General features: G+C 63.9%; 50 protein-coding genes and 1 tRNA gene (1 of these 51 running past the window's edge). 36 read left to right on the plus strand and 15 right to left on the minus strand.

Annotated elements, in window-relative coordinates; genetic code table 11:
• Positions 1–378 precede the first annotated feature (378 nt).
• The 3 genes from FHS75_RS15815 to FHS75_RS15825 are packed head-to-tail and all read right to left on the minus strand — an operon-like array spanning position 379 to position 5,342.
• The gene (locus tag FHS75_RS15815; protein ID WP_179408650.1) at positions 379–2,892 is read right to left on the minus strand and encodes an Hsp70 family protein; all 2,514 of its coding nucleotides are present in this window, start codon (positions 2,890–2,892) and stop codon (positions 379–381) included.
• A complete protein-coding gene (locus FHS75_RS15820) occupies positions 2,876–3,256 on the minus strand; it encodes a hypothetical protein (RefSeq protein WP_179408651.1) in 381 nt (126 codons plus the stop codon). The genes FHS75_RS15815 and FHS75_RS15820 overlap by 17 nt, the downstream gene beginning before the upstream one ends.
• Positions 3,246–5,342 (minus strand): hypothetical protein, encoded by a 2,097-nt coding sequence (locus FHS75_RS15825; RefSeq protein ID WP_179408652.1) that lies wholly within the window; start codon positions 5,340–5,342, stop codon positions 3,246–3,248. Before FHS75_RS15825 ends, FHS75_RS15820 begins: the two co-directional genes overlap by 11 nt.
• A 182-nt stretch (positions 5,343–5,524) precedes the next feature.
• Between FHS75_RS15825 and FHS75_RS15830 the strand changes: the two genes are divergently transcribed.
• The 7 genes from FHS75_RS15830 (at position 5,525) to pssA (ending at position 22,750) form a co-directional block, all read left to right on the plus strand.
• On the plus strand, positions 5,525–6,169 hold the full coding sequence (locus FHS75_RS15830) for a hypothetical protein (protein WP_179408653.1): 645 nt from the start codon (positions 5,525–5,527) through the stop codon (positions 6,167–6,169).
• 307 nt (positions 6,170–6,476) lie between these two features.
• Positions 6,477–6,683, plus strand: a complete 207-nt coding sequence (locus FHS75_RS15835) for a helix-turn-helix transcriptional regulator (protein WP_067673162.1) — start codon at positions 6,477–6,479, stop codon at positions 6,681–6,683.
• Positions 6,680–6,874 carry a helix-turn-helix domain-containing protein gene (locus FHS75_RS15840; protein WP_179408654.1) on the plus strand — a complete coding sequence of 65 codons (195 nt, stop codon included), beginning with the start codon at positions 6,680–6,682 and terminating at the stop codon, positions 6,872–6,874. Before FHS75_RS15835 ends, FHS75_RS15840 begins: the two co-directional genes overlap by 4 nt.
• Positions 6,875–7,577: 703 nt before the next feature.
• Positions 7,578–13,916 carry a tandem-95 repeat protein gene (locus FHS75_RS15845; RefSeq protein ID WP_179408655.1) on the plus strand — a complete coding sequence of 2,113 codons (6,339 nt, stop codon included), beginning with the start codon at positions 7,578–7,580 and terminating at the stop codon, positions 13,914–13,916.
• Positions 13,917–14,134: 218 nt separating this feature from the next.
• Positions 14,135–21,061 (plus strand): choice-of-anchor I domain-containing protein, encoded by a 6,927-nt coding sequence (locus tag FHS75_RS15850; RefSeq protein ID WP_179408656.1) that lies wholly within the window; start codon positions 14,135–14,137, stop codon positions 21,059–21,061.
• Positions 21,062–21,206: 145 nt separating this feature from the next.
• Positions 21,207–21,956: a phosphatidylserine decarboxylase gene (locus FHS75_RS15855; protein ID WP_179408657.1), complete on the plus strand. Its 750-nt coding sequence runs from the start codon at positions 21,207–21,209 to the stop codon at positions 21,954–21,956.
• Positions 21,957–21,985: 29 nt separating this feature from the next.
• Positions 21,986–22,750 carry a CDP-diacylglycerol--serine O-phosphatidyltransferase gene (gene pssA / locus FHS75_RS15860; protein ID WP_179408701.1) on the plus strand — a complete coding sequence of 255 codons (765 nt, stop codon included), beginning with the start codon at positions 21,986–21,988 and terminating at the stop codon, positions 22,748–22,750.
• On the opposite strand, the gene FHS75_RS15865 is transcribed toward pssA, so the two are convergent.
• The gene (locus FHS75_RS15865; protein WP_179408658.1) at positions 22,701–22,973 is read right to left on the minus strand and encodes a hypothetical protein; all 273 of its coding nucleotides are present in this window, start codon (positions 22,971–22,973) and stop codon (positions 22,701–22,703) included. The genes pssA and FHS75_RS15865 overlap by 50 nt on opposite strands.
• A gap of 328 nt (positions 22,974–23,301) precedes the next feature.
• Here FHS75_RS15865 and rpsB point away from each other — a divergent pair, with 328 nt between their 5' ends.
• From rpsB to rpmE, 13 genes are all read left to right on the plus strand, one after another.
• Positions 23,302–24,105 carry a 30S ribosomal protein S2 gene (gene rpsB, locus FHS75_RS15870; RefSeq protein ID WP_179408659.1) on the plus strand — a complete coding sequence of 268 codons (804 nt, stop codon included), beginning with the start codon at positions 23,302–23,304 and terminating at the stop codon, positions 24,103–24,105.
• A gap of 86 nt (positions 24,106–24,191) precedes the next feature.
• The gene (gene tsf, locus FHS75_RS15875; RefSeq protein ID WP_179408660.1) at positions 24,192–25,115 is read left to right on the plus strand and encodes a translation elongation factor Ts; all 924 of its coding nucleotides are present in this window, start codon (positions 24,192–24,194) and stop codon (positions 25,113–25,115) included.
• A 201-nt stretch (positions 25,116–25,316) separates the two neighbouring features.
• On the plus strand, positions 25,317–26,966 hold the full coding sequence (locus FHS75_RS15880; RefSeq protein WP_179408661.1) for an FAD-binding protein: 1,650 nt from the start codon (positions 25,317–25,319) through the stop codon (positions 26,964–26,966).
• Positions 26,967–27,088: 122 nt separating this feature from the next.
• A complete protein-coding gene (gene pyrH / locus FHS75_RS15885; RefSeq protein WP_179408662.1) occupies positions 27,089–27,811 on the plus strand; it encodes a UMP kinase in 723 nt (240 codons plus the stop codon).
• Positions 27,811–28,368, plus strand: a complete 558-nt coding sequence (gene frr, locus FHS75_RS15890; RefSeq protein WP_179408663.1) for a ribosome recycling factor — start codon at positions 27,811–27,813, stop codon at positions 28,366–28,368. The genes pyrH and frr overlap by 1 nt, the downstream gene beginning before the upstream one ends.
• A 25-nt stretch (positions 28,369–28,393) precedes the next feature.
• Positions 28,394–29,086, plus strand: coding sequence for a polyprenyl diphosphate synthase (uppS, locus tag FHS75_RS15895; protein ID WP_179408664.1), 693 nt, complete (start codon positions 28,394–28,396; stop codon positions 29,084–29,086).
• A gap of 40 nt (positions 29,087–29,126) precedes the next feature.
• On the plus strand, positions 29,127–29,813 hold the full coding sequence (locus FHS75_RS15900) for a phosphatidate cytidylyltransferase (protein ID WP_179408702.1): 687 nt from the start codon (positions 29,127–29,129) through the stop codon (positions 29,811–29,813).
• 5 nt (positions 29,814–29,818) lie between these two features.
• The gene (locus tag FHS75_RS15905; protein ID WP_179408665.1) at positions 29,819–30,976 is read left to right on the plus strand and encodes a 1-deoxy-D-xylulose-5-phosphate reductoisomerase; all 1,158 of its coding nucleotides are present in this window, start codon (positions 29,819–29,821) and stop codon (positions 30,974–30,976) included.
• Between the two features lies 1 nt (position 30,977).
• Complete coding sequence (gene rseP / locus FHS75_RS15910; protein ID WP_229735696.1) at positions 30,978–32,093, plus strand: RIP metalloprotease RseP; 1,116 nt, start codon at positions 30,978–30,980, stop codon at positions 32,091–32,093.
• A gap of 158 nt (positions 32,094–32,251) precedes the next feature.
• Complete coding sequence (gene bamA, locus FHS75_RS15915; RefSeq protein ID WP_179408666.1) at positions 32,252–35,011, plus strand: outer membrane protein assembly factor BamA; 2,760 nt, start codon at positions 32,252–32,254, stop codon at positions 35,009–35,011.
• On the plus strand, positions 35,011–35,685 hold the full coding sequence (locus FHS75_RS15920; protein ID WP_179408667.1) for an OmpH family outer membrane protein: 675 nt from the start codon (positions 35,011–35,013) through the stop codon (positions 35,683–35,685). The genes bamA and FHS75_RS15920 overlap by 1 nt, the downstream gene beginning before the upstream one ends.
• Positions 35,686–35,710: 25 nt before the next feature.
• The gene (gene fabZ, locus FHS75_RS15925) at positions 35,711–36,178 is read left to right on the plus strand and encodes a 3-hydroxyacyl-ACP dehydratase FabZ (protein ID WP_179408668.1); all 468 of its coding nucleotides are present in this window, start codon (positions 35,711–35,713) and stop codon (positions 36,176–36,178) included.
• Positions 36,179–36,257: 79 nt separating this feature from the next.
• Positions 36,258–36,485 (plus strand): 50S ribosomal protein L31, encoded by a 228-nt coding sequence (gene rpmE / locus FHS75_RS15930; RefSeq protein WP_179408669.1) that lies wholly within the window; start codon positions 36,258–36,260, stop codon positions 36,483–36,485.
• A 57-nt stretch (positions 36,486–36,542) separates the two neighbouring features.
• Here the strand turns inward: rpmE and FHS75_RS15935 are convergent, their stop codons facing one another.
• Together FHS75_RS15935 and FHS75_RS15940 are read right to left on the minus strand one after the other, a co-directional pair.
• Positions 36,543–36,890, minus strand: coding sequence for a PilZ domain-containing protein (locus FHS75_RS15935; RefSeq protein WP_179408670.1), 348 nt, complete (start codon positions 36,888–36,890; stop codon positions 36,543–36,545).
• A 117-nt stretch (positions 36,891–37,007) separates the two neighbouring features.
• Positions 37,008–37,517, minus strand: coding sequence for a GNAT family N-acetyltransferase (locus FHS75_RS15940; RefSeq protein ID WP_179408671.1), 510 nt, complete (start codon positions 37,515–37,517; stop codon positions 37,008–37,010).
• A 134-nt stretch (positions 37,518–37,651) separates the two neighbouring features.
• Here FHS75_RS15940 and FHS75_RS15945 point away from each other — a divergent pair, with 134 nt between their 5' ends.
• A complete protein-coding gene (locus tag FHS75_RS15945) occupies positions 37,652–38,200 on the plus strand; it encodes a superoxide dismutase family protein (RefSeq protein ID WP_229735695.1) in 549 nt (182 codons plus the stop codon).
• Positions 38,201–38,206: 6 nt separating this feature from the next.
• On the opposite strand, the gene FHS75_RS15950 is transcribed toward FHS75_RS15945, so the two are convergent.
• Together FHS75_RS15950 and FHS75_RS15955 are read right to left on the minus strand one after the other, a co-directional pair.
• Positions 38,207–38,839: a prolyl hydroxylase family protein gene (locus FHS75_RS15950; RefSeq protein ID WP_179408672.1), complete on the minus strand. Its 633-nt coding sequence runs from the start codon at positions 38,837–38,839 to the stop codon at positions 38,207–38,209.
• Positions 38,840–38,889: 50 nt separating this feature from the next.
• A complete protein-coding gene (locus FHS75_RS15955) occupies positions 38,890–39,522 on the minus strand; it encodes a prolyl hydroxylase family protein (protein ID WP_179408673.1) in 633 nt (210 codons plus the stop codon).
• 175 nt (positions 39,523–39,697) lie between these two features.
• On the opposite strand from FHS75_RS15955, the gene FHS75_RS15960 reads away from it, so the two are divergent.
• From FHS75_RS15960 to FHS75_RS16010, 11 genes are all read left to right on the plus strand, one after another.
• Positions 39,698–39,774 (plus strand) — tRNA-His (locus FHS75_RS15960).
• A 43-nt stretch (positions 39,775–39,817) separates the two neighbouring features.
• Positions 39,818–40,882: a Glu/Leu/Phe/Val family dehydrogenase gene (locus FHS75_RS15965; RefSeq protein ID WP_179408674.1), complete on the plus strand. Its 1,065-nt coding sequence runs from the start codon at positions 39,818–39,820 to the stop codon at positions 40,880–40,882.
• A gap of 97 nt (positions 40,883–40,979) precedes the next feature.
• Positions 40,980–41,723 (plus strand): heme ABC transporter permease CcmC, encoded by a 744-nt coding sequence (gene ccmC, locus FHS75_RS15970; protein WP_179408675.1) that lies wholly within the window; start codon positions 40,980–40,982, stop codon positions 41,721–41,723.
• Positions 41,723–41,863 (plus strand): hypothetical protein, encoded by a 141-nt coding sequence (locus tag FHS75_RS15975; RefSeq protein WP_179408676.1) that lies wholly within the window; start codon positions 41,723–41,725, stop codon positions 41,861–41,863. The genes ccmC and FHS75_RS15975 overlap by 1 nt, the downstream gene beginning before the upstream one ends.
• Positions 41,863–42,333 carry a cytochrome c maturation protein CcmE gene (gene ccmE / locus FHS75_RS15980; protein WP_179408677.1) on the plus strand — a complete coding sequence of 157 codons (471 nt, stop codon included), beginning with the start codon at positions 41,863–41,865 and terminating at the stop codon, positions 42,331–42,333. The genes FHS75_RS15975 and ccmE overlap by 1 nt, the downstream gene beginning before the upstream one ends.
• A complete protein-coding gene (locus FHS75_RS15985) occupies positions 42,330–44,276 on the plus strand; it encodes a heme lyase CcmF/NrfE family subunit (RefSeq protein WP_179408678.1) in 1,947 nt (648 codons plus the stop codon). Before ccmE ends, FHS75_RS15985 begins: the two co-directional genes overlap by 4 nt.
• A complete protein-coding gene (locus FHS75_RS15990; RefSeq protein ID WP_179408679.1) occupies positions 44,273–44,824 on the plus strand; it encodes a DsbE family thiol:disulfide interchange protein in 552 nt (183 codons plus the stop codon). Before FHS75_RS15985 ends, FHS75_RS15990 begins: the two co-directional genes overlap by 4 nt.
• Positions 44,821–45,231 (plus strand): cytochrome c-type biogenesis protein, encoded by a 411-nt coding sequence (locus tag FHS75_RS15995; protein WP_179408680.1) that lies wholly within the window; start codon positions 44,821–44,823, stop codon positions 45,229–45,231. The genes FHS75_RS15990 and FHS75_RS15995 overlap by 4 nt, the downstream gene beginning before the upstream one ends.
• Complete coding sequence (locus tag FHS75_RS16000) at positions 45,228–45,887, plus strand: tetratricopeptide repeat protein (protein ID WP_179408681.1); 660 nt, start codon at positions 45,228–45,230, stop codon at positions 45,885–45,887. The genes FHS75_RS15995 and FHS75_RS16000 overlap by 4 nt, the downstream gene beginning before the upstream one ends.
• 98 nt (positions 45,888–45,985) lie before the next feature.
• On the plus strand, positions 45,986–47,938 hold the full coding sequence (locus FHS75_RS16005) for a potassium transporter Kup (RefSeq protein WP_179408682.1): 1,953 nt from the start codon (positions 45,986–45,988) through the stop codon (positions 47,936–47,938).
• Positions 47,939–48,046: 108 nt separating this feature from the next.
• Positions 48,047–48,265 (plus strand): hypothetical protein, encoded by a 219-nt coding sequence (locus FHS75_RS16010; protein ID WP_218845304.1) that lies wholly within the window; start codon positions 48,047–48,049, stop codon positions 48,263–48,265.
• A 4-nt stretch (positions 48,266–48,269) separates the two neighbouring features.
• Here FHS75_RS16010 and FHS75_RS16015 read toward each other — a convergent pair whose 3' ends face one another.
• From FHS75_RS16015 to FHS75_RS16040, 6 genes are all read right to left on the minus strand, one after another.
• A complete protein-coding gene (locus tag FHS75_RS16015; RefSeq protein WP_179408683.1) occupies positions 48,270–48,938 on the minus strand; it encodes an inner membrane-spanning protein YciB in 669 nt (222 codons plus the stop codon).
• On the minus strand, positions 48,938–49,876 hold the full coding sequence (ftsY, locus tag FHS75_RS16020) for a signal recognition particle-docking protein FtsY (protein ID WP_179408684.1): 939 nt from the start codon (positions 49,874–49,876) through the stop codon (positions 48,938–48,940). Before ftsY ends, FHS75_RS16015 begins: the two co-directional genes overlap by 1 nt.
• Positions 49,873–51,051 (minus strand): tRNA (N(6)-L-threonylcarbamoyladenosine(37)-C(2))-methylthiotransferase MtaB, encoded by a 1,179-nt coding sequence (gene mtaB / locus FHS75_RS16025; protein ID WP_179408685.1) that lies wholly within the window; start codon positions 51,049–51,051, stop codon positions 49,873–49,875. The genes ftsY and mtaB overlap by 4 nt, the downstream gene beginning before the upstream one ends.
• Positions 51,048–51,866, minus strand: coding sequence for a diaminopimelate epimerase (gene dapF / locus FHS75_RS16030; RefSeq protein WP_179408686.1), 819 nt, complete (start codon positions 51,864–51,866; stop codon positions 51,048–51,050). Before dapF ends, mtaB begins: the two co-directional genes overlap by 4 nt.
• A 64-nt stretch (positions 51,867–51,930) precedes the next feature.
• Positions 51,931–53,616 (minus strand): putative bifunctional diguanylate cyclase/phosphodiesterase, encoded by a 1,686-nt coding sequence (locus FHS75_RS16035; RefSeq protein WP_229735694.1) that lies wholly within the window; start codon positions 53,614–53,616, stop codon positions 51,931–51,933.
• Positions 53,617–53,709: 93 nt separating this feature from the next.
• A complete protein-coding gene (locus FHS75_RS16040; protein ID WP_179408687.1) occupies positions 53,710–54,645 on the minus strand; it encodes an isopenicillin N synthase family dioxygenase in 936 nt (311 codons plus the stop codon).
• 62 nt (positions 54,646–54,707) lie between these two features.
• On the opposite strand from FHS75_RS16040, the gene FHS75_RS16045 reads away from it, so the two are divergent.
• The 3 genes from FHS75_RS16045 (at position 54,708) to FHS75_RS16055 (ending at position 55,817) form a co-directional block, all read left to right on the plus strand.
• Complete coding sequence (locus FHS75_RS16045; RefSeq protein WP_179408688.1) at positions 54,708–55,136, plus strand: EVE domain-containing protein; 429 nt, start codon at positions 54,708–54,710, stop codon at positions 55,134–55,136.
• A gap of 105 nt (positions 55,137–55,241) precedes the next feature.
• Positions 55,242–55,424: a CsbD family protein gene (locus tag FHS75_RS16050; RefSeq protein WP_179408689.1), complete on the plus strand. Its 183-nt coding sequence runs from the start codon at positions 55,242–55,244 to the stop codon at positions 55,422–55,424.
• Positions 55,425–55,595: 171 nt separating this feature from the next.
• Entirely contained in the window at positions 55,596–55,817 is a 222-nt protein-coding gene (locus tag FHS75_RS16055; protein WP_179408690.1) for a hypothetical protein, read from the plus strand.
• Positions 55,818–55,823: 6 nt separating this feature from the next.
• On the opposite strand, the gene FHS75_RS16060 is transcribed toward FHS75_RS16055, so the two are convergent.
• Complete coding sequence (locus FHS75_RS16060) at positions 55,824–57,134, minus strand: MFS transporter (RefSeq protein ID WP_179408691.1); 1,311 nt, start codon at positions 57,132–57,134, stop codon at positions 55,824–55,826.
• Between the two features lie 110 nt (positions 57,135–57,244).
• Between FHS75_RS16060 and pgsA the strand changes: the two genes are divergently transcribed.
• Positions 57,245–57,671: the 5' portion of a CDP-diacylglycerol--glycerol-3-phosphate 3-phosphatidyltransferase gene (gene pgsA / locus FHS75_RS16065; RefSeq protein WP_179408692.1), read on the plus strand. The gene runs 167 nt beyond the window's last position; the window shows 427 of its 594 coding nt (coding positions 1–427); its start codon is at positions 57,245–57,247; its stop codon lies off the right edge, out of view.

A 57,671-nucleotide genomic window follows, 5' to 3' on the forward strand; every position in this document is an offset into this window, starting at 1 on the left:
GACTACTCGCTCCCTGCTCTTGCGTATCCTCAGCCATCACCACTCAGTGGCTGGCGCCGCCTACCTCGACAAGGCGGCCTGCACGCCACGGTTACATAGCATCTGCATTCCGACAGGCACATTGGTCATTGCGATGGCAACGACGAACATGCAGGCAAAGTAGAACAGGAAATACTTGATCGCCCAACGAACGAATCTCAAAGTCTGCACCCCTTTCGTACATAAGAATACGTCATTGTATTGAGCGAAAAAGGGAATATTCGTTGAGCTGGCTCTCGCATTGCTTGCGTAAGCTGAGGAGCGGCTCATTGCGGACGTTGAATATCGTTTCGTGCGTTCCGCTTGTTGAGGTGGTCCCTTGCTAGGTGCCGCACGACCTCATCTCATCAGGCTCGAAAGAATGGCAACGCCGCCGCTCTCGGATTCACTCGGCATCCGATTTCGCAAGATTGCGCCGACCACTTCCCGAACTCCCTCGATGTCCCCGCTTTCCAAACACTGGTCGCCTTCTTGAACGAGGCGGTCATGGAGATTTTTGTCCAGCGCCGAGTGCCGTTCTTCTGAAAGCGTTTCAAACATGTGCAAAATGAAGCCCGGTTGCTGCACCAAAGCGCGTTGGAAAATCGTTCTTGCTTGCTGCACCAACTGTCGCACTTCAGACCAATTTTTGTTGCTAATTTCCTCCCGCGCTGACCGCAGCAGGGTGTTCAACCGCTCGACCGTCTCGGGATCGAAACTGTCAACTAGGTCCGCAACGCCTTCTTCAATTTGCTCGATCTCTTGCAGCAACACAGCTCGGCGATGTTCCGGCGCCTCTTTGAGGCGAGCCAGTTCTTGCTGCACGTGAAGTGCCTCCTCAGTGACAGCACGTCGCGCTTCTGCATCGCTGGAATTGGACAGAAGTTCATGCTGTCGAGCCACCCTACGCTGCAAGCCATCTAGCTTGGAATCGTCCCCAATCGCGGAGCGCGCATCGTTGATGGCGGCTTGCGCTTGCACCAGCTTTGCTTCGGCTAACGACCCTCCTTCTTCACCATCAAAGCGGTCCTGACCGGCTTGCGGATTGTAGAAGTTTTTCCGTTCCGAATGCACCTGAATTGATGGAATAGAAATTTCACAACGGATGAGACCGTTGTCATCCATTTGCCAATGAATGTTCACCTCGGTGCCTGCCGCAAGGACTTGCCCCGGCTCCAAAATATCATCGGCGGGTATCGCGAATATGCCGATCGCCAAGTTCAGATCAGGGCTGTCAACGCCGTCAGCATGATCGTATAGTTCAACTTCAAATCGATCAGGAGTTCCGCCAACGAGCTTCTCCCGCAATTTGTACGATGTGACGCCCTCTACCGGAAGAGCGGTCCCCTTTTCGATAAGTGGGTGGAGTACATTTCGTCGTTCAGAAGCTGGGCCTTGAGCAACCTTCACCGAAACAGTTCGGGTAGCATGGATCGCCGCAGCTGTTGCCTCGGTACGGACAATTTCAACCAACTGGTCGTCGCATGCCTTTTTGCCGTCAGCTTGCTCGATCTGAACCTTGAAAACATGCTTGCCTGGCTTAGGAAGCGGAAGACTGATGGTCGCCTTTTGATCGAGGGATGCCCATCCGGTGTCGAACCCATTTGGACCGCTGACGTTGAAGCGATACTCCCCGCCGGAAGTATCTGCCTTAATTCGAAGACGTGCATTTTCGTCAGCGGAGCGAGCCGTAAAGTCGAGCTTGGCTGTTAGTTGTCCGCCAGTGGTTGATACAGAGCCACGAGCGGCCTTCCGCTGACCTTTCTCCACACTCCAATCCCGGCTCTCGCTAAAGATTGCTGCGCCTCTGGCCACGGCTGTCATCGGATCGGTCTTATGGTCTGCGGGAATGCCAAGCTCCCGGCTTACAAGATCACGGATCACGGGTGTCTTCGACGGTCCACCGATAAAAACAATGCGGTCAATGTCGTCATTCGAAAGTCCATTTTCCCGGAGCATTTTCCGAGAGATTTCGACCGTTTCGAGGATCCTGTCTTTGATCAACTCCTCGTATCGCAAGCGTGAAATCTCGACCTCGACATAGACGTCATTGCCCTCAAGGTCTTGAGCGCGCGCGTCATCTTCACTCAGGTAGATGACCGCTGTTTCTCGCGTGGAAAGTTCAATCTTTGCCACTTCCGCCTTCATTCTAACGACCGCAAAAAGGCGCTTGAACCGGCTGTCACGAGAAGGGTTCTCAGGCAGTTGGAAGTTCTCAGCGAGCCAAGGTCGGACAACACTATCGATAATTGTCCGGTCGAAATCCCGTCCGCCCAGCATCTTGATGCCTTCATGGGCGATGACGTTCACTGCGCCCCCGCTTGCCTCGACTAAGGCAAGGTCAAAAGTTCCCCCGCCAAGGTCGTATATGAGGAAGCGCCCGTCTCGGCGCGTAGCCCCTTCGAGGGCCGCCATCGCCGCCGCGACAGGCTCCTGCAACAATCCGACTTTTGATAAGCCCGCAGCATGTGCGGCACGAATGGTGGCCTCAGATTGCATCTGATCGAAAGCAGCCGGGATCGTAATGATAGCACCGGCAAATTCATTGCTCCCCGTTTCCGCTTCCACTTGGCGGAGGAGCTGCCGAATGATTTCGGAACTTGCTTCTTCAGGGGTGAGAGACTTGTTTGCACCTTCAAGTTCAATCGCGCTCGACGTGCCCATCAGGCGCTTGAAGCCTTGCGCCACATTGTCGGGTGACAACTCGGCTTGAGCCTGGGCCCGGGTGCCGATTGTCATATGTCCCCTGCGATCGAAGTAGATCGCGCTTGCAAGGACATCCTTGCCATCGTCGGTCTTGAAGAGTCGAAGCCCGCTATCATCGACGCCTACGACTGCCGAATTCGAGGTTCCCAGGTCAATTCCCAGATTCATTGACTTCACTCTCCTTCAACATGACCTGTGCATTTTGAACCACCTTGCCGTGCATGATAACGGCAGGTTCGATCGCCGATTCAACTTCCAATCTCTCTGCATTGCTGAAATCATCCGCGTTGACCGCAATCGCCGGCAATTCCGGTCCGAACTGTGCACCTTCAAATGTTAGAAGTTCGATCCCAAGCACGTCCAGATGGTTCTCTAGGCGGGTCGCTGAGAAGCGAACCTGTGCGCCAGCCCGCTTCCGCCGATCTTCGGGCAGCGATTTCATCATGCGTTCGCACACCTTCAGTAGCTTCCAATAATCTACAGCCAACTCGGCTGCTGTCGGGTTCTCGCCCTCGTTCAAGTCAGTACCCATCGGCCTCTCCATAGGGATTCAAAGGATCGGCCGAGTCATCAGACTCGCTGCTGTCGGTGCCGAAGTTATAGCCATTCGATGTGTCATCATTGTCGGTCCCAATGCCGGGGTAGGTCGGCTGGCGATAGCTCGGGGTTGCATCGCCAGGGCCCACAATTGCCGCTGCATCCGTGTTCAACTGATCTCGAACTTGGTCGATTTCCGACCGGACAGTCGCCATATCTCGATGGTCATATTGAAAACTGCCGCAGCGAGAATTGTAGTCTGTGATTGCCGCATTGAAATTTGACTGCTGCTGAAAACTATCAACCATCGAGCGCGCAGCATCCAATCGCTCGCCTTGCAGAATGCAGTATCGCAACTGAGGAAGGGATAACGTGCCACCGCCGAAGGATGGGGCGATTTCTTCCTGCTCATCCGCCGAGGTGTCGGTTGGAAACGACGGGGCCGCCACCCCGCTATCGGCAGGCATCTCGACAGAATCCGACATTGGTTCGTAACTGTAATCGGGATCGTAGCTTGAGGGCTTGTCATCGCTAAAAACGAGAAATCCAATCACTAAGGCAGCGATGCCGCCCCAGACAAATTGAGACGTCCTTCGCGAACGGATTTTCTCTTCAATAATCTGGTTGATATTTCGCAGATCGGCGACTTCAGACCCTGAAGCGAGCGTAAGCAATTCAGAGCAGATTTCCTTTGCCCTTTTCCATTCGCCGCCCTTCATCGCGCTTTGCAAATGCTGCATTCCAAGATTTTTCGCCAGTTCTCGGTCATCGTCTGCAATCTGCGCATTCACTTCTGGGGAGAACCAGCGGCCATCCGATGCCAGAAATGCGGTGAGCGACTTTGCGTTGAGAATGTCTTGACGCTCGTTGAAAAGCTCCACCGCCAATCCTCGCAGAATTCGGGCACCATCGTCCCGCAGTTCAATGGGAAGGTCAGGCGTCAGGAGGCCATCAAAGCTCTTGCGAATTCTTCCGATCGGGTCAGGGGCGCTAGTGACGAAACCATGTTTCGTTAAGTGCTTGCTCGTCCAATACAGGTCGTTTCGTGCTTCAGCCACCGCATCGACAAGTGGAGCTAGAACCTTGGCCTTGGCGCTATGCTCCAGAATTTCATCGAGCGTTTCGGAATCCTCGCGAAGCTGGGTCTGAGCGGAGGGTAGCTCCGCAAAAATGCTCTCCGCTAGGCGAGTAATGCGGGCTGCGTCAGCGTGACGGGCTTCTTCGTTTGCGAGAGCCAATGAATGTGATCGGACCTTTTCGTAAAGCTCCTGAGAATGCAGTTCGTCAGCACCTTTGGTTTGGCTGGCTAATTGCAGCGGCTGCGCCAGCCTATCCCAGCTTGAAAGCTCGTTCTCAAAGTCACTGAAAGCTTTCTCGGAACCAGAACGAACGAAATCTTGGAGACTCTCCAAACTGCGATCTGCGGCATTCGCAAGAGCGCCACTCGTATGCTGCGTGTAAGACGCCACCAGAGCGGTTGCAAATTTCTCTCCTACCCGATCAGTTGGAATGATTTCGGCTTCGAGGAGATCAGTGAATACAGCGGGGAGGTCTGAATTGCCGTCGAGAAGTCCGATCGTTTTCTCCGCGTGGGCGTGGCGGAGCCGATCGAGGCCTCGCCCAACGTCGGTTTCCGATACGCTGCCGAAGTCGGATATTGAACGAGCCTCGTTAATCTGGAGCCAGATGTCATGGGGAGTTATTCCACTCCAGCAGTCCAGCAAGTTCATTGTGAGTGACCGACACGCAGCAGTGTCCTTGCAGCGACCCATCGCTTCTATGAGCGAGTTTGCTTTCGCAACACCTTGCGTTGATTCCGCAACCTCGAACCATTGCTCGAACGCCTTCGATGTCAGAGCCTTACGCGCTTCTGCCGGACGCAGTTCAAGGAGATAGCCTAATTCAGCGGTCACCCTCTCGTTAGGAGTGAAGAGTGCCTGCCTGGCGAGATTCAGGCGGCGCTCTTCGTTGACGTCATGAGCATCGAGCAAGGCGTCTTCGAACGCTTCATTGACATCTGCCTTCGTTGACCTGGGTGTGACACCAAGGACAACGAACGGATTTTCTCGCAAATCAAACACAAAGAACGTTCCCCCTCAAGGTCGCTCGGGGCCGAACAATGGGAGACCCATTTTCAGTTGTAAAGGCGCGAAAATTTCGTTTGCAGATATGCACATCCATCGACAAAGTCACGACGCTCCCCATTCAATGCGTCTCCGCGCGACTGTGTTACATCGACTGTCTTACTTAATGAGGTTAAGAAATGGGTTGGCTTAGCAAATTATTTGGTCAGTCTGAAAAGTCACCTCCCAGAGAGATTCAGCAAGTCTTCGAGAAGATGCGAAGATTATTGGACGACGATGCGGCCCAAATCGCCATGATTGGCGAGCCTATCGCCTCAATGATCAATAGAGGGCTCGACTGCGACCAGTTGCCCGATAGCAAAGGCCGTTTCGGCTTGGAGGTCACTAACCCGATTCCGGTAAACGGGCCGATCGGAGAATTGGCATATCTCTCGAAGTTGAGAACTTCGAGTGGTGAGCGACTGCTGTTCCATCGCATCGGTTCGCAGGGCACCGTCGATATTTTTGAGGCGGTCGATTTTCGCGGTAGAGAATGGTTCGTCCTGTACCTTGACATGTACCATCCCCGGAAGTCGCGTCTTGCACCTACTGGCCTCTCGCTCAGCGATGAAACAAGCCAATTCACCGGCTTCACCAGCAACTGTCCGGATTTTCCGCGCGGATTTCCTGCTGAGAAGGCCAAGAACTCAGAGAGCGGTCTGAACATGCTCTATGCTCCGCTCCGAACAATCGAGGAGGCCTTGTATCGCTCGAACTTTGATCGGCCCGGTGCCCACATTGAGGAATTACGTAAGAGCAATGCAAAACTGTCATTCAAGCTCTGATCTGGCGGAAACCCAATCACTCAACGATGAGGTGCGCCAAATTCGGTACTGCTGGCGCGGAAAACCGTTGTTGCAATTGCAACTCTCAGCGTTTCGGGCGCACAATCGAGCCGGACGAAAATATTTCTGTACCGAATGCGGCTGAGCAATTTGTCCGCCAAAGTCTCTAACCGTCCATAGACGCTTCAATTCCGGCAAATCGTTGAAGATTTGCCGGATTTGCAACTCGGATTGACCCTTGTGTTGCGTTAGAAAGTTCTCATTATGTTCCATTGAGGGGCTGCCAATGTCAAAGTGAGAACGCCCAATGTCCAACACAGAACGCATCATCCGCTTGAAAACCGTGCTCGACCGCACCGGCCTTTCCCGCTCCACCATCTATCGCAAGATCGCCGAGGGGACTTTCCCGTCACAGGTGAAGATAAGCGTCCACGGCGCAGGCTGGCATGAGTCCGCAATCAATCGCTGGATCGCCGATCCCGCTCACTATCGTGAAGAGGAACCGGCGGAGTGAGCGGCCAACAATCTGTCGAGCCGATCTGCGTCCGGGTGAATGACGCTGCCCGCATGATTGGTGTCGGACGCACAAAGCTCTACGAGCTGATCTCAAATGGCGAACTCGAAACCGTCAAGATCGGCAAGGCAACGCGCATTACGACAGCCAGTTTGCACAGGTTGGTGGAGCGGCATCGGGCATTGAACTGACCAAGCCGCCTATTCCCAATTGGACAGTGTCGGCACGTGCCATTATGTTGCGATCAGGCGCTCTGCGAACCGCCGATTTATTCAGCTTTTCAGTCAGAACGCTGAACCGAACCGCCGTTAAATGAACGAAAATGTGGGGGAGAGTGTGGGGGAAGGTGTGCGTTTGTTCCAAGAACAAGATTGATATCAAAGGGTTATTTTTCCTGTTCGATTCAAGCCCTGCCACCACCGATCCCCTTTCAACAAGGCAAACGCATCTTCGGCTGCCTCTGCGGCATGTTATTGTGGCGAAGTCTAGTTGTTTGAGGTTGCAATAATCTTGTCTTGATCGTCTCGGCTATTCGAGAAGGTCCAGAATCAATTTGCAGCTGGCGGCAAAGTTCGGTCGCTCGGATTGGTTCGAGGACCGTGGCGGACAAAGGTGATGCAACATCTCGCAACAGTGTGAAAGTGCACGTATTGAAGCGGCGGTAACAGTCGATCTTTCGCAAAAATACGTAGTTCAATCAAAACAGATTGTTATTTCGTTGGGCAGGTGCAAATGTGTCGCGCAATCATCTGCAGGCACATGACGTCATCACTCACATGATGTTTCGCCGTCGGCCGATGGGGCGGTGCGGATATGGGCATCCGTGCGCGGTCGGGAGAGGACGGCGTGCTGCGCCTCCTTCCCTGGCGAAAGTCAAACAGGGGAGTTCGAGCCATGCCGCCGAGTGTAACAGTCAACAATGGTCTCACCGTGGCCGCAGGCGGTACCGCGACCATCGGGTCCGGAAACCTTTCCTTTTCGGGCACGCAGTTCGTCACGGTGACCAGCGGGGTGAGCAGCGGTGTCCTGTTTCTCGATGCCAACACGAACGGCGCTCGCGACGGGGGCGAGTCGCTCATCACGACCAATACTCAATTCGACCAGTTCTTCTGGTCGAGCGGGATGGTCGCATACGAGCACAACGGCAACTCTGCGACGTCGGACAGCTTCACGTTTTCGCTTCTGAGCAACGTCCCGTCGGAGACCGTCTCGGGACAGGTGTTCAACATCACCATCGTGCAGTCCAACGCCGCTCCGGTCGTGACCGCGAGCGGCGGAACGACCGCTTTCGTCGAGGGGGCGAACGTCACTTCCACCCCGGTCGTGGTCGACAGCGGCGTCACGGTGACCGACAGCGACGACGCCTCGCTGGCATCGGCGAGCGTCGCGATCACCGGCGGGTTCGTTTCGGGGCAGGATTTCCTTGCCTTTTCGAACACTAGTGCCGCGACATTCGGCAACATCTCGGCGGGCTTCAACATCACCACGGGGGTCCTGACACTCACGTCCGCAGGCGCGACCGCTACCGTCGCCCAGTTCGAGGCGGCGCTGCGTGCGGTGACCTATACCAACAATTCCGACACGCCGAACGAGACGACGCGCACGATCTCGTTCTCGGCGAACGACGGCAGCGATGGCAGCAACGTCTCGACCCAGTCGGTTTCGGTGCAGGCGGTGAACGACGCGCCTACGACGGGCGCACAAGGCCCGTACACGACAGCGGAAGATACGCCGTTCTCGATCACCCTCGCGCAATTGCACGCCAACGATTTCGATCCGGAGGGAGCCCTTAATGGTTTCTATTACGGTGGTCTTTCGAATTTTACTTTGACCCAGGTCGGCAATACAATCACTCTCACGCCGGCACCGAATTTCAACGGAACAACCACATTCGACTATTACGCGCGAGACAGCATCGGAGCGAGCGGCAGCAGAGTTACCGTCCAGATCAACGTCACCCCGGTGCAGGACCCGCCGACCGCGGTCTCTGCGGTCGTGTTCACCACGTCCGAGGATACGGGTACCACGATCGGACTCGGCGCGAGCGATCCGGACGGCGACACGCTGACCTTTTCGCTCAAGACCGGCGCGACACCGACCAAGGGTGTGGTCGTGTTCAACCAGTCTGCCGGAACCTTCGTCTACACCCCGAACCTCAATGCCAACGGAAGCGACAGCTTCACCGTCGAGATCGACGACGGCAACGGCAACGTCATTGAAGTGCCGGTTTCGGCCACCATCGGCGCGGTCAACGACGCGCCGGTCGTCACCGTTCCCGCGACGGCGAGCACGAACGAGGATACCCCGGTCACGATCACCGGTATTTCCTTCTCCGATGTCGACGCGGGCGCCGACACCGTGTTCACGCGGGTCTCCGCCTCGAACGGTGTGCTCTCGCTGGCCCAGACCACGGGGCTGTCGTTTTCGCTTGGCGACGGCACCGACGACGGCGTCATGTACATTCAGGGGACGATCACCGACATAAACGCGGCATTCAGCGGGCTGACCTTCAAGCCCGACGCCGATTTCAACGGGACCTCCCAGATCATCGTTTACATGAGCGACTACGGATCGACCGGATCGGGCGGAACTCAGTTCGACGAGGAAACGATCACTGTCACCGTCAATCCGGTGAACGATCCGCCCATGGCTCTTGCCGCTGCCTACGTGCCACCTGTGAACGAGAACACCGTCTACGGGCCGACCGCGACGTTCAACGGCGTGTCCGATGTCGATGGAGACCCGATTACGATCGTCACGGTGATCGACGAGAACAACGTGTCGTACGCGGTAAGTTCGGGATCGACGGTCACCCTGCCGAGCGGGGCGATCCTGAAGATCATCGATGCGGGCTTTCCCAACAGCTTCACTTACGATGCGTCCGGCCAGCCGGGCGTTGCCGATGCATTCGACGCGCTGACGGCCGGCCAGACGGACACGGACAACTGGAAGTTCGTCTATTCGGACGGGACCGCGACCGTGACGATCCCGGTCATCGCAACCATCACCGGCCAGAACGACGCGCCGATCCTGGGCGACCTCGACGCCGACAGCGTCACCTTCACCGAGGGGGCGTTGCCCGTTTTGCTCGACGCTGGCTCGAACGGCACGGTGGCGGATTTCGACAGCACGAACTTCGACGGTGGAACGCTCACGGTTTCGGTAACTTCGGGCGGTGTCGCATCGGAGGATGGTCTTTCCCTTGTGAACGGGGGAGGGGTGGTCGTCCAGTCCGCCGGGAACGTCTCGGTCAATGGCACGCTGATCGCGACCATCACCGGCGGAACGGGCGGAACCGATCTCGTCATTGCATTCAACGACCAGGCGACCCCGGCCGGCGTACAGGAAGTCGTGCGGGTTCTGGGCTATGCGAACAGTGCAGGCAACGACCCGACCGGCGGCGACCGCACCATCGGGATCGAACTAACCGATGGCGACGGCGGCACGGCAACGGCCTCGACAACGGTTTCCGTCGTCCCTGTGAACGATGCGCCGGAGGTCGATCTCAACGGAGGTGCTGCCGGGACAGGCACTACCGCTGCCTACATCGAGAACGACGTGCCGACCACGATCGCGCCCGACGTGGAGGTGGGCGACGACGACGATACCGGGCTGGTATCGGCGACCGTTTCGATAACCTCGGGCTTCATCGGACAGGATGCGCTGACCATCGGCGGCGCGCAGTCGGGTGCCTCGAACGGCATCGCCTTCAGCTACAACAGCGCCACGGGCGTGCTCAGTCTGACGGGGAGCGCGAGCCTGGCGGACTATCAGGCGGTGCTGGCGTCGGTCGAATTCTCGTCCACGTCCGATGCTCCGGGGACCAGCCGCACCGTGTCGTTCATCGTGAACGATGGCACGGACGACAGCGCGGTCGCCAATGCGACGGTGGCGATCACCGAAATCAACGATGCGCCGCAGGGACAGGATGCCCTGGCGGCCTTCTTCGAGGATGCACGGTTTGCATTTACGGAAGCAGCTTTCGGCTTCACCGATGTTCCGGAACTGGACGCTTTCTCGGGCGTGGTGATCTCGACGCTGCCGACCAGCGGGACGCTGTACATCGATACCGACGGTCTGGGTGGTTCGCCCGGCACGCCGGTAGCCGCGTCGCAGTTCGTCTCCAAGGCCGACATCGATGCGGGATATCTCGTCTACGTTCCGGTCGAGAACGCCAATGGTTCGCAAGGCAACTTCACCTTCCAGGTCGTCGACGACGGCGGTACCCTGAACGGGGGCGTCAACACCGATCCGACGCCGAACACCTTCGACCTGGAAATCGCGGCGCTCAACGATGCTCCCGAAGGCGGCGACAATGAAGTATCGCTGGAGGAGGACGGCCGCTATGCCTTCGCGCAGGCCGACTTCAACTTCTCCGACCCGGTCGAGGGCAATGCCTTCAACAGCGTGATCGTCACCACGCTGGCGACCGACGGCACGCTCTACATCGATAACGACGGCGCAGGCGGTTCGCTGGGAACCGCGGTCACGGCGGGCCAGGAAGTAACCGCAGCACAGCTTGCCGCAGGCGAACTGGTCTTCGTACCCGACGCCGACGAAAACGGCGACGACTACGCGACCTTCACCTTCCAGGTCGTCGACGATGGCGGTGATGACGGCGGTTTCGGAGAAGATACCGACCAGTCGCCGAACACCATTACCATCGACGTCGACGCGGTGAACGATGCACCGGCAATCGGCATCTCGCCCGGCGTGCTGATCACGCAACCCTCCAACGATTTGTCGGACGCTCTGAACATCACGTCGGTCGTCATAGCGACGAATTTCACTGTCCCGTTCGGTCAGTCGCTGGAGAGTTTCACGGTCTACATCGAGGACGCCATACCAAACGATAACGGCGTAATCGATTCGTTCTCGGGCACGCTTTCCTGGGGCATATTCGCCGATGCGGGCGGCACGCCGGGAACGCTTCTTTCATTCGGAACCGATGCGACCCCGGATGTGTCGGACACCGGCGTCCAGAGCACCGCAGGCCCGTACGATCAGAACGTGGCGGTGATCGACCTCGGAAATGTATTCCTGCCGGCCGGGTCCTACTGGATCGCGCTGCACGAAGGTACCTGGGACGACGGTGGCGATGTTTCGGTCGTATTCTGGTCGCTTTCGACACCGGGATCGGGCGCGCCTGTCTTTGCCGATTTCGGCACCTCGCCATATGACTGGCTGGCGCAGCCGTTTGCAGGCGTCGCCTACGAGTTGCGCAGCGCGCAACTCGAAGCGACCGAGCAGGTGGCCAAGGATCTCAAGGGCCTGATCGGCGTTGCCGACGTCGACGCGGGCGGCTCCGACCTCACCGTGACGCTCGAAGTCGACTATGGCATCCTGACCGTCGAGGCGGGCGGCAGCGGCGCGACGGTCGTTTCGGGCTCGGGCACGTCGCAGGTCATCGTGACCGGCACGCTCGCCGAGCTGGAGGCGTTGTTCGCGTCCGACGGGACCAGCGTTGTCTCCTACACCGCCGATACCGATGCGCCGCCCGCGACGGCGACGCTCTCGCTGACCGTCGACGACGGCGGGGCGACCGGGTCCGGCGGCGCGCTGCAGGGCACGGCCAGTGCGCAGATCGCGATCACTGCGGTCAACGACGATCCGACCGCACCGGCGACCAACTCGGTCCTGACCGACGAGGACGCGCCATCCGCCGCGGTGGACATCGGCGCGGACGATCCCGACGGCGACACGCTGACCTATTCGCTTCTCGGCGGGTCGGAGCCGGCGAACGGTACCGTCACGTTCAACCAGGCCGCGGGCACTTTCGTCTACACGCCCGATGGCGACTACAACGGCGCCGACGCGTTCACGATCGTCATCGACGACGGCAACGGCGGCGTTATCGAACAGGACGTCACAGTCGCGGTCACGCCGGTCAACGATGCACCGGTCGTGCCACTGCCGCGCACCTACACGATCGAGGAGGATTCCTCGCTCGGTCCGATCCTTTACAATGCCTACGATCCGGACGGAAACATCCTGGTCTTCAGCATCACGGACGGGCCGTCGCGCGGCACGGTCACGATGGGCGCGTCCTCTTTCGTCTACACGCCGTTCGCCGACGTGAACGGCATCGATTCCTTCGACATCACCGTTTCGGACGGGCAGGGCGGCAGCGCGACGATGGAGATCACCGTCCAGATCGTGCCCGACAACGACGGGCCGACGGTGATACCGGGCGTGCAGACGCTTGTGACGCTGCCCGACACCGCGATCGCCTTCACCGTGGTGGCCGAGGACGTCGACAGCGAAACGCTGACCATCGATCCGGGCGAACCGGAGAACGGGACGATCACCGGCAGCGCCGGCTCCTACGTCTACACGCCCGACGACGGCTTCGTGGGTACCGACCAGATCGACGTCGACGTCTACGACGGCGAAGCGGCGGGCGACACGCAGACGGTCAACTTCATCGTCGTCGATCCGGGCGCTGCCGACCAGTGGCGTCTCTACACGCGCGACGGCTGGCAGGGCGAGGTCGGCGGCAACGGCCGCGTGGTCGGCACCAACGGGTTCCAGGATATCGCGGTGTCGGACGATCCGGGCAACGTCATCTTCGGCGTCTCGTTCAACGGCGGCGGCGACATCATCCGGCTGGAAGGTCCGGCAAGCGACTGGCTGGTCGGGCGATCCGGATCCTCTGCGGTGTTCTTCGACGGCGACACCCGCGTCGAGATACCGGCAGGCCCCACCGGCACGACTATCATGTTCGGTGACGGGATGCGCACGCTCACCGCCAATGCGACGCAGGTGAAGCTGGGCGAGCAGGTGCTGCCGGTCGACACGCTCACCGACATAACCGCGCCGCCTGTTTTCACCGCGCTTCCCGCGGGCGAGATCGATCCCGACGCGGTCGCCGCACTCTACGTCGCGTCGGGCGGAGCGGCGATCATCTCGGGCGATGTCGACATCAACGGTACCAACGACGCCGAAATGGTCACGATCGGATACGGCGAGGCGGAGTTCGACGTGTCGTACAACCGGGGCAACGACTTCATCGTCCTCGACAACCCGGCGCAGCTTCAGGCTTCGCTCAGCGGGTCGCAGGTCGAGATCGAGGGCGGCGGGCTAGACGTGCTGATCCCGTTCGGCCCGGGCGGTACCACGATCGTCCTGTCCGATGGCGTCGAACGGACCCTCGAGGTGGTAGACATGCTCGAGGTCCGGCTTGGCGAGCAGCTGATCACCGACATTCCGGCCAACATCGTCATGTTCGGCTGACGAACGGGCCCGAGCATCGAGCGACGAAGGGGTGACGGCCGGGATGCCGTCGCCCCTTTCTCGTTTCAACGCAACGACGTTTTCGAATCCGGTTCGGGCCGAATTGCAACAGAACTGTCGTCGAAGTGTAAATTCCCTGCAAGAATCTGTCGCCAGCGTGCGGGCTTCCTTGGACCGGATTCTCGGCCGGTCTTCCTGTGCAAAAGAGGGGAATGCTCGTGGCTATCCTGATTCGCATCGTGTCCGCCGACGGCAAGCATCAGATTTCGAAGGTGGTGAAGTCCCTGCCGGCCCGCCTCGCGGTTCCCGAAGGAGCGAAGGTCGAGGCGATCGACCAGGAAACCGGTCGAGAGATCGAGATCGCCAGGGAGCAGGTGCTCGAACTGGCCGGCGAGGGCCGCGACAGCGAAGCGGCGCGCGACGCGCGCGGCGAAGCCGGACTGATCGTCGAGGAGGGCGCAGACTGGGCCCAGACCGAAGCGAACCTTTCCGACCTGGCGGGCGAGGGCGAAAGCCTCGAAGGCGGTCTCGCCACCGCCGCGTTTGCCGAGGCGGGCGCAGAAGCGGCGACCTATTCCTACGGCTTGCAGTCTGGCGACGACTACGGTGACGACGGCGGTCTTTTCGGCGGCTCCAACGCGCTTCTCTTCGGCCTGCTCGGCGCTGCCGCCATCGCGGTCGCAGTCGTCCTCATCACCGATGACGATGACGATGAAGACGACATCGATGGCGGCGACGGCGGCGGTGACGGCGGCGGCGATACCGATGCGCCCGACGCCCCGGCGGGCCTCGACCTTGCCGCCGGCGACGACACCGGCGCATCGGACAGCGACAACGTCACCTCGATCACCAACGGCCTGACCTTCACCGGCACCGCCGAAGCCGGATCGACTGTCGAACTGTTCGACGGCGGCGCCAGCCTCGGCACGACCACGGCGGGCGATGACGGCTCATTCACCATCGACGTCGACCTTGCCGAGGGCGACCACTCGCTCACCGCGACCGCCACCGATGCTGCCGGCAACACCAGCGCCGCCTCGGCTGCGCTCGACGTGACGGTCGACGCAACGGCGGGCGACGCGCCGGCCGGCCTCGATCTCGACACGGCGAGCGACGACGGCGAATTCGACGACGACGACCTCGTCACCGATGGCCAGGGCCTCGTCATCGGCGGCACCGCCGAGCCGGGAACCACGGTCGAACTGTTCAACGGCTCGAACAGCCTGGGAACGACGACTGCCGGCGACGACGGCGTGTTCTCCTTCACCGTAAATCTGCCAGATGGCGCGAACGACCTTACCGCCGTCGCGACCGACACCGCCGGCAACGTTACCGCCGCATCGGCTCCGCTGACGGTTACCGTCGACTCCAGCGCTCCTGCGGCGCCGGTCTCGCTCACGCTCGATCCCGCCGATGACGACGGCGCGAACGACGGCGTCACCGACCAGACCGATGGCCTGACAATCACCGGCACCGCAGAGGCTGGAAGCACGGTCGAACTGTTCGACGGTTCGACCAGCCTGGGCACCACGACCGCCGGCAGCGACGGTTCGTTCAGCTTCGATGTCGATCTCGATCCCGGCACCCGCACGATCACCGCGATCGCGACCGACGCCAACGGCAACGTCGGCGCCGCGTCCGCGCCGCTGACGCTCGACATCGGAAGCGCGCCGCGCCTCGTGAACACGACCGTCGACGGCGACGGCACCGTCGTCACGCTCTACTTCGACGAGCAGCTCGACATGGACAGTGTGCCCGACGCATCCGATTTCAGCGTCGACATGGACGGCGACATCGCAGTCGAGAGCGTGCAGGTGCTTGGCAACCGCGTCGTGCTCAACCTCGAGAGCCCGGTCGATGGCGATGCGACCGTCTCCTACGATGGCGACGCGATCACCGATGCGGCGGGCAACGCGACCGCTGCCTTCGCCGACCTCGCGCTGCAGCAGGGCGTCTCGGTGATGGCCTCGAACGCGGTCGGCCTCGGCCGGACCGAGACGATCGAACTGAACGGGGCGGAAATCAGCGCCTTCGATCCCGAGACCAATCGCATCTTCGTGACCGGTTCGGACGGCGTGCAGGTCATCCAGCTCGATGACAACCTCGGCATGACCCTGCTCGGCGAGATCTCGGTCGGCACGAACAACATCACCAGCGTCGCGGTGTCGAACGGCATCCTCGCTGTCGCGGTCGTCGCCGACGACAAGACGCAGCCGGGTGACGTCTACTTCATCTCGACCAGCGCCGACGTCGGCGAGGCCGCTGTGCTCGGCAGCATCGAGGTCGGCTCGCTGCCCGACATGGTGACTTTCACGCCCGACGGCAGCAAGGTCCTGGTCGCCAACGAGGCCGAACTCGACGAGGACGGCAACGACCCGGTCGGGTCGATCAGCATCATCGACATCTCGAACGGCATCGGCGCAGCCACGGTCGAGACCGCCGGCTTCGAGGCGTTCAACGACCAGATCGATGCGCTCAAGGCCGCCGGTGTCCGCCTCTTCGCCGGCGAGGAGGGCTTCGAGGACACTACTGTCGCGCAGGACCTCGAGCCCGAGTACATCGCGGTCTCGCCCGACGGCACCACCGCGATGGTGACGCTGCAGGAAAACAACGCCGTCGCCATCGTCGACATTGCGACCGCCACGGTCGTCTCGGTCCAGCCGCTCGGCCTCAAGAGCTTCGACGGCCTGCTTGCCGACTTCTCCGACCGCGACGGCGGCATCGACATCGATGCCGGCGCGCTGCAGGACGACATGGCGATGCTCGATGGCCAGAACGGCTACTTCGCCAAGGCCCTCTTCACCGTCGGAGAGACGCTCGACAGTGGCTACACCCCGCCGGGCGTGATGGACGGCATCGGCGCGACGCTGATCGACGAGAACACCGTGCGCGTCTTCGTCAACCACGAACTGGCGGCGGGCGACGGTTATGCCTTCGAACTGGCGAACGGCACCGAACTGACAGGATCGCGCGTCAGCTATTTCGACATCGATAAGACCACGATGGAGATCGTCGACGGCGGCCTTGCCTTCGACACCGTCTACGACTCGGCAGGCAATGTCGTCACCGACAACTCGTTCTCGATCAATCCGGGCGATGCGGGCACCAACGGCTTCGACCGCTTCTGCTCGGCGAGCCTGTTCGAGGCCGACACTTTCGGCGATGGTCGCGGCCTTGCCGACACGATCTTCTTCACCGGCGAGGAAACCGGCGGCAACTTCAATGCCATCGGCGGCGTCGAGTGGGCGCTCGACATCGACAGCGGCGAACTCTGGGCGCTGCCCTCCTTCGGCCACGGCGCGTGGGAAAACGTCACCCAGCTCGATACCGGCACGACCACGCACGTCGCCTTCATCCTGAGCGACGACACCTCGCCCTTCGACGCCGATGGCGACGATGAGCCCGAAGGCGCGCCGCTGTTCCTCTATGTCGGCGAGAAGGACAGCGATCCCGAAGCCGGGTTCCTTGCACGCAACGGCCTCGATGACGGCCAGCTTTTCGTCTGGGTCCCGGACGATGGCGACAACGATCCGTCGAGCTTCTCCGGACAGGGCAGCAGTTCGGCGGGCGAATGGGTGCTCGTCGACAATTCGCGCAACGAGGCGATGGCATCGGACGACGGCTCGACCGGCTTCGACCAGTTCGGCTATCCGACGCAGCGCAACCTCTGGTCGCAGGCCGAGGATCTGGGCGCCTTTGCCTTCTCGCGTCCCGAGGACGTGGCGACCAACCCGGAGAATCCGAGCGAGTTCGTGCTCGCCTCGACCGGAGCGCCGGGCGCGTTCGACGATGCCGACCAGGTCGGCGAGATCTACACCATGGACGTCCAGTTCAGCATCGTCCCCGCTCCGGGGCTGCCGGGCGATCCGGTGACCTACGACATCGGCGCCACCGGCTCGCTCGAAATCCTCTATGATGGCGATGCCGATCCCGACCAGGCGCTGCGCTCGCCCGACAACCTCGAGTGGTCGCCCGACGGCTTCATCTACGTGCAGGAAGACAAGGCCTTCGACGACGTGTTCGAAGCCGGGGATCGCGCCAACACCAACGAGGCGGGGATCGTGCGGATCGATCCGGCCGACGGCTCGGTAGTGCGCATCGCCAACATCGATCGCTCGGTGCTGCTGCCCGAAGGCGCGGTGGACGAGGCGCCCGATGTTCCGGGCCACTGGGAAAGCTCGGGCATCCTCGATGTCTCGGCCCTGTTCGACCGTCCGGCAGGCTCGCTCTTCATCGCCGACGTGCAGGCGCACGGCATCGATGACCAGAACCGCTTCGACGTCGAGGGCGATGCCGCCCGCATCGTGGACGGCGACCTCAAGGAAGGTGGCCAGCTCGTCTTCCTGTTCAACGAGGAAGCGACGACCGACACTTTCCCGACCAGCGGCAACGCGGGCGTGTTCGGCCAGTTCATGCCCGACGCCATCGCGTCGTACACCGGCGCGGACGGCATGACCTACTACGTCATCGCCAACGAGGGAGACGACCGCGACGACTTCCTGCCCGGTTTCCTCGACGGTTTCGAGGAGTCGCAGCGCGTCGACGACCTGACGCTCGACCCGACCGCGTTCCCCAATGCCGATGTTCTGCAGCAGGATGACGAACTGGGCCGCCTCGGCGTCTCCCAGGCTCCCGGCAATGACGGCGATCTCGACGGCGACGGCGATATCGACCGGCTGCTCGCCTACGGCGGCCGCTCGTTCTCGATCCTCGATTCGAACGGCAACATCGTCTTCGACAGCGGATCGCAGATCGAGGAATTCGTCGCGATGGGCGGCCTCTACGACGAGGACACCAACACCGGTGCGTTCGACGACGGGCGTTCGGACAACAAGGGCCCCGAACCCGAAGGCGTTACCACCGGCGTGTTCGGCGATTCGGTCCTCGCCTTCATCGCGCTCGAGCGCGGCGGCGGCGGCGTGATGGTCTACGATGTCACCGACCCGACCGACGTCGTGTTCGTGCAGTACCTGCGCGGCATGGACGACATCAGCCCCGAGGGCCTCGCCTACGTCAGCGCTGCGGACAGCCCGACCGGAGACGCATTCCTCATCGTGGCGAACGAGGAATCGGAAACCTTATCGCTGTTCGAGCTCACCGAGCCCGGCACCTACACTCTCCAGCTTCTCCATTTCGCCGACGCCGAGGCAGGACTCCTCGCCTCGCAGACCGCTCCGAACCTTGCGGCCCTCGTCGACGCGTTCGAGGACGACTACGCCAACACGGTCATTCTCGCGGGCGGCGACAACTTCCTTCCCGGACCGTTCCTGGCCGCGGGAGCCGATCCCTCGATCAACGACGTGCTGCCCGACGGGGACGTGCAGGGCCGGGTGGACATCGCCATCCACAATGCGATCGGCGTGCAGGCGTCGACCATCGGCAACCATGAATTCGACCTTGGCAGTCGCGGCCTCCGGGACGTCATTGGACCCGACGGAGACTACGCCGGAACGATGTTCCCCTATCTTTCCGCCAATCTCGATTTCTCCGGCGACGGCGATCTCAACCGCTTTTTCGAAGAGACGCTCGGCGACGACGACCTCGAATTCGCATCCGATCTCGACAATGCGATCGTGCCATCGGCCGTCATCGAGGAGAACGGCGAACTCATCGGGCTCGTCGGCGCGACGACTCAGGTACTGGCGCGCATCAGTTCGCCTTCGGGGACCGTGGTCGACGGAAACCCGGGCGACGACGACATGGAACTGCTCGCGCAGCAGTTGCAGCCGTACATCGACGACCTGCGCGACCAGGGCGTCGACAAGATCATCGTCATGGCTCACTTGCAGCAGATCGAGAACGAAATCGCGCTCGCGCCGCTGCTCGAAGGCGTTGACATAATCCTCGCGGCGGGTTCGAACACGCGCCTCGGCGATGCCGACGACGAGGCCGTGGCCTTCCCGGGTCACGAAGCCGACTTCGCGGATACCTACCCGATCCTGACGCAGGGCGCCGACGGTGCTCCGACGCTGATCGTCAACACCGACAACGAATATACCTATCTCGGACGCCTTGTTGTCGAGTTCGACGAGAACGGGGAAATCGTGGTCGATCGCCTCGACGATTATTCCACGGTCAACGGCGCTTATGCCTCGACCGAGGCAAACGTCGCCGATGCCTGGGGCACGACTGTCGAGAACCTCGACGCGACGGCCTTTGCCGAGGGCACGAAGGGTAGCGAGGTCCTTCGCCTGACCGACGCGGTCCAGGACATCATCGATGCCAAGAGCGGCAATGTCTTCGGCTTCTCGACGGTTTATCTCGAAGGTGCGCGCGCGATCGTGCGCAGCGAGGAAACGAATCTCGGCAACCTCACCGCAGACGCCAACGCCGACGCGGCGCGCGAAGCACTGGGCCTCGACGACGATGTCGCGGTGGTCGCGATCAAGAACGGCGGCGGCATCCGCTCGCAGATCGGCACGGTATCGGGAACCGGCGACGATGTCGTGTTCGGGCCGAACCCGGACAACGAGATCAGCCAGCTCGACATCGAGAACTCGTTGCGCTTCGACAATGGCCTCGTCGTGTTCGAGGCGACGCCCGAGCAACTTCTGAACCTGCTCAACTCGCCCAACGCCTTCAATCCGGGCAATGGCGGGTTCCTGCAGACGAGCGGCATCCAGGTCAGTTACGATCCGGGAGCCGACGCCGGTATGCGGGTGGTAGACGTGGCGCTGGTCGATGCGAACGGCAACAAGACCGCGATCGTCGACGATGGCGAGGTGCTAGACAGCGCTCCGGACGTGATCAACATGGTCATCCTCGACTTCACCGCCCGGCAGGACGGCGACGGATACCAGGTTGCGGAGAACGGCTCGAACTTCCGCTACATTCTCGAAGACTACTCGCTTTCGGATCCGCTCGGCGTCATCGACAATCCGGATAGCGACGATCCGGACAACATCCTTGTCGACACCAACAGCTTCGACGGCGAAGTGCTTGGCGAACAGGAGGCCCTGGCCGACTACCTCCTCGAAAATTACGGCACGCTCGAAACGGCGTACGACATCGAGGACACCGACCAGGAGTTCGACGAGCGCATCCAGAACATCGAGGTTCGCGAGGATACCGTACTCGACGGCGTCTCCGCTGCGATGGCGGCGATGAGCATCGAGGCGGACGCTGCGGCATTCGTGATAGGCTGACGAAAGCGCAGGCATCCTGAGGCTGCATCAGACGGGGCGTCCGGCTCGAAAAGCCGGGCGCCCTGTCGCCTTCGCGAACGGGAGGAACGGTCCGGTGGCGGTGCCGGCCATTGCGGGGCGGGCCGCGCACGCCTAGATGGTATTGATGCCCGGTGAAATCCTAGACAACCAGGGAAAGGGGGAGGCGAGCTGGAGCTGGCCTCCGATCCATCCCGAATTCCGCCTTTTCGCAGCCATCGGCGCGGGCCTGTGCCTGGTGGCAGCCCTGCTCGGATGGGAGACGCTGGCCTGGCCGCTTGGCGCGCTGACCGTAGGTATCGTCGCGTTCTTCCGCGATCCGCGCCGCGTCACCCCGACCGGAGACCGCTTCATCGTCTCGCCCGCCGACGGCCTCGTGACGCTCATCCAGAAGGTGCCGCCGCCGCGCGAGCTGACCGTCGACGACGGCAGCGGGCGACCGGGCCTCAAGGACGAGCCGGTCACGCGCGTCTCGATCTTCATGAGCGTGTTCGACGTGCACATCAATCGCGCGCCGATCGGCGGGACAGTGCGCCGCGTGGTCTACATCCCCGGAAAGTTCGTCAACGCCGACCTCGACAAGGCGAGCGAGGAGAACGAGCGCCAGCACGTCATGATCGAGCGCGGCGATGGCCTCGTGCTGTGCTTCACGCAGATCGCGGGGCTGGTGGCGCGACGCATCGTGCCGTTCATCAAGCCGGGCGACATGCTCGCATCGGGCCAGCGCGTCGGCCTCATCCGCTTCGGCAGCCGCGTCGACGTCTACCTGCCCGAGGGGACGGAGCCGCGCGTCATCATGGGCCAGAAGGTGACCGCGGGCGAGACCATCCTGGCCGAGATCGGCGAGCAGTTGCAGATCGAGGGTATCTACCAGTGAGCGAGCCGCTTCGCGAACGCCGCCGCCGGATGCAGCCGGGCCTCTCGCTGCGTGCGCTCGTGCCCAATGCCATCACCGCCGCAGCGCTGTGCGTCGGGCTGACCGGCATCCGCTTCGCCATCGCCGGCGAGTTCGAGAAGGCGGTGGGGGCGGTGATCCTTGCAGGCGTGCTCGACGGGATCGACGGACGGGCGGCGCGGCTCCTGAAAGCGCAATCGCGCTTCGGGGCCGAGCTCGACAGCCTTGCCGACGCGATATCCTTCGGCGTCGCCCCGGCGCTCATCGTCTATCTCTGGACGCTGCAGAACCTGCCGAGCGTGGGCTGGTTCGCCTCGCTCGCGTTTGCGATCTGCTGCGTGCTCAGGCTCGCGCGGTTCAACGCCCGTATCGACCTGCCGGACCAGCCGCACAAGCAGGCTGGCTTCCTGACCGGCGTCCCCGCGCCGCTGGGGGCAGGCCTCGCCTTTCTGCCGATGTACCTGTGGATCGCGAGCAGCCGCCCGGAATTCAGCGATCCGATCGCGATCAGCATCTGGATGATCCTCATCGCATTCCTGATGATCTCGAGCCTGCCGACGCTGAGCTGGTCGAAACTGCGGCCGCGCCGAAACATCCGGATCGAGATCATCGCTCTGGTCGGACTGCTCGTCGCGGCGCTCCTCCTCGAGCCGTGGTTTACGCTCGTGGCAATCAGCCTCGTCTACATCGCGCTTATCCCGGTAGGCCTGATCGCCTACGCGCGGGTCAGGCGGCAGCGCGCAGCTGCAAGGCCCGCGCCGGCCGAACCGACCTGACGTCGCCGGCAGTGCCGAATACGGGACGCAGCACGCGCGCCCGCACGGAAGGAACCGAGTATTCGCGCGTCGAAAAGCGAAGCTCGCGTTCGGCAACGGCGCTTGCCACTTCACGGCGCAGCGCCGGGATCGCGTCCGCATAGCGCCTGACAGTCGCAGCGATCGTGCCGCCTGCGAGCAGGGCCGAGCCGACGAACAACACTGCCAGTACCTGATCGATCATGCGTCTTCCCCTTTTTTCCGTCCTGTGCGCCGACCGGTGGAAACCCTGTCGATAACTTGTGGATATGTTCGAATCGGACTATTCTCGCGTCCACAAGTACAATGTTCTCTTTTTGTTCCGTGACGTCAAGCGCTTTCGGGCGTTTTTCACGCAACCACTGGATTTCCGCCACGCTTGGGGCTAAGGGGACGCCGCCTGACGGATTCGGCCCGGCATCGGGGCGCGTGCGCAAGGCAAATCCACATGGGAAGCACTGACATACCGGTGCCGCAGCGGACAGTCCGCACGGTTCCAGCTTCCCAGAGGCATAACCGGAAAGGAACGTACTATGGCGGCTCCCACCGTCACCATGCAGCAATTGATCGAGGCCGGCGCACACTTCGGCCACCAGACCCACCGCTGGAACCCGCGGATGAAGCCGTACATCTTCGGCGCCCGCAACGGTGTTCACATCATCGACCTGTCGCAGACCGTGCCGCTGATGGCGCGCGCGCTCGACTTCGTCTCGGCCACCGTCCAGGCGGGCGGCAAGGTGCTGTTCGTCGGCACCAAGCGCCAGGCACAGCAGCCGATCGCCGAAGCGGCGCGTTCGTGCGGCCAGCACTTCGTGAACCACCGCTGGCTGGGCGGCATGCTCACCAACTGGAAGACGATCTCGCAGTCGATCAAGCGCCTCAAGACGCTTGAGGAAACGCTCGGCGGCGACACGGCGGGCCTTACCAAGAAGGAAGTCCTCCAGCTCACTCGCGAGCGCGACAAGCTCGAGCTTTCGCTCGGCGGTATCCGCGACATGGGAGGCATTCCCGACGTGATGTTCGTGATCGACGCGAACAAGGAAGAACTGGCGATCAAGGAAGCCAACGTGCTCGGCATCCCGGTCGTCGCGGTGCTCGACACCAACGTCGATCCGCAGGGTATCGCCTTCCCGGTTCCGGGCAACGACGATGCCAGCCGCGCCGTGCGCCTCTACTGCGACGCGATCGCGCAGGCCGCAACCAAGGGCGGCACCGCCGCGGTGGTCGATTCGGGTGTCGACGTGGGCGCGATGGACGAGCCGGTGGCCGAGGAAGCCGCGGCCGAGCCCGCCGCCGAGCCGGCCGAGGAAAGCGCTGCCGAGCCCGCACAGGGCTGAACGCGCTCGCCGTTGTCATGAATTCGTAGCGCCCCGGCCTCATTGCGCCGGGGCGCGACCCAACCATTACCAAGAGGAATAGCCAAATGGCCTACACCGCCGCTGACGTGAAGAACCTTCGCGAGCGCACCGGAGCCGGCATGATGGACTGCAAGAAGGCGCTCGAGGAAGCGAACGGCGATTTTGAAGCCGCCGTCGACTCGCTGCGTGCCAAGGGCCTTGCCGCCGCCGCCAAGAAGTCGAGCCGCACCGCCGCCGAAGGCCTCGTCGGCGTTGCCGTCGAAGGCACCAAGGGCGTTGCCGTCGAAGTGAATTCCGAAACCGACTTCGTCGCCAAGAACGACCAGTTCCAGGATTTCGTGCGCAAGACCACGCAGGTCGCGCTCGGCCAGTCCTCCGACGACGTCGAGGCGCTCAAGTCGGCTTCCTATCCCGACGGCGGCACCGTGTCCGACAAGCTGACCGACAACGTCGCGACCATCGGCGAGAACCAGCAGGTGCGCCGCATGAAGACCGTTTCGGTGCCGAACGGCATCGTCGTGCCCTACATGCACAACGCCGCCGCGCCGAACCTCGGCAAGATCGGCGTGCTCGTTGCGCTCGAAAGCGATGCTGGCGCCGATGTGCTCGAGCCGCTCGGCAAGCAGATCGCGATGCACATCGCCGCCGCGTTCCCGCTGGCGCTTTCCGCAGACGACCTCGACCAGGAACTGATCGAGCGCGAGCGCAAGATCGCCGCCGAGAAGGCCGCGGAAAGCGGCAAGCCCGAGAACGTCCAGGAAAAGATGGTCGAAGGCGCGGTCGCCAAGTTCGCCAAGGAAAACGCGCTGCTCAGCCAGGTCTTCGTCATGGACAACAAGACCCCGGTCGCGCAGGTCGTCGAGCAGGCGGGCAAGGAAGCCGGCACCAAGATCGTGCTGACAGACTTCGTTCGTTACCAGCTCGGCGAGGGCATCGAGAAGGAAGAGAGCGACTTCGCCGCCGAAGTCGCCGCCGCTGCCGGCGTCTGATTGCCGCATCGGCCATCACGGCAAACCAGCGGGCCGGGGGAGCGATCCTCCGGCCCGTTTGCTTTTCGTCCCGATGGTTTCGCACATGCCTATGACATGTACGAGTGGCACCGCCGCGGGTCCTGACATATGACATCTGTCACATCATAAATCGGCGAGGCGCGCGTATCGCGGTGACTGTCGCCAACGGGAGCTGGATCAATGAGCGATGATGCGTGGGATCTCGAAGCGGACGTCGTCGTGCTGGGCTCGGGCGGCGCTGCCATGACGGCGGCGATCGCTGCGAAGGATTTCGGGGCGAAGGATGTCGTCATCCTCGAGAAGTCCGGCATGGTCGGCGGCACCACGGCAATGTCGGGCGGCATGCTGTGGATCCCGAACAACCCGTACCAGGTCGAGGCGGGGATCGAGGATAGTGACGAGGACATCGTAGCTTACCTCGACGCGCTTTCGCCCGGACAACTCGATCCGGACAACCTGATGGCATTCATGGAAAGCGGGCCCGAGCTGATCCGCTACCTTCGCGAAAAGACGCCGGTGCGTTTCCATGCCTACGCCGACTTTCCGGACTACCAGCCCTACCTGCCGGGCGCGAAGCCCGACGGTGGCCGCTCGCTGGACAACGACGCGTTTTCCTTCAACCGCCTCGGCAAGTGGGCCGCGCGCGTGAATCCGACCAAGATGGCCTACCCGGTGCGCGGCAGCCTTATGGAAGCGGTCAGCGGAACTCTTGACGAGGCAACGCTCGCCGAACGCGAGGATGGCGATTTCCGGGGCCTCGGCCAGGCGCTCATCGGGGCGCTGTTCCTTGCGGTTCTCGACCGCGAGATCCCTGTCGAGTTCGAGAAGCGAGCCCGCAAGCTCGTCAAGGACGGCGACCGGGTCATGGGTGTCGTCGCCGAAGATGCGAACGGGAAGGATTTCCGGGTCCGCGCCCGGCGCGGTGTCGTCATTGCGACCGGCGGGTTCGAATGGAACGAGAAGCTCGTGCAGACCTTCCTGCGCGGCCCGCTGACCGGGCCCGTAAGCGTGCCGGAGAACGAGGGTGACGGCCTGCTGATGGCAATGGATGCCGGCGCCCAGCTCGGCAACATGCAGCACGCGTTCTGGCAGCAGAGCGTCCTCGAATACGAACCGAAGCATCGCGATGCCAAGCCCAACTACATGCTCGGCTCTGACGAGCGCGCGCGACCGGGCGCGATCCTCGTCAACCGCACGGGCAAGCGCTTCGTCAACGAGGCGGCCAATTACAATGCGATGGGCAAGGCGCTGCACGCCTTCGACGCGGGCACGCACTCGTACGCGAACCTGCCATACTGGCTGATCCTCGACCAGCGCTACAAGGACAAGTACCCGACCTTCACTTCGCCACCGGGCTCGCCGATCCCGCCGTACATGATGCAGGCGGACACGCTGGAGGACCTGGCGCGAATGGCCGGGATCGATCCCGAAGGACTGGCGTCCACGGTCGGGCGCTTCAACGAGATGGTGAGGAACGGACACGACGACGATTTCAATCGCGGCGACAATACCTACGACAATTTCTACATGTGGGGCGATCCCGAGTTCGAACCCCCGTATCGCACGCTGGGCCCTATCGACCGGGCTCCGTACTACGCGGTGAAGATGGAGTCGGGCGCGCTGGGCACCGCCGGCGGGCCCAAGACCAACGACAATGCGCAGGTCCTCGACTGGGAGGGCAAGCCCATCCCCGGACTCTATGCAGCGGGCAACGCCATGGCGGCGGTTCTGGGCGAGGCCTACGGCGGCGCGGGCGGCACGCTCGGCCCCGGACTGACCTTCGGCTACATCGCCGGCAAGCACCTGGGCACACACCTTTCCAATCACTGAGCCGCAACGCTTGCCGGTTCCTGACATGACGTCAGCCTTGCAGCCAGGCCACTCTACGCTTGGCAACGGGGACGCTTGGCTTTAGGCGGGGCCATCCCGCCACACCGAGACCCCGGACCCCCATGAGCCTACCCGAATTCAAGCGCATCCTGCTCAAGCTTTCGGGAGAGGTGCTGATGGGCAACCAGTCCTACGGTATCGATCCCGAATTCGTCGCCAAGCTTGCGCAGGAAGTCAGGGACGCCAAGGACACCGGGCTGGAGATCTGCCTCGTCATCGGCGGCGGCAACATCTTCCGTGGGCTTTCGGCGGCGGCCAAGGGGCTCGACCGCACCACCGGCGACTACATGGGCATGCTGGCGACGGTGATGAACGCGCTCGCCATGCAGAACGCCCTCGAACAGCTCGGCGTCGAGACGCGGGTGCAATCGGCGATCCCGATGGCCTCGGTCTGCGAGCCCTACATTCGCCGCCGGGCCGAACGCCACTTGCAGAAAGGGCGCATCGTCATCTTTGCAGCGGGGACGGGCAACCCGTTCTTCACGACCGATACCGGGGCGGCGCTGCGCGCGGCGGAAATGGGCTGCGACGCGCTCTTCAAGGGCACCAGCGTCGATGGCGTCTACAACGCCGATCCCAAGAAATCACCCGACGCGGAACGGTTCGAAACAATCTCTTACGATACGGTTCTCAGCCGCAACCTCAAGGTGATGGACGCGTCGGCGGTGGCGCTGTGCCGCGAGAACGCGATCCCCATCGTCGTCTTCTCGATCCGGGAACGCGGCAACCTTGCGAAGGTTCTGGAAGGCAAGGGCACCCAGACAATAGTACAGGAGGAAGCCTGATGGCCAAATACGACAAGGCCGATCTCGAAAGGCGCATGCAGGGCGCGGTGGATTCGCTGAAGAGCGATCTTTCCGGCCTGCGCACGGGCCGCGCGAATACGACGCTGCTCGATCCGATCGTGGTCGAGGTCTATGGCGCGCAGATGCCGCTCAACCAGGTGGCGACGGTTTCGGCCCCCGAGCCGCGCATGCTTTCGGTCCAGGTGTGGGACAAGTCGAACATCGGTCCGGTCGAAAAGGCGATCCGCGCCGCAGGACTGGGCCTTAACCCGATCAACGACGGCAACGTGCTGCGCCTGCCGATCCCCGACCTCACCGAGGAACGGCGCAAGGAGCTTGCCAAGCTTGCCGGGCAGTACGCCGAAAAGGCGCGCGTCGCGATCCGCAACGTGCGGCGCGACGGCAACGAGGCGCTCAAGGCCGACGAGGCGAAGAAGGAAATCTCCGAGGACGAGAAGAAGCGCGGCGAGGACGACGTCCAGAAGCTGACCGACGACATGATCAGGAAGGTCGACGACGAGCTGGCGCGCAAGGAAAAGGACATCCTCTCGCAGTGATCGGGGGCGGGTGCCGGGAAACGTGATGGCAGGCGAAGGCGAACCCGCAGGCGCGCGCCACGTCGCGATCATCATGGACGGCAACGGGCGCTGGGCGAAGAAGCGCCGTCTGCCTCGCGCGGTGGGCCACCAGCGCGGCGTCGAGGCGGTTCGCCGGATGGTGCGCGGCGCTGCCGACTTCGGGCTCGAGGCGTTGACCATCTACGCCTTCTCCACCGAGAACTGGCGCCGCCCGGACGAGGAAATCTCCGACCTCATGTCGCTGATGAAGAAATTCATCATGAGTGACCTGGAGGAGTTCGTCGAGAACAATGTCCGGCTGAAAATAATCGGCGATTACAAGGCGTTCGCACCCGATGTTGTCGAACTGATCGAACATGCCCTGGCGCGTACGGCGGACAATACCGGCGTGATGCTCGCCGTCGCGCTCAACTACGGCTCGCAGGACGAGATCGCTCGCGCGGCGGCGAAGGCCGCGGCAATCGGCGCGATCACGCCCGAAGCCATAGAGGCCGCGCTCGACACCGCCGAAATGCCGCCGCTCGACCTGCTTATCCGCACCTCGGGCGAGGTTCGCCTGTCGAACTTCCTGTTGTGGCAGGCAGCTTATGCCGAGCTCTACTTCGTCGACGTGCTCTGGCCAGACTTCACCGCCGATCACCTGAAGGAGGCGCTCGACGCCTTCGCCGCGCGGGAGCGTCGCTATGGTGGACGCTGAAGTCCCGAAAGAGCGCAAGCGCGACCGCATGCGGCGCTACATGCGGGTGCCGCTTTCGGTCCGCACGTCGGACCTTCCCAAGCGCGCTGCCTCCGCCGTGGTGATGCTCGCGGTTTCGGGACTGGCGCTGTGGGTGGGCGGAGCCGTCTGGACGCTGTTCGTCGCGGCCGTGGCGATAGGCGTGTTCTTCGAATGGACGGTGCTGACGTTCCTGTTCACCGACAAGGGCCTGCCGCGCCTCGCATGGCGTGTCTCCGGCATGGTATACTGCGCGATCGCGGCGGTCATGCTGGTATTGCTGCGCGACGGACCGGACGGCCTTTTCGCCATCCTCATGGCGGTCGGAGCAGTGATCGGAACCGACGTCGGAGCCTATTTCGCCGGGCGAACCATCGGCGGTCCGAAGATCGCCCCGCTGATCAGTCCGTCGAAGACCTGGGCCGGGCTGGGCGGCGGGATGCTCGGCGCAACCGTGGTCCTGCTCGCCATCGGAGCGGGCAGGGAAGGCATCGGGCTGTCGGTTCCGCTGCTGATCCTCGCCGGGGTCCTGACCGCCATCGTGGCGCAGGCGGGCGACTTCTTCGAAAGCTGGATGAAACGCCGCGCGGGCGTCAAGGATTCGGGCAAGCTCATTCCGGGCCACGGCGGCCTTTTCGACCGGGTGGACGGACTTCTGGCGGTCCTTTTCGTCCTTGGTGTCATATTCACCGTTTCCCATGTAGTCTGACGGCGATGCACCCGCGTTCCATCTCGATCCTCGGCGCGACCGGTTCGGTCGGCACCTCGACGCTCGACCTCGTGCGGCGCGAGCCCGGGAAGTGGCGCATCGTGGCGCTGACCGCGAATTGCCAGGCCGCCGAACTGGCGATGCTGGCGCGCGAATTCTCGGCCGAGATCGCCGTTGTCGGCGACGAACGCTGCCTTCCGGACCTGCGCGAGGCGCTTACCGGCAGCGGCGTCGAGGCGGCCGGAGGTCCCGCGGCACTCGTCGAGGCGGCGGCGCGCGGCGCGGACCTGACGGTTGCAGCCATCGTCGGCTGTGCCGGACTTGCGCCCACGATGGCCGCGATAGAGCAGGGCGGGACGGTCGCGCTCGCCAACAAGGAAGCGCTCGTGTCGGCGGGCGAAGTCATGACCGCAGCCGTTACGCGTCACGCGGCGACGCTGTTGCCCGTCGATTCCGAGCATAACGCCATCTTCCAGTGCCTCGCGGGCGGCCACATCGACGACGTGCGCTGGATCACGCTCACCGCCAGCGGCGGGCCGTTCCGCGACTGGAGTGCCGAGCGGCTGGCCGCTGCGACACCTGCGGAGGCGGTGAAGCACCCCAACTGGAGCATGGGCGCGAAGATCAGCGTCGATTCCGCCACGATGTTCAACAAGGGCCTCGAACTGATCGAGGCCTTTCACCTGTTTCCCGTGGGCCTCGAGCGGCTCCGCATCATCGTGCACCCGCAGTCTGTGGTGCATTCGATGGTCGAGTATCGCGACGGTTCGACCCTGGCGCAGCTCGGACCTTCCGACATGCGCGTGCCGATCGCGTCCACGCTGGCCTGGCCGGGACGGATGGACACCGCGTGCGAGCCGCTCGACCTTGCTGCGATCGGAGAGCTGACCTTCCGCGCACCCGACGAAGAGCGCTTTCCGGCCACCCGGCTGGCGCGCGAGGCGGCGCAGGCGGGCGGCGCGATGCCCGCCGTGCTCAACGCCGCGAACGAGGTGGCAGTGGCCGCGTTCCTTGCCGGTCAGATCAGGTTCACGCGCATCGCGGCACATGTCGAGGAAATCCTGGCCCGCTTCGCCCCGCCGCCGCCCGCCTCGCTCGAAGAGGTGCTGGCGGTCGATGGCGAGGCGCGCTCCCGTGCCCGGCTGTTGACGGAGTCCGCCTGAGTTGACCGAATCTCCTTCGCTTCTGCTGACGATCATCGCCTTCTTCCTCGTCCTGGGGCCGCTGGTGCTCGTCCACGAACTGGGTCACTACCTCGTCGGTCGCTGGTTCGGCGTGAAGGCCGATGCGTTCTCCATCGGCTTCGGCAAGGAACTTGCCGGCTGGACCGACAGGCGCGGTACCCGCTGGAAGCTGTCCGCGCTGCCGCTCGGCGGATACGTCCAGTTCGCCGGCGACATGAACGCTGCCAGCCAGCCTGCCGCTGCCGACGACGGGCTTTCCGAGGAGGAACGGGCGCAGACTTTCCACACCAAGCCGCTGTGGCAGCGCAGCCTGATCGTGCTGGCCGGACCGCTGACCAACCTCCTGTGCGCCGTCGCGATCTTCGCGGCATTCAACCTCGCTTACGGCAAGGTCGTCGCCTCGCCCGAAATCGCCGAGTTCTCCGAAAGCTCGCCCGCGCAGGAAGCCGGGCTGGAGATCGGCGACCGCATCACCAGCGTCGACGGCAATGCGATCGAGAGCTTCACCGACATTCCCCGGCACGTCCTGCCGTATCCGAACCGCACGGTCTCCGTGACGATCGCGCGCGACGGCGAGACCATGGTCGTGCCGGTGCGCATCGGCGAGGTGATCGATACCGATCGCTTCGGTAACGAATCCCGCATCGGGCGCATCGGCATCGGTGCGGGCGAGATCGAGGTGATCGACGTCGGGCCGGTCGAGGCGGTATCGCTCGGCGTCGAGCAGAGCATCGGCGTCATGAAGCTGATGGCGACCGGCATCGCGCAGATCTTCACCGGCGAACGCTCGATCGAAGAGCTTGGCGGGCCGGTCAAGATCGCGAAATACTCGGGCGAGCAGCTCAGCCTTGGCTGGTCGCAATTCGTTAGTTTTGCGGCGCTGATCTCAATTAACTTGGCATTCATCAACCTGCTGCCAATCCCGGCCCTCGACGGTGGGCACCTGGCTTTCTACGCAGCCGAAGCGGTGCGCCGGAAGCCCCTGGGCCTTCGCAGTCAGGAATGGGCGTTCAGAACGGGTCTGGCCCTCGTGCTTGCCCTGATGCTGATCGTGACGATCAACGATTTGGCGACACTGCCGGTCTTCGGCGGTTAGCCGTGGAGAAGACTTGCCCATAGGACGGTCTGCCTGACTGACTGCTTGATTGGAGGTGCTCCATCGGGCAGAGGGCGGCGATTGTTTGCAGGCGAAGCGCGCGCCGGACGGTGCGCAGGCTTTGCCTTGCGGGACGGATAGGAATTGGCGTGGGGATAATGGGTTCTAGCAAGGTTCGCGGCACGCAGGTGCGGCGCAGTTCGCAGCTGGCGGCGGTGCTGATGGGCACGACCGTGCTTGCGGGCGTTCCGGCGTCTGCCTGGGCGCAGGACGCTGGCGAGGCCGCTCCCGCAACGCCAGCGACCGCTCAGGCGCAGGCAAGCGATGCGGTTCCGCCGCCGCCGCCGCCCGCGAACGACACTATCCGCTCGCTCGCCGTCGTGGGCAGCCAGCGGCTCGAACCGACGACGATCCTGTCCTACATCCGTCTGCGCGCCGGCATGGAATACACCCAGGCCGCCGCCGACCAGGCGCTGAAGGACCTTTACGCCACCGAATTGTTCTCCGACGTCCAGATCCGCAACGACGACGGTCGCGTCGTCATCCAGGTGCAGGAAAACCCGGTGGTCAACCGGATCATCCTCGAAGGCAACAAGCGCATCAAGGACGACAAGATCCTTCCCGAGATCAAGGTCGCCCCGCGCCAGATCTTCACGCGCTCGAAAGTCCGTGCCGACGTTGCGCGCATCATCGAACTCTACAAGCGGCAGGGTCGTTACGCCGCGACCGTCGAGCCCAAGATGGTCATGCTCGACCAGAACCGCGTCGACATCGTGTTCGAGATCACCGAGGGCGACAAGTCGAAGGTGCGCCAGATAAACATCATCGGGAACGAGGAGTTCTCCGACGGCGAACTGCGCGGCGAGATGGTGACCAAGCAGTCGCGCTTCTTCCGCCTGTTCAGTTCCAGCACCAGCTACGATCCGGACCGCCTGGCGTTCGACCAGCAGAAGCTTCGCCAGTTCTACCTGACCGAGGGCTATGCCGATTTCCGTGTCGTCTCCGCCGTCGCCGAGCTGACGCCCGACAAGCGTGACTTCATCATCACTTACGTGGTCGAGGAAGGCGAGCGCTACAAGTTCGGCGATATCGAGGTCGACAGTCAGCTTCGCGACTTCGACAGCGAAGCGCTCGAATCGCAGCTGCCGATGAAGCAGGGCGACTGGTACAACGCCAAGCTCGTCGAGGACACGATCGAGCGGCTGAACGAGACCGCCGGCACTTTCGGCTACGCCTTTGCCGACGTGCGTCCGCGCTACGACCGCAGCAAGGACGACCTGACGATGGGCATCACCTTCGTCATCGGCGAGGCACCGCGCGTCTATGTCGAGCGGATCGACGTCAACGGCAACACTCTGACGCAGGACAAGGTCCTCCGCCGCGAGTTCCGCCTGGCCGAGGGCGACGCGTTCAACTCGCTCGCGGTCAAGCGCTCGTCGAACCGCATCAAGTCGCTCGGCTACTTCCAGGAGAAGTTCGAGATCGAGCAGAAGCCGGGCAGCGCGCCCGACCGCATCGTGCTTGAGGCCAACGTCGAGGAGCGCCCGACGGGCCAGCTCCAGCTTTCGGCGGGCTTTTCCAGCATCGAGCGCTTCATCATCCAGGCATCGATCCAGCAGCGCAACTTCCGCGGGCGCGGCCAGACGGTCGGGCTTTCGGGAAGCTACTCGCGCTATTCGAAGTCGATCGAGGCCAGCTTCACGGAGCCCTACGTCTTCGACCGCAACGTCTCCGCGGGCATCGACGTCTACCGGCGCGACCTCAACAGCTTCAACTACTTCCGCCGGAACCGCAACACGACCTACGAGCAGTCGACCACCGGCTTCCAGGTCCGTGCCGGCCTGCCGCTGACCGAATACCTGACGGCGGTTGCGCGCTACACGCTCAACTACGACGACATCAGCCTCGACCGTGGTACGTTCTTCACCGACCGCATAACGCCGGGCACCGAGCAGTGCGACCCTCTGCTCGCCGGACGTTACCTGTGCGAGGCGATCGGCAAGCGGACGAGTTCGATTCTCGGCATGTCGCTCATCTACGACACGACCGATAACCGTATTCGTCCGACGCGCGGCATGCGCGCATCGATCACCGGGGACTTCGCGGGACTGGGCGGCTCGGTCAAGTTCGCGCGTTTCCGCGCCAACGCGGCCCAGTACTGGCCGATCTTCAACAACTTCATCTTCTCGATTTCGGCGGAGGGCGGCGCGATCAAGTCGCTCGACAACGGCAACACCGCCCCGGGCGTGGACGACGTTCGCCTTACCGACCGCTTCTTCCTCGGCGAGCCGCAGATCCGCGGCTTCGACATTCGCGGCGTCGGCCCGCGCGTGGTGCGCAAGCCTTATGTCGATGCCGACGGGGATCCCGATACGCCGCTGACCATCTCGGAAGACCGCGACCAGTGGACCGACGACGCGCTGGGCGGCAAGTACTACTACATGGCACGCGCAGAGCTCGAGATCCCGCTGGGATCGGGCGCGCGCGAACTGGGGCTGCGGCCGTCGGTCTTCGTCGATGCCGGCGCGGTGTTCGGCATCGCAAATCCGATCCTGCAGGACTATCCGGACGGCGTGTTCATCCCGACGCGCGACAGCGACGGCAACCAGCTCTACACCCAGATCGACGCGGTCAACGACGAGTGCGTCGCGACCAAGACGTCGACCACCACAAACCCCAACAACCCGACGCCGCCGTCGTGCCTCACCGATCCGGCAAACACGCCCATCGGCTCCTCGATCGGCCCGTTCCGCGAGTTCTTCCTCGGAGACACGTGGAAGCCGCGCGTTTCGGTCGGCATCGGCGTGAACTGGAATTCGCCCTTCGGTCCGTTCCGGATCGACTTCGCAAAGGTCCTCCTCAAACGCGAGGGGGATGACACCAAGACATTCACATTCAACGTGGGAACGCAATTCTGATGAAGCACTTCACCAAGACCGCCCTTTTCGCGGGCCTCATGCTGGGCGCGATGTCGCAGCCGGCGCTTGGCCAGTCGACCGGCACCATCGTGCAGGGCATCGCCGTCGCCAACCTCGACGCCGTCGTTGCCAGCTCCAACGCCTACCGCACCGCGCAGCAGCAGCGGCAGACGACCTACAAGCCGCAGATCGACGCCGCCAATGCCAAGCGCCAGCAGCTCCAGACCCAGCTTCAGCCGCTCGCGACCAAGTTCAACCAGGACCGCCAGGCGACGAACCCGAACCAGCAGTCGCTTGCCCAGCAGGCGCAGAACATCCAGCGCATTCAGGAGCAGGGCCAGCAGGAACTTCAGCAGATCCTGCAGCCGGTCGCTCTTTCCGAAGCCTATGTGGCCGAGCAGCTCAACGACCAGCTCGACCAGGCGGTGAAAAACGCCATGGCCAAACGCAACATCTCGCTCGTCCTGACGCCCAGCGCAGTGCTTGCCGCCAACAACCAGGCCTACAATCTCAATCAGGCTATCCTTGACGAGCTGAACACGCTGGTCCCGTCGGTGCAGATCGTTCCGCCGCAGGGCTGGGAACCGCGCGAAGTTCGCGAGGCGCGCGCTGCGCAGGCGCAGGCACAGGGGCAGGCCCCCGCGACGACCGCGCAGCAGCCGCAGGGCCGCTGATCCGGAGCAGATGGGAGAACGGGGCATGAGCGAAGACGCCGGGGCGAAAAGCCTCGACATCACGAAGATACTCGAGGCGCTTCCGCATCGCTATCCGATGCTGCTCGTCGACCGCGTGGTCTCGCTCGTGCCCGACCAGAGCATCCACGCGGTAAAGGCGGTCAGCTTCAACGAATCGTTCTTCCAGGGCCATTTCCCCGGTCGTCCGATCATGCCCGGCGTCCTCCAGATCGAGGCGCTGGCGCAGGCGGCAGGGGTGCTCGCTATCGAGACGCTGGGCCTCGCAGGATCGGGCAAGCTCGTCTATTTTATGGCGATCGAGAACGCCAAGTTCCGCAGTCCCGTCGAACCGGGCGTGCTGCTCGACCTCAAGGTCGACTTCGTCCAGAAGCGCGCGAAGATCTGCAAGTTCCGCGGCGAAGCCTCGATCGAGGGCCGCGTTACCTGCGAGACCGAGTTCACCGCGATGGTCGCCGATCCGCCCAAGGGTTGATCGCGCGCGGTTTCGCGGCTATGGGCGCCGCTTTCCCAAGCAGGCCGGTCGGAACCGGCCATAGCGAGAGTTAGACATCATGAAGGCCGATACCCACCCCGATTACCACATGATCAAGGTGCAGATGACCGACGGCACCACGTTCGAGACGCGCTCCACCTGGGGCAGCGAGGGCGATACGCTCGTGCTCGACGTCGATCCGACGACGCACCCGGCGTGGACCGGCGGCACCCAGCGCGTCAGCGAAGGCGGACGCGTGGCGCAGTTCAACAAGCGTTTCGGCGGTCTCTCGCTCAAAAAGGGCTGATCGGGCCCGAACCGAATGTAGGGAAGGGCGGTGCCTCGCGGCGCCGCCCTTTTCGTTTCAGCTGTCGAAAGACGAATCCATGAGGTCCCGCCATTCCTGGCAATTGGCGGGAACGGCGTGGAGAAATTCCATCCCGGCGGCTCCGTCGCGGACCCAGCGAACGATCGCCTGAAGCGACGAGTCGCGGCCAAGCTCTATCGACACGAAGCGCCCCTCGCGCAGCCAGTCCGCATCGCACTGGATGCAGCATCCGTGCAGCGACACGTCGGCGATGAGGGCGGGTGCACGGTCGCCGCGCACCGAAGAAATCCGCGCTTCCTCGCGCGTGCGATAGCGGGCTTCGCGGCGGCGATCTGCCTCGTCGTCCTCGATTGTGGACTGGAGTCGCGCAAGTGATGCCGTCATTGGCCAGAAGCCCCCGTTGTTGCAGATGCTGCGGTTTCGCGACTGTCGGCATTCGGCGTTAACCCCGGACTTCGCGACAACCTTACCCGCGCGGTAAGCTTTTCGGGCGACCTGCGATCAGCGAAGCGTTTTCGACAGGACGACCAGCGCGGGATCGCCGTCCAAGGGTTCGGGTGAGAAGCCGCTTTCGCGCTCCAGTTCGATCGCGGCGCGGTTGTCGCGATCCTCGATGGCGATGACGCGGCGCACGCCCCGGCGGCGCGCTTCGCCGGCCAGCAGGTCGAGCATCGCCCAGCCGATGCCCTTGCCGCGATAGTCGCCGCGCACCGATATCGCGACTTCGCAGGTATCGAGCGCATTGTCGCAGGCGAGAAGTCCCGATGCGACGAGATCGCCGGTCCGATGTTCGAAGGCGACGAAGCTCTCGCTGCGGAAATGGTCGGTGTGGACCAGCGGATCGATCTGGTCGTGCCCGATGTGATCGGCGGCAGAGAGGAAGCGGAAGCGCCTGTCATCCTCGCTCACGCGCTCGAAGAATGCGGCAAGCGCAGGCTCGTCGCTTTCCGCGGCGCGGCGGATGTTGAGCACGAGGCCCGCGCGGGTTTCGAGGGTCGTGTAGTCCGTCATGGCTGTCGGCCTTCCAGCTGCCTTGCTGCATTGCGTCATACAGCAACTGGCCATCGCCCTCCTTGATTTGCCGCAACGACGGGGAACCTCGCGTTGCCCTGCCGCATTGATGGGGAAACCAACCGGAGAAAATTATGACCCGCGCTTTCATGGCCGCCACGACACTCGCGCTCGGTACGGCGCTTGCCGCCCAACCCGCGCTAGCCGACCATCACGAGACGATGGAGAAGTCCGTCAGTGCCGATATCCTCGACGCGAACGGGCGAAATGTGGGTATGGTCACCCTGGTGCAGACGCCCAACGGCGTGCTGATCAGCGCGACCGCTTCGGGCATGCCGGAGGGCGAACACGGCTTCCACATCCACGAGACCGGTCGCTGCGATGCCGGGCAGGGCTTCTCGACCGCCGGCGGGCACTATGCGCCGCGCGGCGCCGGGCACGGCTTCAAGGAGGCGGGCGGTCCGCACGCGGGCGACATGCCCAACCAGTTCGTCGGATCGGACGGAACACTGCGCGCGCATGTCGTCAACGATCGGATCACTCTGGAAAGCGGCTTCAGTTCGCTGATGGACGCGGACGGATCTGCACTCGTGATCCACGCCGGTGCGGACGACTACATGAGCCAGCCCTCGGGCGATGCCGGCAACCGGCTTGCCTGCGCTGTCCTTGCCGCGCCGAAGTAGGCCGCTTTAGCCCCAGGGCCGTTCGCGGTACCAGCGGGTAATCACGTACTTGAGGCCCTTGCGCACCTTCATCGCGTGGTGCAGCGTGGCGGGGTTTCCCGATCCGTCGGGACGCCGGTTGTTCCACGCGAGCAGCTTGCCGCGCTCGGGCCGTACGGTCTTGTCGATTACCTTGAAACGGGTCGCGCCGCCTGCCGCGACATCGTTCAGGTAGATCATGAACGTCCACGTGCGCTGTCCCGCTACCGAGCAGTACCTTTCGTAATCCGGCCCGTTCGGCTCGAAATAGTCGGTATGCGCCTTGAACTCCTGGCCCACGTCGTAGCGCTGCCCCTGCACGCGTTCGCCGTGGGCCGGATCGATGCCGGAAATTTCGTCCAGCTTTTGGAGCAGCGTGGCGACGGCGGGTTCGTTGTGCTCCAGGTCGCAGGTCTCGCTCGTCCTGAAATAGTCGTCCCCGTTCGGGTCTGCGATCGTGGAGGGACGGCGTTCGGCCTCGATCAGCGCGACGAGAGCGTCGCATTCGGCTTCGTCCAGGAAATCGCGCAGGACGTACAATTCGAGCCGGGGCGAGGGGACCCGCTGCATGCCGGGTACGGACATCAGGCGTTCTGCAGAGGTTTCGCCGGCGTGCTGCATGCCGGGCGCCATAGCGCCGCTGTCGCACCGCGCAATATCGTTCTCGGCGTTCAGCCCCACGGCTTTTCCCGGTACCAGCGCGTGATGACGTATTTCGAGCCTGCGCGCACCTTCATGCCCTGATGAAAGGTGTCGCGATTGCCCGATCCGTCCGGGTGGAGGTTGTTCCAGGCAAGCAGCTTGCCGGTCTCGGGATGGAAGGTTTTCCTGAGCGACCGGAATCGCGTTCCGCCACCGGCCTCGACATCGTTGAGGTAGACCATGAAGGTCCATGTCCGCTGGCCCGCTACGCCGCAGAATTTCTCCCAGTCGGGCCCGTTGCGACCGAACCAGTCGACATGGTTCTGGAATTCCTGTCCGACGAGGTAGCGCTGGCCCTGAATCGGCTCGCCGAGCGCGCGGTCGATGCCGCTGGCCTCACGCAACCGTTGCTCGAGCTCCTCGACAGCGGGTTCGCCGGGATCGAGGTCGCAAGTCTCGCTCGTCCGGAATGTCGGGTCGCCGTCGCTGTTGGCGAGTTCTGACGGGCGGCGCTTCGCCTCGATGAGCGCGACGAGTTCGGCGCAAAGCCCCGCCGGCAGGAAGTCACGCAGCACGAACAGTTCGAGCAGCGGCGAGGGCACCCGCTGCACCCCCGGTATGCCCACGATACGGGCCGTCGGTGATTCGCCGGCTGGAATCATGGGTCGGGATTAGCAGAACACTCGCGAAATAAAATTGCGCACGAAGATCGCCTCGCAAGATTTTGCTTTGCAATCCCGCCCGCCTGTGCGAGACGGCTGCGCCGCGCCAATCGCCGCTTGCAGGCAGGCGCGCCGTTCCCTAACAGCGCGCGTTCCCAGCGCGCTGGCGTGTGTGGCGATCGTAGCTCAGTCGGTTAGAGCGCCGGTTTGTGGTACCGGAGGTCGTGGGTTCGAACCCCATCGGTCGCCCCATTTTTCCCTGAATGCGCGCACCTTAGTCTGGACGGAGCGAAGCGTGGCGGCATTCTGGGCAGAGCCCGATTTCGATGAGCATGAACTCGTACAACTGGTGCACGATCGCGCCAGCGGGCTGACCGCGATCATCGCGATCCATTCCAGCCATCTCGGCCCCGGCGCGGGCGGAACGCGCTTCTGGCATTATGCCGAACCGCACCTCGCCATGCGCGATGCGCTGCGCCTCTCGCGCGGCATGAGCTACAAGAACGCGATGGCGGGGCTGCCGGTCGGCGGTGGCAAGGCGGTGATCCTCGCCGGTCCGGACCGCGAAAAGACGCCCGAAATGCTCGCCGCCTTCGGCGATGCGATCGACGCGATGGGCGGTCGCTACATTACCGCCGAGGACGTCGGCATGACCGAGGCCGACATGGTCGCCATTGCGAAACGCACGCCGCACGTCTCGGGCCTGCCCTCGCAGGATGCCGGCATGGCGGGCGGCGATCCCGGACCGTTCACCGCGCGCGGCATTGCGATGGGCATCAAGGCGGCGGTTGCGCACAAGCTCGGCCGGGACTCGATGGAAGGCGTGCACGTCGCGATCCAGGGTACCGGCAGCGTCGGCGGGGGCGTGGCGCGGATTCTGGCGGCCGAGGGCGCGCGGCTGACGCTTGCCGACATCGACGAAGCGCGCGCGTCTGCGATGGCAGCGGAACTGGGCGGCACGAGCGTTGCGCCGACCACGGTGATGGACGTCGCATGCGACGTTTTCAGCCCCAACGCGCTGGGCGCGATCCTCGACGACGAGGGCGTTGCCCGGATCAACGCACCGATCGTCGCGGGCGGTGCGAACAACCAGCTTGCACGGACCGAGCACGGCGCGAAGCTGGCCGAGCGCGGCATCCTCTACGCGCCCGACTACGTCATCAACGGCGGCGGGATCATCGCGGTGACGCTGGAATACCTGGCGCGCCGTTCGGGCACTCCCTGCGATGTCTCCGAAGTCCATGCCAAGATCGACGAGATTCCGCGGCGGCTCGAAGCGATCTGGCAGGAAGCCGACGCGACCGGAATCTCGCCCGACCGGGTCGCGGACGCCATGGCGCAGCGGATCATCGGCCGTTAATTCGCAAAATCGTACCGGAGCATGCCTGCCTCCCGGTAATGCTTGCTCCCGGCGTCGGGCGCTGCCAAGGAATGGCGCAAACAACGAACGATTTCGGATGCATGGCTTCGCCAATCCCGCGCGCTTCCTGCGCATTGCCCGCTGGCTGACGCCGGTCCTGCTTTTCGGCGGGATCGCGATAACCGCCGTTGCGCTTCTGTGGGGGCTGTTCCGGGTACCGCCCGACCGCCTGATGGGCGAGACCGTGCGCATCCTTTTCGTCCACGTTCCCGCAGCCTGGCTGGGGATGGGCGGCTGGATGACCATCGCGGTCGCAAGCCTGGTCGAGCTCGTCTGGCGCCATCCGCTGGCGGGCATCGCCGCGCGGGCCGCTGCCGTTCCCGGAGCCGCCTTCACCGCGATCTGCTTGCTCACCGGATCGATCTGGGCACGGCCGACCTGGGGCACATGGTGGGTGTGGGACGGCAGGCTGACGAGCTTCCTCGTCCTCCTGTTCCTCTATTTCGGGTACATCGCCCTGTCCGACGCGGCGCAGCGCGACAGCGGTTCCTCGCGCGTCGCGGCGATCTTCGGACTGGTCGGGGCGGTGAACATCCCGATCATCAACCGGTCGGTGGTCTGGTGGAATTCGCTGCACCAGCCCCCCAGCATCACGATGGGCAAGTCCGCTATCGACGCCGCGTTTCTCTGGCCGCTCCTTGCCGCGACACTCGGCTTTTCGATGATCTTCGGAGCGATAATCCTGCTGCGCATGCGCGCTCTCCTTGCCGACATCCAGGCCGACGCGCGCCTTCGCCGCAAGGCTATGCGCGGGACCTCCGGCATGGAGGCGCAGGCCTGATGCGCGAGGCGCTCGACCAGTGGGCCTTCGTCTGGGCCGCCTACGCGATCTCCATCGGCGGCACGGCGCTGACCATCGGCTGGAGCTGGCTCGCCATGCACCGCGCGGAGCGTCGCCGCGAACGGAGCCGGGAGCGCTGATGGCCAGCATCGCCACGTCGCGGATCAAGCCCAAGCACCAGCGCCTCGTGCTGCTGGTCGTCGCGCTGGTCGTGCTCGTCGCGGCGGGTCTCCTCGCCGCGTGGGCGCTGCGCAACCAGGCGTCCTATTTCTACGTGCCGAGCGAGATGCAGGCCGATCCGCCCGAGCCGGGCCGCGCCGTGCGGCTGGGCGGAATGGTCGAGGAAGGCTCGCTAAAGACGCAGGCCGACGGCGTGACCATCGCCTTTGTCGTGGGCGACGGAGACGCCCGCATTCCGGTGCGCTTCAGCGGTATCGTGCCTTCTCTCTTCGTCGAGGGTTCGGGTGTCGTTGCCGAAGGGCGGCTCGGCCCTGACGGGACCTTCCTTGCCGACAACCTGCTCGCCAAGCATGACGAGAACTACGTTCCGCGCGAATTGCAGGAGATGAGCGAGCACCAGACCGAACGGGTGGTGGCCGCGCCGCAATGATCGCCGAATTCGGACTAGCCGCGCTGTGGCTCGCCGCCGCGCTCGCCGCCCTGCAATTGCTCGCGGGGAGCCTGTCGCTGACCAGGGGCGGGGAGGGCTTCGCAGCCATCGTGCGCCCGGCGGCGGTCGTACAGGGACTGCTGGCGCTGGTATCCTTCTTCGCGCTGATGGTGCTGTTCCTGCGTACCGACCTGTCGGTGCAGCTGGTCGCAATGAACTCGCATTCGGCAAAGCCCTTCGTTTTCAAGCTGGCGGGCACCTGGGGCAACCACGAAGGATCGATGCTGCTGTGGGTCATGGTCATGGGGCTCGCCGGCTCCCTGATCGCCCTTATCGAGCGTCGCCTGCCCGAACGGACCATGCTGGCGACGTTGGCGGGGCAGGCGTTCGTCAGCCTCGGCTTCTATGCCTTCCTGCTGTTCTCCTCGAACCCGTTCGAGCGGCTCGACCCCGCGCCGCCGCAGGGCGCTGGCCTCAACCCGCTGCTGCAGGACATCGGCCTCGCGTTCCATCCGCCGACGCTCTACCTCGGTTACGTCGGGTTGTCGGTTGCGTTCAGCTTTGCCATCGGGGCGCTCATCACGCGCGAGGTCGGGCCGGCGTTCGCGCGCGCGATGCGACCCTGGGTGCTCGGCGCGTGGGTGTTCCTCACCGTCGGCATCACCGCCGGATCGTACTGGGCCTACTACGAGCTGGGCTGGGGCGGCTGGTGGTTCTGGGATCCGGTCGAGAACGCTTCGCTCATGCCGTGGCTCGCCGCGACCGCACTCCTCCATTCGGCGAGCGTCCTTGCATCGCGCAACGCACTGCGCGCCTGGACCGTCATGCTGGGCGTCGTTGCGTTCTCGATGTCGATGGTCGGCACGTTCCTCGTGCGATCGGGCATCCTGACGAGCGTCCATGCCTTCGCCGTCGATCCCGAGCGTGGCACGTTCATCCTCGTGCTGCTGGCGATCAACATCGGCGGTGCACTCACGCTCTTCGGCCTGCGCGCCGCAACCGTCACCGAAGGCAAGCGGTTCGCCCTCGTCAGCCGCGAGGGCGCGCTTGTTTTCAACAACGTGATGCTGTCCGCGATCCTGGGCATTGTCCTTTTCGGTACGCTCTATCCACTCGTCACCGAAGCCTTCGACACGCGCGTGTCGGTGGGACCACCCTATTTCAATCCGGTGAGCGCGATCTTCTTCGTGCCGATGCTGCTCGTCCTGATGGTCGGGCCCTTGCTGCGCTGGCGGCGAGACAACCTTTCGCGCCTGCGCCGGCGGCTGGTTGTGCCCGGCCTGCTGCTGCTTGCCGCCGTGGCCGCGCTGCTGGCAATCGGCGGGATCGGCGTCCTCCCGTTCATCGGCCTGGCACTAGCCGTTGCGCTGGCTGCCGCGAGCCTGCTGCCGTTGCGGGGCCGGAACCTGCGCCGCACGCCGATTGCGACCTGGGGCATGGTGGCGGCGCACTTCGGAATTGCCGTCGCGCTTTTCGGCGCCGCCAGCGAAAGCGCTTTCACCAAGGAGACGCTCGTCGCGGCCAGAGTGGGCGACGTGACCCAGGTCGGCCCCTGGCAAGTGAGGCTGGACGCCATCGAACCCGTGGCCGGGCCCAACTGGACCGCGATGCGTGCCGGGCTTTCGGTCCGCTACGGCGAGGGCGCGGTTCGCCAGTTGAAGCCGCAGGCGCGCAGTTTCTGGTCGCCGCCGCAGCAGACCGCCGAATCCGCGCTGCTGACACGCTGGAACGGGCAACTCTATGCGGTGCTGGGCGAAGAGGGCGAGGACGGTCGCTGGCAGCTCCGCCTGTGGTGGAAACCGTTCGTGACGCTGATCTGGATCGGCGGCCTGCTGATCGGTCTCGGCGGTGTGCTTGCCATTGTCGCCCATGTGGCGAACGATGTCAGGCGCAGCGTCGCGCGCGAGAAGATCGCGGATCGCCGGATGAGGCAGGGCCGATGACCGGGGCGACTTCCAAGGGGCCGCGCTGGGCGCTCTGGCTGCCGCTGATCGTGTTCGCGGCTTTCGTGGTACTGGTGCTCTTCGGCCTTTTCCGGCCCGCCGACCGCGAAGTGCAAAGCGCGATGATCGGCAAGCCCTTGCCCGAATTCGCGCTCGAACCCGCTGTTGCAGAGCGGCCTGGCCTGTCGAGCGCCGACTTCAGGGGAGAGGGACCGCGCCTCCTCAACGTCTTTGCAAGCTGGTGCATCCCGTGCCGGATCGAGGCACCGCAGCTCGACGCACTGTCGAAGGCGGGCGTCGAGATCCACGGCGTCGCCATCCGCGACACCCGCGAGGACGTCGAGGATTTCCTGTCGCAATACGGGAACCCCTTCGCGCGCATCGGCAAGGACGACCTGAGCGAAGTGCAGCTTGGCATCGGATCTTCGGGCGTTCCCGAGACCTTCGTGGTCGATGCGAACGGCATCATCCGTTACCAGCATATCGGAGTCATCAGGGCAGAGGACATGGATCTTATCATGGCCGAACTGCGGAAGGCGGGCGCATGAAGCTGATCGTCGCGATCCTTTCGCTCGTGTGGACGCCGCTGGCCGTCGCGCAGGACTCGGTGCCGCCCGCGCCATATGCCTACCGCCAGCTCGACGATCCGGCGCTCGAGGCCAAGGCACATGACCTCATGGTCACGCTGCGCTGTCTCAAGTGTCAGAGCCAGTCGATCGCCGATTCCGATGCGCCGATGGCGGGTGACATGCGCAGCCAGGTCCGCCAGCGCATTGCTGCGGGTGAGGAGCCGGAGGCGATCCGGGCGTGGCTCGTCGAGCGCTACGGCGATTACGTAAGCTACTCTCCCCGCGTCACTGCCATGACATGGCCGCTGTTCGCGATCCCGCTCGTGCTGCTGCTCGTTGCCGCGCTCCTGCTGCGCAAGCGGTTCGGCCGGAACGTCAGCGAATGAACTGGGTGCTCGCCATCGCGCTCGCGCTTGCCGCGTTCGTCTTCGCCGCGTTCGTGCTGAAGACGCCGCGCCGCGGATGGGAAGCGCTCGCGGCGGCCCTGCTGCTCGGTATCGCGGGATATGGCCTGCAGGCCAGTCCCGGCCTGCCGGGCTCTCCCACGCCGCCGCCTGCGATCGAACCGGGTGGTGCAGAGGGACTTGTCGAGGCGCGCCGGGCGCTCGTCGGCCGCGAGGGGATGCCGTCGAGCAACTGGCTCGTCGTCGGCGATGCCCTGGTGCGTAACGGCAATTTCGGCGATGCCGCCGGCATGCTGCTCGCGGCGGTAGAGGAGGACCCGGAAGATTACGAGGCGTGGCTCGCGCTGGGCAACGCGCTGACCGCGCATGCCGACGGGACGCTGACCCCGGCGGCGCTCTACGCCTATCGCAAGGCGTCGGAGGCGGCGCCGGCCGCGCCCGGACCGCCGTTCTTCCTCGGCCTCGGCCATGCGCAGGCCGGACAGTTCGACGAGGCGCGCGACCTGTGGGCGGAAGCGCTGAAGCGGACGCCCGAGGACTCTCCGATCCGCCCCGAACTCGAAGCGCGGCTCGCCCGGCTGCTCGAACTCGAAGCGATGATCGAGATGCAACGCAACATGCAGGGCGGGGAACGATAAGCGGCGTTGCCGCATTCGTCGCTTGCTGCTAAGCGCCGACGCCCCGCCGGAAAACCTAACCGGAACGGCGCGGCCAGTGCTGCCAACAGGGTCCAGGAATGAGCGAATCGGTTCACGACGGCGTCGGCAACGCGGCCGACTCGCCTGGCCAGCCGGGTGAGGGACCTGCGATGGACGCAGGGCACGGCCATGCCAGGGGCGGCATCGGAAAAATGGCTCTCGGTGCCATCGGCGTCGTCTTCGGCGACATCGGTACCAGCCCGCTCTACGCCATGCGCGATACGTTCGCCGGGCATCATCCGCTCCCGCTCGACCGTCTGCACGTCTACGGCATCGTCAGCCTGATGTTCTGGTCGATGATGATCATCGTGACCGTGAAATATGTCACTGTCCTGATGCGCGCCGACAACAAGGGGGAGGGCGGCAGTCTCGCGCTCCTTGCGCTGATCAACAAGCAGGCGTCCGCTCCGCGAAAGTGGTCTGCCGGCGTCGTGCTGCTCGGCGTTTTCGCGACCGCGCTGTTCTACGGCGACAGCATGATCACGCCCGCGGTTTCCGTCATGGGAGCCATGGAGGGCCTCGCCGTCTACAATCCGGCGCTGGAGGGCCTGGTCGTCCCGCTCGTCGTCGGTATCCTGATCTTCCTGTTCATGATCCAGAGCCGGGGCACGGCGAAGGTCGCGAACTGGTTCGGCCCGATCACGCTGACCTACTTCGTGACGATCTCGATCCTCGGGATATCGAGCATCATGGCGATGCCCGACGTGCTGCTTTCGCTCAGCCCGCACTACGCCGTGCTGATGTTCATCGCAGACCCCTTCAACGGCTTCCTCGCGATGGGCGCGGCGGTGCTCGCGGTTACCGGCGCGGAGGCGCTCTATGCCGACATGGGGCACTTCGGTCGCAACCCGATCCGCGTGTCTTGGCTGGCGGTCGTCCTGCCGGCGCTCGTCATCAACTACCTCGGGCAGGCATCGCTCCTCATGCGCGACGCGCAGGCGCTCGAAAGCCCGTTCTACCTCCTCGCGCCCGACTGGTTCCAGTGGCCGCTGCTCGTGATCGCGTCGGCGGCTGCGATCATCGCGTCGCAGGCCGTGATTTCGGGCGCATTCTCGGTAACGCAGCAGGCGATCCAGCTTGGCTTCATGCCACGCATGACGATCAAGCACACCAGCCTGAAGGCAGGCCAGATCTACATCCCGGCGATCAACTTCGCGCTGATGACCGCGGTCATCATCCTGGTGCTGATGTTCCAGCGCTCCTCGAACCTGACGGCGGCCTACGGGATTGCGGTCACGGGCGCGATGCTGATCGACACGATCCTCCTGGGCGTCGTGCTGCTCAGCCTGTGGAAGTGGGCGAAGTGGATTGCGATCCCGATGCTGATTCTCTTCTTTGCGCTCGATTTCGCCTATCTCGCGGCGAACCTCACCAAGATACCCGACGGCGGCTATGTTCCGCTCCTGATGGGCATAGTGATCTTCACCATGCTCACCACGTGGTCGAAGGGCCGCGCCCTCATGCGCCAGAACATGGCCGAGGGTACGATCCCCATCGAGGTCTTCGCCAAGAGCGCGCATTCGAGCGCGACGCGCGTTCCCGGGACCGCCATCTTCATGTCTGCGAATGCCGCCGGCGTTCCTTCGGCGCTTCTCCACAACATCAAGCACAACAAGGTCCTGCACGAGCGCGTCGTGATCCTGACCATCGACATCCAGGACGTACCGGCGGTCGATCCGAGCGAGAGGTTCGACGTCGTCGACCTTGGCAACGGATTCTACCGCCTGACCCTGCACTACGGCTTCCTCGAGGAAACCGACGTGCCGAGAGCGCTAAAGGAAATAACCGCATGCGGCGGCGAGCAGTTCGAGATGATGAAGACCAGCTTCTTCCTCTCGCGCCAGACGCTGCTTCCCTCGGCCAAGCCGGGCATGGCGATCTGGCGCGAGAAGCTGTTCTCGTGGATGCTCAGAAACGCTGCGAGCGCGATGGAGTTCTTCCGCCTTCCCACGAACCGGGTGGTCGAACTGGGCAGCCAGCTCGAAATCTAGTATCGTGAAGACATGATGTCTGCCGATGATAATCGCACCCGTGGTTCAGCGTATTCCGTCCGTCCTGCGCTGCCCTGGCGTTTCTTGCTCTGGCTTGCGGCGGGCGCTTTGCTGCTGCTTCCCCTGTTTGCCATGCAGTTCACCACGGAGGTGTCTTGGGATGGCCTCGACTTCGCGGTCTTCGGCGGGATGCTGATCTTTGCGGGCGCGGCGGTCGAGTTCGTAGTGTGGGCGGGCGGCAGCCGTCTTGTCCGCTTGTTCGGCGCAGGCGCGGTCGTGATCGCTTTCGTGGCAATCTGGGCGACGCTTGCGATCGACGCGATCTAGCGCGTCACTCCCCGGTCGGCGGCGTGTGCGCGACCGCTTCGTCCTCGGCCTCTTCCCGGCCCATCCCGTGCCGCATCAGCATCGGAATGTGGAGGAAGGTGAAAAGGAACGTGAGCGGCAGGAACACCCAAAGCTTGGCCGCGAGCCATGCCCCGAAATCAAGGTAGAGGACGAGCCCCTCGTTAAGCGCTGCGAGCACGAGGAAGAACAGTCCCCAGTTGCGCGAAAGCTTGAGCCAGCCTTCGTCCGACAGCCCTTCGAACGCGGCTTCGAGCAGGATCCTGAGCAGCGCCTTGCCGCGCAGCCAACCGGCCAGCAGGACCAGCCCGAACAGCACGTAGATCACCGTGGGCTTGGCCTGGATCACGCGCTGGTCGCCCGTCCAGATCGTGATGCCGCCGAAGATCACGATGAGCCCGGTCGAAAGCCACAGCATCGGCGACACGCGGCCCAGCTTCCACTTCGAAACGATCAGCGCCACGATCGCGGCGGCGACGAATGCGCCGGTGCCCTTGATCACGGCAAGCACCTCGGCGAGCGGATTGGCTTCCGCATCGCCGGGCGAGAAGTACTTGTAGACCAGGAAGAAGACCAGCACCGGGCCGTAATCGACCGCGATGTTGAGCCAGCCGGACCTGGGCTTTTCGACTTCGGGTTCCGTCGTGTCGGCCATCATGCGACTCCCGCGATGACGCGCGCGACGAGGTCGGGGTCGAAGGGTCGCAGGTCGTCCATCGTCTCGCCCACGCCGATGGCGTGGATCGGCAACCCGTACTGTTCGGCTGCGGCCACAAGCACACCGCCGCGTGCGGTGCCGTCGAGCTTGGTCATTATCAGCCCGGTCACTCCGGCGACCTCCCTGAAAATCTCGATCTGCGAAAGCGCGTTCTGGCCGTTGGTGGCATCGAGCACCAGCACGACGTCGTGCGGGGCTTCGGGATTGAGGCGGCCGAGCACTTTCCGGATCTTGGCCAGCTCGTCCATCAGCTCGCGCTTGTTCTGCAACCTGCCTGCGGTGTCGACGATCAGCGCATCGGTGCCGCGATCGGTCGCGCTCTTCACCGCGTCGAACACCACGCTGGCCGGATCGCCACCCTCCGGACCCTTGATGATGGGGACGCCGAGCCGGTCGGCCCAGACACCGAGCTGGCCGATCGCGGCGGCGCGGAAGGTGTCGCCTGCCGCCAGCATCACGGCATAGTCCTGCTCCTGGAACAGGTGCGCCAGCTTGGCGATGGTCGTGGTCTTGCCCGACCCGTTGACGCCAATGACGAGGATCACCTGCGGGCGCGGGAAGGCAACGACGTCCAGCGGCTTTGCCACCGGTCGGAGGATCTCGGCGATCTCGCGCGCGACGGCTTCCTTGACGGCAAGTTCGTCGACTCCCCTCTCGAAGCGTTCGCCGGCAAGGCGCTCGCGGATGCGGGCAGCGGCGCGCGGGCCGAGGTCGGAGAGGATCAGCGCGTCTTCGAGGTCGTCGAGTTGCGCATCGTCGAGCCGGGACTTGCCAACGATGCCGGTGAGGTTCTCCGACAGCCGTTCGGATGTCTTGCGAAAGCCTCCGAAGATTCGCTCGCTCCAGTCGCCGGTCGGCGCGGTTTCGTCGGTCATGCGAGCATTCCTTCGACTATCCTCTCGGGCGTTATGGTCACGATCGCTCCCGGCTGCGTTCCGGGCGGGCAGAGCACGGGCGCGAAGTCCTCGGCGTGGCCCGTCCCGTCGGCCTCGGCGAGCACGCGGAGCGATTGCCCGACATTGTATTCCAGCCATTTGGCGCGCTCGCTCGCCACGGCCTCGCGCAATTTGCGCGCGCGCGCCTTTATCGTTGCCGGATCGACCTGCGGCATTCTTGCTGCGGGCGTGCCGGGCCGGGGCGAATAGGGGAAGACATGCCCGTGCACTATGCCGAGTTCGCGTATGATCGAGAGGTTGTTCGCGTGCATCGTCTCGTCCTCGGTCGGGAACCCGGCGATGATGTCGGCGCCGATGGCGATGCCGGGCCGCGCGGCGCGGAGCCGGGCGACGAGCTCGACGGCATCGGCGCGCGAATGGCGGCGTTTCATGCGCTTCAACACCATGTCGTCACCCGACTGCAGCGAGAGATGAAGGTGCGGCATCAGGCGCGGCTCGAACCCGAGGATGTCGAACAGCTCCCGGTCGATCTCGGCGCCGTCGATCGAGGAGAGGCGAAGGCGTTCGAGCGCGGGAAAGGCTTTCAGGATCGCGCCGACCAGCTTGCCGAGGCGCGGCGCGTTTTCGAGGTCGCCACCCCAGCTGGTGAGGTCGACACCGGTCAGCACGATTTCGCGAATGCCGGCATCGGCATGGCGCGCGATGTCTGCGAGCACGTCGGGAACGGCGCGCGACAGGCTCGGGCCTCGCCCCTGCGGGATGACGCAGAAGGTGCAGGCGTGGTCGCAACCGTTCTGCACCTGGACGAAGGCGCGGGTGTACCGCTTGCCGGCGCGCGCGACCGGTGGCGCGGCGGGGACATTCCATGCGCGCGGGTCGAGCTTCGCGCCGTTCGGTACCAGCCCGTCCACTTCTGGCATCGTCGCGAGCATGTCGCGCTCGACTTCGGCGGCGCATCCGGTGACAAGCAGGCGCGCATCGGGATTGGCGCGGCGGGCACGGCGGATCGCCCGGCGGGTCTGGCGCACCGCCTCCGAAGTTACCGCGCAGCTGTTGACGACCACGAGGTCCCCGGCGCCGCGCAGCATGCCGCGCAGTTCCTCGCTCTCCGATATGTTGAGCCGGCAGCCTAGCGAATGGACCGTGACGCTCATGCGGTCGGCGGATAGTCGTCGGTGTCGAAAATGCCGCGAAAGCTTTCGCTGGCCGGCCCGGTCATCAGTATGCGGTCGTCATTGCCCCATGCGATGCGCAGGGTGCCGCCCGGCAGGGTGACGGTCGCCTCCCGGTCGCAAAGGCTCCGGCGCATCGCGGCGACCGCCGTTGCACATGCCCCGGTGCCGCATGCGCGCGTCAGGCCGACGCCGCGTTCCCAGACGTGCAGCCTGATCGCATCGCGCGCATCGACGGTCGCGACATTGACGTTGACCCGCTCGGGAAACAGCGGATCGTGTTCGATCTCGGGGCCGATTGCCGCAAGGTCCACCGCATCGCAGTCGGCGACGAAGAAAACCGCGTGCGGGTTCCCGACGTTGACCGCAACGGGCGCGTCGAGCCCGTCCCAGCCGACCGGCATGGACAGCGTGTCCATCGCGTAGGCGAGGGGGATTTCCTCCCAGGCGAAGCGCGGCTCGCCCATGTCGACCGAAATGCCGTTTTCCACGGGCGATGCGGCGACGATGCCGCCGCCGGTCTCGATGCGCGCCGGGGCTCCGTGGAGCAGTCCGACCGCCCGTGTGGCATTGCCGCAGGCGCCGACCTCGCTGCCGTCTGCATTGAAGATGCGCATGCGAAAATCCGCGACGTTCGACGTTTCGAGCAGGATCAGCTGGTCGCAGCCGATCCCCGTGCGCCGGTCGGCAAGCGCACTCGCGAGGCGCATGTCTATGACGGGCAGGGGCGCATCGCGTCCGTCGAGGACGACGAAATCGTTGCCGAGACCGTGCATCTTGGTGAAGCCGATACGCATGAAGCGCGGCTCTATGCGCTGGCGGGCCGTGCGTCCAGTGGCGCGAGCCCTGTGGTAATCGCGATCAGGCGATGCGCGCGGCGAGTGCCGGCTGGCTCACCTCCGCATCGAGTGTCCTGGCAATCTTTCGCCCGATCTCCCCGCCGCCGAGCAGGTTGCGCTTCGACAGCGTATCGCGCGCCTCGTTGGCGGTCAGCGGCAGCCCGTAGAGGTACCCCTGGCCCTTGATGTCGCCGTACTGGCGGAGCTTGTCGAGCACGTCCGCAGTCTCGATTCCCTCGACGGTGATCGGGAGGCCGAGGCCCTTGCCGAGCATGGCGATGGCGTGGACGATGGCCTCGCTGTCCTTGTTCTCGACGAGGTTGGTGACGAAGCTGCGGTCGATCTTGATCCGGTCGAACGGCAGGTTGCGAAGCTGCGCGAGCGAGCTGTAGCCGGTGCCGAAATCGTCGAGGCTGACGCGTATGCCCTGGTTCTTGAGGCTGGTGATCAGCGAACGGACGATGGCGACATTCTCGTGCAGGCAGCTCTCGGTAATCTCGATCTCGAGGCGCTCGGGCGGGAAGTTTGCCTCGACCAGCAGCCGCAGCAGCTTCTGCGCGAACCACGGATCGCGAAGCTGAAGGGGCGAAATGTTGACCGCCAGCGAAAGCCTCGGATCCCACGCCTTTGCATCGTCGAGGGCGCGGGCGATGACCTGTTCGGACAATTCGCCGATCGCGCCGATCTCCTCGGCGATGGGAATGAAGATTTCCGGGCTGACGACGCCCAGCTTCGGAGAATGCCAGCGCGCCAGCATCTCGAAGCCGGTGAGTTCCCCGGTCTGGAGGTCGATCTGCTGTTCGTAGTAGGGGACGAATTCGCCGCGCGGGATGCCCTTGCGGATGCCCGCCTCGATCTCCGTACGGAAGCGAAGCTCGTCCTCCATAGGCTCTTCGAACCAGTAGAAGCAGTTACGGCCCTGCTTCTTCGCGTGGTACATGGCTATGTCGGCCATGTGCAGCAGCGTCTGCGAGTCCGCCGGCCGGGTTCCGTCCGGCATGCTTCCGGCCTCGCTGCTGGTAAGGCCGAGCGAGGCGGTGACGCGAACCTCGACCCCGTTCACCGTGACCGGCTCGCAGACCGCCTCGACGATTGTCGTGGCGAGATGGTCGATGGACGCGAGGCGGTTCTTCTCGACCGCGACGACGGTGACGAATTCGTCCCCGCCCAGCCGAGCCAGTACGGATCGCTGCGGCAGCACCGACGCAATGCGCTGGGCGCAGTCCTGCAGGATCTGGTCGCCCGCGCTATGGCCGTTGAAATCGTTAATCTGCTTGAAGTTGTCGAGGTCGATCATGATGATCGCCGCGATCTCTCCGCGGGCCTTTGCTTCGGCGATCAGTCCGTCGGCGGCAGGGCCGATGCTGCGACGGTTGAGGCAACCCGTCAGCGGATCTATCTCGGCGAGGTGGCGCGCCTGTTCTTCGGCCTTTCGGCGCTCCTGCACTTCCTGCGTGAGCTGGCGATAGCGACGCCAGCCGAAGATGATCAGCGCGATATTCAGGAGGAGCGCGTTTACGAGGACCTGGTCGGGGCCGAGGCCGACGCCCGAAAGCGACCGGATGACGTCCGGAACCACTGCGCCGCCGGTGCCGACGAACATGATGATCGCGGCAATTGCGATGCCGAGCGCGATTATGTCGCGCTCTGCATCGCCTATCGCCTGCTTGCCGCTGCCCCCCCTTTTCGAGGTATCGTGCGTCTTCACCAAAACGGTGCCCCCCGTCCGTAGAGGACCGGACGATAGGTTTTCGTTCTGAAATTTCCGTTAAATGCCGGGCAACTCCGGAAACTGGCCGGCTCAGGTCTTGAGGCCGATTTCGCGGAGGCGCTCCTGGAGGTAGTCGTCGGCGGTGATCCTGTCGGGATACCTGTCCGGGTTTTCCGCCGTTATGCACTGCGCCAGCGTCTCGAAGCGGAAATCGCTGCGCAGGTGCAGGAAGAACGGCATCGAGTACCGACTGTGCCGCGCGCGCTCTCCGCTCGGATTGCGGACCCGGTGCGTCGTCGACGGAAGCACGTGATTGGTCAGCCGTTGCAGCATGTCGCCGATGTTGACGACAAGCGCGCCTTCAGGCGGCGACACCTCGATCCAGTCGCCGTCGCGTGCAAGGAGCTCAAGACCGGCTTCCTCGGCCCCGAGAAGCAGCGTGATGAGATTGATGTCCTCGTGCGCGCCGGCCCGGATCGAACCGCCTGCGTCTTCCGGGAGCGGCGGGTAGTGCAGCAGGCGCATAACCGAGTTGCCTTCCTCGACCGCAGGCTCGAACCAGTCGGGCGACAGGCCGAGGTCGCTTGCGATGCGCGACAGGAGGATGTTTCCGACGCGGTCGAACTCGGCATAGAGATCGGTGAACGTCTCCCGAAAGCCTGCGGGCCGGTCGGGCCAGATGTTCGGCGGCATCGTCGGTTCGAGCGGGTTGCCGGGTTCGAGGTCGCGCCCGATGTGCCAGAATTCCTTGAGGTCGCGATGCTCGGCGCCCTTGGCGACCTCGGTCATGAAGGGGGTGTACCCGCGTGCGCCGCCCTGTCCTTCGAGGTGATAGCGCCGTTTCTCATCATCGGGCAGGTCGAAGAATTCCCTTGTCAGCTCCCACCCGCGCGCGACGAGTTCGCCGTCGATCCCGTGATCGCGCACCATTGCAAAGCCGAAGGTGCGAAAGCTCTCGCCGATTTCGGAAGAGAAGCGGTCCGGCTCATCGGCAAGGCTGAGGACGGGGAGGGTGTCGAGATCCATGGTGGCGCAGTCCGGTGTCAGGTCTTATGCGGGCACCTCTATCGGCTTTCGAGGAAGGATGCATGGCCAAATCGACCGGGAACAAGAGCTACTGGCTGATGAAGTCGGAACCCGATGTCTATGGTTGGGACGACCTCGTATCCGAAGGCGAAGGGACATGGGACGGCGTGCGCAACCACCGCGCCGCGAACAACCTGCGCGCGATGAAAATGGGCGACGAAGCCTTCTTCTACCATTCCAATGTCGGTCGCGAGATCGTCGGCATCGTGACGATCAGCGAAGCAGGGATCGTCGACCCCACCGATCCCGAGAGCAAGTGGGTGGCAGTGAAGGTGAAGCCGGTGCGAAAGCTCGCGCGGCCCATCACTCTCAAGGAGATCAAGGCCGACAATTCGCTCGCCGATATCGAGCTGGTTCGCCTTTCGCGCCTCTCGGTAGCGGTCATCCGGCCCGAGGAATGGAAGCGGATCATCGAAATGTCGGAAAAGTAAGGCTTTCTGTCGAAAATACACGGAACGATGGCGGCGCTTCGCTCGTTTCCTTCACGTGTAGCGCGAGGAGTGGCTTCGCGCCCCCGATATGAAGGAGCGAACGACATGGGCGAACTCAAGGACAAATCGAAGGGCCTTGCCAACGAAGCGGCAGGCAACGTGAAACAGGCCGCTGGCAAGGCGACCGATGACCGCGAAACCTATGCCGAAGGCAAGGCGCAGGAGCGCGAGGGCGAAGTCCAGCAGGCGAAGGGCAAGGTCAAGGGAGCGATGGGCGACAGTATCTGACGTTCGCCGACAATCGGATATCCGGAAGGGCCGTCCATGTGGCGGCCCTTTCTTGTGGAAAAGGGCCCGAAAGTTCCCGGCTTTGGGCGTGTTTCGGATAGCTTGTCCCGAAACGGGAAGGTCCACGCGCCGGGTCTGTGCAAAAAGTAAAGGATTCCTTAATTCGGGGGCATGACGAGCAAACGCCGCGCCCTGGTCCTTTCGGACGAAACCGCCCGCCATCCCTTCCTGCGCTCGCTCCCGCAGCACGTGCGCCATGGCATCGCCGATCTGCCCGATGACGAGGAGCGGCACGGCGTGCTCTCCAGGATGAAGCTCTCGTCCGGCGACTGCCGCGACTTCCTTGCGACCTATTGCGCCTCGTTCGTCGCGGTCAGCATCTTCATCGGATGAACCACTTCAGGCGGTCGCTGCCGCCTGTTCCTCGGCCAGGAACAGCAATCGTCCGAGCCAGGCCGAGCCGAGGCAGAACGCGGCGACGACGAGCAATTGCTCGATGATTTCCATGCCCGCCGCCGTCAGCGCCATCGCAGTCAGCGAGCCTGCGACCATCGCGCCCGAATTGACGATGTTGTTCGCCGCGATCGTGCGCGCCGTCTGCGACTTGTCCACGAAGGTCGTCAGGAACGCGTAGAGCGGAACCACGAACATGCCGCCCGCGACGGCTATGCCGAGCAGCGTGAGCAGCAGGGGTATCGCCAGCGGCTGCGACACGAACGCGGCCACATCGAGCAATTCGGCGTTTTCGGGCACCGGCCAGGCCCGGCAGACGAAGTGGAAGAGTACGACAAATACCGCCATCGCGATGACGGAGGCGGGCGCGTGGCGCGCCGACACCGTGCCCTTGAGCATCGCGTTTATGGAGATCGAGCCGATGGCGACCCCCACCGAAAACATTACCAGGAACAGGCTCGCGACCTCCTTGCTGGCCGAAAGCGTGTTCTTTGCAAGTGGCGGAAACTGGATGAACAGCACGGCACCGATCGACCAGAAGAAACTGATCGCCATGATCGCGAGGAACACGCGCCGGTCGTGCATCGTGTTGCGCACGAGGTCTATCGACGAGCGCCAGACGTTGTAGTCGATGCGCCCCTCGCTGGCGGGCGGTGCATCGGGAACCTGCCGCCCCGAGACGTAGCCGACGATGGCGATCAGGAAGACCGCGACCGCCGATGCCTCGACCGAGATCCAGCCCGCCAGGATGGTGCCTGCAAGGATGGCGATGTAGGTCCCGGCCTCGACCAGCCCGGTCCCGGCAAGTACCTCGCGCGGCCTAAGGTGCTGGGGCAGGATCGCGTACTTGATCGGTCCGAAAAAGGTCGAATGCACGCCCATCGCGAACAGCGCCAGCAGCATCAGCGGTATCGCCAGCGTGTCGGTCGCGGTTCCCTGCCATGCAAGGAGGAGGCCGGCGCCGCCGACCAGCATGATGAGGATCTCGCAGAATTTCACGACACGGATGATCTTCGCCTTGTCGCGCATGTCGGCAAGCTGCCCGGCAAGCGCGGACAGGACGAAGAACGGTATGATGAATACAGCGGAAGCAAGCGCGCTGAACCCGGCTTCCTCGGCCTCCGAATTGTAGACGCTGTACACGACGAACAGCACCATCGCGTTCTTGTAGAGGTTATCGTTGAAGGCGCCGAGAAGCTGGGTCACGAAGAGCGGCAGGAAGCGCCTGCGCCGAAGCAAATGCGTCGATGTCGTCATGTCCTCGCCGGTGCGGTCCTGTCTCCCGCGCGAGCCTTAGACGTCGCTGCGGCCCCGACAAGTCCGAAAGAAACTTTTTCGCGTGCGCCATCGCGGCTATGGGGCAGGCGATGTTGTCCCTTCCCAATATCCTGACGCTCTCGCGCATCGTCGCGATTCCCGGCCTGGCGGCACTCCTGTGGTGGCCCGGGTGGCACACCGGCTACCTGATCGCCTTCTTCGTCTATTGCCTGATGGGTATCACCGACTACTTCGACGGCTATCTCGCGCGTTCGAGCGGGGCGGTGTCGAAACTCGGCATCTTCCTCGATCCCATTGCCGACAAGATCATGGTCGCGGCAGTGATACTCGTCCTCACGGCGCAGGGCATCCTGCGCGGACCATACGTGGGCGACATGCACGTGATCGCGGGCCTCATCATCCTGATTCGCGAGATCGCGGTTTCGGGGCTGCGCGAATTTCTCGGCGGTCTGCAGGTGTCGATGCCGGTTTCCCGGCTGGCCAAGTGGAAGACGACGTTCCAGCTGATTTCGCTGG

The sequence above is a fragment of the Novosphingobium marinum genome, assembly GCF_013408095.1.
In the GTDB taxonomy this organism is placed as follows: Bacteria; Pseudomonadota; Alphaproteobacteria; order Sphingomonadales; family Sphingomonadaceae; genus Novosphingobium; species Novosphingobium marinum.

Bases quoted from the DNA above. Each gene is read 5' to 3' on its own strand.
- FHS75_RS15815 (WP_179408650.1), bottom strand. From the start codon at position 2,892: ATGAATCTGGGAATTGACCTGGGAACCTCGAATTCGGCAGTCGTAGGC.
- FHS75_RS15820 (WP_179408651.1), bottom strand. From the start codon at position 3,256: ATGGGTACTGACTTGAACGAGGGCGAGAACCCGACAGCAGCCGAGTTG.
- FHS75_RS15830 (WP_179408653.1), top strand. From the start codon at position 5,525: ATGGGTTGGCTTAGCAAATTATTTGGTCAGTCTGAAAAGTCACCTCCC.
- FHS75_RS15835 (WP_067673162.1), top strand. From the start codon at position 6,477: ATGTCCAACACAGAACGCATCATCCGCTTGAAAACCGTGCTCGACCGC.
- FHS75_RS15845 (WP_179408655.1), top strand. From the start codon at position 7,578: ATGCCGCCGAGTGTAACAGTCAACAATGGTCTCACCGTGGCCGCAGGC.
- FHS75_RS15855 (WP_179408657.1), top strand. From the start codon at position 21,207: ATGCCCGGTGAAATCCTAGACAACCAGGGAAAGGGGGAGGCGAGCTGG.
- pssA (WP_179408701.1), top strand. From the start codon at position 21,986: ATGCAGCCGGGCCTCTCGCTGCGTGCGCTCGTGCCCAATGCCATCACC.
- FHS75_RS15865 (WP_179408658.1), bottom strand. From the start codon at position 22,973: ATGATCGATCAGGTACTGGCAGTGTTGTTCGTCGGCTCGGCCCTGCTC.
- rpsB (WP_179408659.1), top strand. From the start codon at position 23,302: ATGGCGGCTCCCACCGTCACCATGCAGCAATTGATCGAGGCCGGCGCA.
- tsf (WP_179408660.1), top strand. From the start codon at position 24,192: ATGGCCTACACCGCCGCTGACGTGAAGAACCTTCGCGAGCGCACCGGA.
- FHS75_RS15880 (WP_179408661.1), top strand. From the start codon at position 25,317: ATGAGCGATGATGCGTGGGATCTCGAAGCGGACGTCGTCGTGCTGGGC.
- pyrH (WP_179408662.1), top strand. From the start codon at position 27,089: ATGAGCCTACCCGAATTCAAGCGCATCCTGCTCAAGCTTTCGGGAGAG.
- frr (WP_179408663.1), top strand. From the start codon at position 27,811: ATGGCCAAATACGACAAGGCCGATCTCGAAAGGCGCATGCAGGGCGCG.
- uppS (WP_179408664.1), top strand. From the start codon at position 28,394: ATGGCAGGCGAAGGCGAACCCGCAGGCGCGCGCCACGTCGCGATCATC.
- FHS75_RS15900 (WP_179408702.1), top strand. From the start codon at position 29,127: ATGCGGGTGCCGCTTTCGGTCCGCACGTCGGACCTTCCCAAGCGCGCT.
- FHS75_RS15905 (WP_179408665.1), top strand. From the start codon at position 29,819: ATGCACCCGCGTTCCATCTCGATCCTCGGCGCGACCGGTTCGGTCGGC.
- bamA (WP_179408666.1), top strand. From the start codon at position 32,252: ATGGGTTCTAGCAAGGTTCGCGGCACGCAGGTGCGGCGCAGTTCGCAG.
- FHS75_RS15920 (WP_179408667.1), top strand. From the start codon at position 35,011: ATGAAGCACTTCACCAAGACCGCCCTTTTCGCGGGCCTCATGCTGGGC.
- fabZ (WP_179408668.1), top strand. From the start codon at position 35,711: ATGAGCGAAGACGCCGGGGCGAAAAGCCTCGACATCACGAAGATACTC.
- rpmE (WP_179408669.1), top strand. From the start codon at position 36,258: ATGAAGGCCGATACCCACCCCGATTACCACATGATCAAGGTGCAGATG.
- FHS75_RS15935 (WP_179408670.1), bottom strand. From the start codon at position 36,890: ATGACGGCATCACTTGCGCGACTCCAGTCCACAATCGAGGACGACGAG.
- FHS75_RS15940 (WP_179408671.1), bottom strand. From the start codon at position 37,517: ATGACGGACTACACGACCCTCGAAACCCGCGCGGGCCTCGTGCTCAAC.
- FHS75_RS15945 (WP_229735695.1), top strand. From the start codon at position 37,652: ATGACCCGCGCTTTCATGGCCGCCACGACACTCGCGCTCGGTACGGCG.
- FHS75_RS15950 (WP_179408672.1), bottom strand. From the start codon at position 38,839: ATGCAGCACGCCGGCGAAACCTCTGCAGAACGCCTGATGTCCGTACCC.
- FHS75_RS15955 (WP_179408673.1), bottom strand. From the start codon at position 39,522: ATGATTCCAGCCGGCGAATCACCGACGGCCCGTATCGTGGGCATACCG.
- ccmC (WP_179408675.1), top strand. From the start codon at position 40,980: ATGCATGGCTTCGCCAATCCCGCGCGCTTCCTGCGCATTGCCCGCTGG.
- FHS75_RS15975 (WP_179408676.1), top strand. From the start codon at position 41,723: ATGCGCGAGGCGCTCGACCAGTGGGCCTTCGTCTGGGCCGCCTACGCG.
- ccmE (WP_179408677.1), top strand. From the start codon at position 41,863: ATGGCCAGCATCGCCACGTCGCGGATCAAGCCCAAGCACCAGCGCCTC.
- FHS75_RS15985 (WP_179408678.1), top strand. From the start codon at position 42,330: ATGATCGCCGAATTCGGACTAGCCGCGCTGTGGCTCGCCGCCGCGCTC.
- FHS75_RS15990 (WP_179408679.1), top strand. From the start codon at position 44,273: ATGACCGGGGCGACTTCCAAGGGGCCGCGCTGGGCGCTCTGGCTGCCG.
- FHS75_RS15995 (WP_179408680.1), top strand. From the start codon at position 44,821: ATGAAGCTGATCGTCGCGATCCTTTCGCTCGTGTGGACGCCGCTGGCC.
- FHS75_RS16000 (WP_179408681.1), top strand. From the start codon at position 45,228: ATGAACTGGGTGCTCGCCATCGCGCTCGCGCTTGCCGCGTTCGTCTTC.
- FHS75_RS16005 (WP_179408682.1), top strand. From the start codon at position 45,986: ATGAGCGAATCGGTTCACGACGGCGTCGGCAACGCGGCCGACTCGCCT.
- FHS75_RS16015 (WP_179408683.1), bottom strand. From the start codon at position 48,938: ATGGCCGACACGACGGAACCCGAAGTCGAAAAGCCCAGGTCCGGCTGG.
- ftsY (WP_179408684.1), bottom strand. From the start codon at position 49,876: ATGACCGACGAAACCGCGCCGACCGGCGACTGGAGCGAGCGAATCTTC.
- mtaB (WP_179408685.1), bottom strand. From the start codon at position 51,051: ATGAGCGTCACGGTCCATTCGCTAGGCTGCCGGCTCAACATATCGGAG.
- dapF (WP_179408686.1), bottom strand. From the start codon at position 51,866: ATGCGTATCGGCTTCACCAAGATGCACGGTCTCGGCAACGATTTCGTC.
- FHS75_RS16040 (WP_179408687.1), bottom strand. From the start codon at position 54,645: ATGGATCTCGACACCCTCCCCGTCCTCAGCCTTGCCGATGAGCCGGAC.
- FHS75_RS16045 (WP_179408688.1), top strand. From the start codon at position 54,708: ATGGCCAAATCGACCGGGAACAAGAGCTACTGGCTGATGAAGTCGGAA.
- FHS75_RS16050 (WP_179408689.1), top strand. From the start codon at position 55,242: ATGGGCGAACTCAAGGACAAATCGAAGGGCCTTGCCAACGAAGCGGCA.
- FHS75_RS16055 (WP_179408690.1), top strand. From the start codon at position 55,596: ATGACGAGCAAACGCCGCGCCCTGGTCCTTTCGGACGAAACCGCCCGC.
- FHS75_RS16060 (WP_179408691.1), bottom strand. From the start codon at position 57,134: ATGACGACATCGACGCATTTGCTTCGGCGCAGGCGCTTCCTGCCGCTC.